Here is a 57,671-nt window from a genome sequence, read left to right on the forward strand (position 1 = left end):
CGGCGAGAGCTGGGTAAACTCCGCAGGAGGGCTTCTCGATCAGATCCTCGAGCGCGCGGGCGGCAACCCCCTTTTTGTAGAGGAGATCGTTCGCGGCCTTATCGATCGCGGTGTACTGATGCGAGAGGGCCAGCGATGGCGGACTGTGGCCGGCGAAGTCGCAACCGGCATCCCCGCCACTATCCAGGCGATGTTGCTTGCCCGCGTCGACCGGCTGCCCCCAGAGGTGCGCCGGTTGGCCCAGGAGGCTGCGGTAATCGGCCCGCGCTTCGACGCCACACTTCTGAAATCCGTGACAGCCGACCCCGGCCGGCTTGAAGCCGGCTGCGAACTGCTTTGCGATGCGGAAATCATCGAGGAAGTTGCCGGATCAGGCTCGGTCTCGTCGCAAAGCTACCGCTTTACGCAAACATTGCTGCAGGACGTGATCTACCAGAATCTGCTCCTGCAACGCCGGACCGACATCCACGGGCGGGTCGGTGCTGCCTTGGAGCAACTGTGCGGCGACAAGCCGGAACGGCTCGAGGATTTGACCGTGCTCGGTCATCATTTCGCACAGAGCGCCGAGCGGGAGAAGGGCGCGCATTACCTGCAGGCGGCAGGCGATCGCGCTCGCATGATATACGCCAACGACGACGCCCTTCGTTTCTACGAGCGAGCACTGACAGCATTGGAAGCGATCGGGCAAACACCGCTCAAACTGGCAATTGCAGAGCGCATTGCCGATTTGAGCGGCCCGGCAGGCCGCCGCGAGGTCGCGCACCACCACTACGAGACGGTGTTGCAGGCATACCGCGAATCGGCCAATCGCGTCGCCTCGGCGCGAGTTTTGCGTAAGATCGGTCGGCTGCTCTGGGACGTCGGCAAGCGGGACAAGGCAGAACCCTGCTATGCTGAGGCGGCAGCGCTCCTCGATGGGGCGGATGCCCCGATCGAGCAGGCGCATCTGTGGCAAGAACGTGGCCGACAGGCGTTCCGTAGCGGAGATCACGCTCTCGCGGCAAAATGGGCAGACGCGGCGCTGGATTGCGTACGCAATCTGACAACGGAGCATGTCTCCGAGGTTGGGTGTGATGCCACTCTTGTGACCGCCGAGGCACTCAATACCAAGGCTGTCGCGCTGGCTCGCCTCGGGCGAAACCGTGAGGCCGTGCGTCAGATTGAGCGTAGCATTGAATTGGCCGAAGCCGCCGGTCTGCTGGGCGCGGCTTGCCGCGGCTACACCAATCTCGGCGTGCTATACACGACCATCGATCCGGCACAGGCGATGGAGGTCTGTCGGCGCGGTCTTGAAGTGGCGCGCCGTATTGGTGATTTGGGTTTCCAGGCGCGCCTCCTCGCCAATCTGGCGGTCGCTTGTTGTACTTTCACGGATCGCTGTCCAACGGAGGGCGTGCCTGCTGCCGAGAAGGCCATCGAGATCGACCGGGCGCTCGACCAGCGCGAGCACCTGCCGGTGCCGTTGATCGTGCTTGGGCAGATCCATCAGTGCAACGGCCGTCCGGACCTGGCCGTTGGTTTGTTCCACGAAGCACTGGACGTAGCCCGCGAAACGGGCGAACCCCAACTGCTGTTTCCGTGCTATGATGGTCTTGCAACGCTTAATCTCGACCTCGACAATCTGGCCGAGGCCGAACGCTACTTTTCCCTGGCGCAGGGTATATGCGCCCAGCACGGGCTCGACCCGGAAGCGCTCGTGGTGCTGCCTTTTCTCGACTAGCCGGGGTTGGAGGTTGGAAATGTCCGCGCGTAGTGACTTGGTGCCGCTTCAACCGGGCGACCGTGCGCCGAACGTGGTACTCGACGCCATTACCCAGGAAGGCAAGATCGCGCTTGACGACTTTCGCGGACAAAAACCGGTGCTGGTCGGCCTGTTTCGAGGTCTGCATTGTGCGTTTTGCCGGCGCCATATCGCCGCCCAGGCGCGGCTTGATCCGGAGCTGCGCGAAAAGGGCGTGGAGAGCCTGACGGTGGTCAACACGCCGATCGAACGGGCGCGTCTCTATTTCCGCTACCATCCGATGCCGAATCTGCTTGCGGCCTCCGACCCTGAACGCGCTTCACATCGTGCTTTTGGACTGCCCAATCTCGAATTCACCCAAAACGAGACGAACTGGCCGTACAAGGTCTCGATGGCAGCGGCAAAGGATATGCGGGTCGACATACCAGGCGAGTTGCCCGGTCCTATGGATCCTCTTGAGGCCAGCGAAATCCTCAACAAGAAGGACCATTACGAACTGACCGAAGCCGACGAGCAGATGATAGCAACGGGACACGGACAATTGATCGGTCAGTTCCTGCTGGACCGGCAGGGGATCGTCCGCTGGAGCTTCACGGAGGTTCCAGAGGGCGGGCGATACATGTTTGGGGCGCCAAGCCCGCAGGAGCTGATGTCAGCCGTGTCCCAAGTCGCCCAATAGACTTGCGAACGAGGTAAGCGGAACGGGACGCTGAACAAAACGCGGAACCAACTTGTTACAAATCTAGACACTGACAAGTTCACGGTTCATGCGAGCACGGCCTCGACAACCGCAACAAAGTCATCGAGCGAACGATCCCCACGAATCTCGATGCGCGGAAGGTCGATGGGATCGCAATCGAGGTCCGCCGGCCCGTGTCTGCCGCCGAAGCCGATTCGATAGCCGCACTCCTTGGCCAGCCTGCCAAGCCGTCGGTCGGTGACTGAGAAGGGTGCCGCGAACGCCGCGGTTGGCCGACCGGTCCACCGTTCGATGAACATACGAGAGCGCAGAAGCTCGGCGGCCAAGTCAGAGCTCGACAGACCATCGATCGCGCGATGCGTCGCCAGATGGCTTCCGAAGAAGGCGCCTTCGCCGGCGAGGCGTCGCACCGTCCCGGCGTCCATAAGCGGCGTCGGCGGGCCGCTGTAGGCGTCCCACTGTGCACTTTCACCCACCAAGTCCGTCACCAGGAACACTTCCGCGGTCAGGTCGTTCGCGCGCAGGATCGGCCAGGCATGGTCGGCAAAGTTCTGGAAGCCGTCATCGAAGGTGATGAGCACTGGGCGGCCAACGAAAGGCTGACGGTTGGCGATGAACCATTCCAGCTGCTCGGAGCTAATCGCGTGAAAGCCATTGGCGCGCAGCCATGTCATTTGGCTGGCGAATGCGGCGGGCGTGAGCCGAAAACGGGCGAGCGCGGCCGGACATTCATCGGAGACGCTGTGATACATGAGAACAGGGATACGCTGCCGCCGCTCGCTACGTGCGACGTCGCGGCGCAAGGCCCGCGCCCCGCCCCAGACGATTTTTCGCGCGACCCCCATATCGATGCGCGCGCGGATTGGCACATGATCAATGACTTGTTCCGTCGCCACGTCGCCTGGTGACAGGCGGCGGAAGCGGTCTATGCGATAGAGCTCGGTCTGGATCGATTGCTCGAGGACAAGACCTGCGGTCCCTGCCAGCGTCTCCGAGATCGCTTGTGCACCGAATGTGTTCCAGTCGAAGCCCGTCCTCTCAGGATTGTCACGTAGCACGAATGCGTGTGCGCTGATGAAGCTGCCGCCAGGCGCCAATGCCTCAACGACTTTCTTGGCGAAGCGTTGCAACTCGGCGAGATCATCCAGGTAGTAGAGCACTTCCGAACAGAAGATCAGATCCATCTCACCCGGTAGCGTATCGGCCATGAAATCCAGTACGCCGAATTCAACATTCGGCTGATCGCCGCATCGCGCGCGCGCCCGCTCGATGGCTATGGCGGAGATGTCAGTTGCGGTCAAATGGCTCACGCGCGGCGCCAGTTGCCGCGTGAAGTGGCCTTCCGCACAGGCCAGCTCAAGCGCCCGTCCAATGTGACCGGCAGGCAGAATTTCGAGCTGCCGCTCATATTTCTCCTGCTCATAGGACGAACCGTAATTCCAGGGATCCTCGGTCGCGAAATAGCCATTCCAGAACGACGTGCGATCCTTGTCGTGCCTGGCCCGTGCGCGGCGCAGCGCCGGGGGAGGCTCCGCAGGTTCGGCGCTCGACCGAACCAGCTCCCGCGCTTCCTCGGCGAATTGGGCGAGTTTGCCGAAGTGACTGTCCGGATCGGACCGGCCTTCAAGCCGCTCAGGGGGCACGACATTCAGGATCAATTCGATCCAATAATCCCTTGTCACTGTCCCAAGTACGCCGAATTGCACGACAGCCTCGATCTGGCCATCCATCATCAGGTAGGCATAGATTTGATCGATTCCTTGCGGAAGTTCGACCGTGGTCGGATTTCGCGCGTCGACACGAATTCCAAGTGTCCGCGCCAGCCTGCGCGGCGCGGCGAGATCGTCGACGTCGAGCAGCATTTGCTCAAGATGGTACTGGACGCGGCGAGCCGCGTCGGGATTGTTCCAGACCTTGCCGAGTTCGATGATCAACTCGGTGAGGGAGCCGCCGAACCTGTCCCACCTGGCAGCCAATTGCGCTGGCACCGACAGGCTTCCGACCGCTAGGCCATCGAAGATCACCTTGGCGATCTCTCGCGCCCATTTGCGTCCTGGCGGGAGGGCGCGCAGGGACTGCGGGTTGATCGAGCGCGAGCCGCTGCCGCAATCCGACGCGGCGTTCCACAACGCGAACCACGCGAGTGCCTCGGAGGCGGTGCCGCCGTTCGCCTCGATCGCTCCATTGGCGTGAGCCGACGCCGGGTGTTTGACCCTAGGATCGGCGGAAAAGCCGTGGGCGATCACGATTTCAGCATCTGCCAGCATCTGCGTCGAATTGCGGCTGAGCGCGTTGGGGCTGGTCCGATAGAAAGCGAGCGGCTCATCGACCATCACCCAATTTTTGCCCAGACGTGCGAGGCGCTGCCACAGGTCCCAGTCCTCGCAGGTGCGCAGCGACACATCGAAACCGCCCAATTCGACAATTGTCTCCCGGTCGACCAGCAGCGCGTGAATGGCGATGGCACGTCTGCGGGCGAATGTCTCGAAGGGCTGAATCGCAACCTCCGTTGCGATGCACGACGGGGTGAGTTCGCCATCGGGCATCTCGCGCCGGCAACCGCAATAGGCGGCCACTGCATCGGGAACGGATTTCAGTGCGGCCAGCATTTTTGCGAGGAAGCTGGCATCCACCCAACCGTCGGCATCCAGAAACATGAGCCAGCGGCCGCGCGCTGTCGAAATCCCGCTATTGCGCGCGCCGGCGGCGCTATACGCGCAAGACCTCAACGTCCGAAATCGGGCATCGTGCTCTACATAACCGGCGATGATCGAGGGGGTGCGGTCCATGGAGGCGTCGTCGACGATGATCGCCTCCCAATCCACTATTTCCTGATCGAGAAGGCAATCGAGTGCGCGCGCGAGCGTTACCTCCGCGTTGTGCGCAGGAACCACGATTGAAACCAAGGGATCATGCGCCACGCCGTCTTACCCGCGCCCGGTTCGAAGGCAAAACAAGATGCGTTGATCTTTCTCGGCGTAGGTCGTCACAATCCACGCCGATCAGTCCGTCGACCCATCGTCCATCACCACTATATCCAGTATCTGGTAGGTCTGCCGGCGGATGCCGGCAAGCATTGCGCCGACGGTTTGCTCGGCATTGAGCATCGGTACCACACCGCCTTGCGGTAGCATCCTGGATCATCGAGCTTTCGTTTTCTTCGGCAAGAGTCGGCGAATGTCAAAACCAGATAATGGCATCGGCTGGCAGCACTGCCCTGTCAAGATAAGGGCGAATTAGAGGCGGGCAAAAAAGACTTGAACACAGGCTGAATGGCAGCGCGCATGCCCGACGGCTTGGAGCTGAGGTCGATGCGCCAGGGCATCTCCGCTCTCGCATTTCATCTGCAAAAAGATGATCCCAGGCGAAGACGCGAGCGCAAGCTGATCCGGATTCGAGGCGCGTATCGAAATCTACCCGACTGGGGACACACGAACCGACTTGAGCCGAGAAGATTCCGGCTTGCGGGTCGGCTATTTTGCTGACATGTTTATCAGTTTCTAAATTAGCGCTGTGGCAATGTCAAAAGAAGGGGCATGGGATGGCCAAGGAATCTTCGAGTACCGCTTCTTCGGCAAATAAGGCGGACGCAAATCTGACAAGTAATGCAGACGGAAGCGGGCTGACCTTCATGGCGGGCCAGGCTCGCGAGAGCGGGCCCCCCGGCGACGCTGTAGGTGTCGACAAGATACGTGATCTGCTGTTCGGCAACCAGATGCAGGACTATGACCGCCGCTTCTCCAAGCTTGAAGAACGGGTCTTGCAGCGCTTCAAGGATGTCGAATCCGAGGCCAAGCGCAATCTTGAAATGTACGAGTCAAATGCAAAGAAGCAGATCGACTCGCTCGCGGCGCAATTGCGGAACGAAAAAGACGCGCGAGCCGACGCCGACAAGGAGATTGATCGGAATCTTCGCGAGCAAAATCAGGCGCTCGAAAAGCAGGTGCGCGCGTTGTCGGATCAGTTGAGCGAGCTTGAGCGGGAAGTTGCGGACCGGATAAATCGAAACGATCATTTGCTGCGTGAGGAAATCAAGCAAAAGAATGAAAGCATTCAGATGCTGATGGAGAAAATGTTTTCCGATCTTGGCAATGTCAAGACTGACCGAAATCTTTTGGCTGGCCTGTTTGTCGAGGTTGCAAAATGTCTAAATCAGGATCCCGTCGGCAGCAAGAACAACTCGGAGCGTACCTGGAAAGTGAGTTGATGGGAACTTGACGTCGACTGTCGACCCAATCAGCCTCCCTAAGAGAGCGGCTTCGAACGATACAGAGATTGATCGCGAGGCTCTGGCTCGCCTTTTGATCGAAATTGCCCGGAACGTTGATCCGGACTATCGTGCGCGTCTCGACGGAATCCCAACCGCCGATCCTCGCATGGAAACGCTTCGCCAGTTGCTGGTCGGCCGCGAAATTTCGGAGCTTTCACGAGTTACCCACCTGCTCGACGAACCTGAGCAGCTTGCGGCGGCAGTGGGGGGCGTCCTCCCCGGTGCAGCCGCACGCGCGTCTCATGCGCAACTCGGCGAGGCCCTTGCGCCAGTTGTCGAGAGGGCTGTGCAACGGTCCATCCAGAAAAGCCCGCGCACGCTGACGGATATATTATACCCGGTGTTTCTGCCGGCTATTCGCAAGTCGATCGGCGAAAAGATCGACCAAACCTTTCAGTCGCTGAATGAAACCTTAAGACATATATTTACTTGGCATGGGCTCAAGTGGAGATTTGAAGCTTGGAGAACGGGGGCAAGCTTCTCAGAAGTTGTTCTTAGGCATTCTCTTGTCTATCGTGTAGAACATGTCTTTCTCATTCACCGCAATTCCGGGCTTTTGATCAAGCATGTAACTGCCGAAAATGCAACCAGCGAAGATCCTCAACTGATTTCCTCGATGCTTAGTGCAATTCAGGATTTTGTAAAAGACTCATTTAACGAGAAAGAACAGAGCGGCCTGGACACTATCCGTTTCGGGGAGCTTCGTCTCTGGTCGGAAGTTGGGCCGTTTGCGACCTTGGTTGCGGTGATCCGGGGAAATCCGCCGGAGGAATTACATGAAATAATTCGCGATGTATTGCTTCGCATCCATGATGAATGCTCACAGGCCCTGGAGCAGTTTGACGGCGACAGTTCGCAGTTGGCCGGCGTCGAGACGCAGTTGCAGACCTGCGTTGATCTGAAGCAGGAAGAATCAAACCAGGGATTTCCGTGGCTGGTCCTGGCTGCAGTCCTGCTGGTTTTGATTCCCGCAGGCGGTTGGTTCTTTCTTTCCTGGCAATCCGGGCAGCGCTGGCAAGCGTATGTGTCGCGACTGGGGATCCAGCCGGGCATCATCGTTGCCGAACAAAAGGTGCGCGATGGCCAATTCTATATTACCGGCCTGAGAGACCCTCTTGCCGCCGACCCCCAGTCGCTGTTGGCCGGAACGCAGGTCGATCCCGCCCGCGTTCATTCACACTGGCAATTCTATCAGAGTCTTGATCCGGAGTTCGTGTTGAAGCGGCTGACGGCGTCGCTGGTTCCGCCGGATTCAGTACGACTTTCGATCGTCAATGATCGCATCGTTGCCGAGGGGGAGGCTCCCGACACCTGGATAGATCGGGCGCGCGCAGCAGCCCAACAACTTTCGGCAGGCGGACCGGAATTCGATATCTCCAGGGTTCGTGATGTGAGCCCCGAAGCACGAGCGGCGGAGCGCTGGCAGACTTATGTGTCGCGACTGGAGGCCCAGCCGGGTATTATCGTTGCCGAACAAAAGGTGCGCGATGGCCAATTCTATATTGCCGGCCTGAGAGACCCTCTTGCCGCCGACCCGCAGTCGCTGTTGGCCGGTACGCAGGTCGATCCCGCCCGCGTTCATTCGCAGTGGCAATTCTATCAGAGCCTTGAGCCGGAGTTCGTGCTGAAGCGGCTGACAGCGTCGCTCAACCCGCCGAAATCGGTTCGGCTTTCGATCGTCGAGGATCGCATCGTTGCCGAGGGTGAGGCTCCCGACACCTGGATAGATCGGGCGCGCGCAGCGGCCCGACAGCTTTCGGCAGGCGGACCGGAATTCGACATCTCCAAAGTTCGTGATGTGAGCCCCGAAGCACGCGCGGCGGAGCACTGGCAGACTTATGTGTCACGACTGGAGGCCCAAGCGGGAATCATCGTCGCCCAGCAAACGGCGAGGGGCGGACATTTCTATATTTCCGGCCTGAGAGACCCGCAGGCCGCCGACCCGCAGGTTCTGCTGTCCGGAACAGGGGTCGATCCTGCCCGCGTTCATTCGCAGTGGCAATTCTATCAAAGCCTTCATCCGAAGTTCGTGGTGAAGCGGCTGATGGCGTCGCTGACTCCGCCGGATTCAGTACGGCTTTCGATCATCAAGGATCGCATCGTTGCCCAGGGTGAGGCTCCTGCCGCCTGGATAGATCGGGCGCGGGTCGCCGCCCAACAGCTGTCCGCGGACGGACTCTCTCTAGAACTCTCCGAGCTGCGTGAGTTGACCCCTCCGGAACTGACTCATTTGAGGGAGGCTATTCAAACGGTCAACATTTTCTTCGATTCTGGCAAGGCTGTACCGGGACCAGAGCAACTGCCGGTTCTCGACAAATTGGCGAATCAGTTGAAGGAATTGGCCACGGACGCCCGCAAGGCAGGGCTAACAGCACAGTTCATGTTGACCGGCCATTCGGACGAGACGGGCCGTGAAACGGCCAAGTTGTCGATCAGCGCCGCGCGCGCGGAAACAGTTCGTGCGCTTCTCAAGAAGCGCGGCGTCGATCCGGAATTGCTCTTGGTTCGCGGCGCGGGCACCTTTGAGCCAGCGGAGACTGAAAATAGCCGAACCGGGAGCTCCGCGAACCGCAGAGTTTCGGTTACGGTAAACTTCCACTAGGGCGGAGCCCAGGATATTGCAAAAGAAGATCTGCATGTTGGGCGGGTTCGCTGTCGGAAAGACGAGTCTGGTTCGCAGGTTTGTGCAAAGCATCTTTTCAGAAACCTACTTGACCACGGTGGGAGTGAAAATCGACAAGAAGAGTGTCGCATTCCCGGACAAAACCGTGGATCTGATTTTGTGGGATTTGGCCGGCGAAGACGATATCGGTTCATTCCGCGTCAGCTATGTGCGAGGTGCGAGTGGGCTCGTGCTTGTCGTCGATGGAACACGCGCTGCTACTCTTGCCGTGGCGCTCACGTTGCGCGAGCGGGCCGAGGCTGAATTCGGCGCTATGCCGTTTGTATTGCTGTTCAACAAATCCGATCTGGCCGATCGGTGGGCAATATCGGATAGTGAAATTGACGAACTGAGGGAACTTGGATGGCAAATCTATCTAACAAGTGCGCTTTCGGGTGAACATGTTGATGACGCGTTTCGTCAACTTGCTTCGATGGTCAGCAAATAAACCATGCATGTCTTGCCAAGAGAAGTTAGAAGCTGGATTTACGATTTCTTCTACAACGAGCGCTCGGTCGCATATCTAAAAATCGACGCCCAGCTTTGCGTAGCTGCGAAGGGCGGTAACGTTAGACATTACGGACTCTCGTCAGTTCGCATAGGTAAGCCTGTTGCCGAGCAGCTTGAATTCATGGAAGGTTTGTTGCCCTGCCCGGAGCTTCCATTTGATATGGCCATGGTCGAACTGCCCGGCGGGCGTGTCGCGGACCTCCATCTTTTTGCTGACAATGCCTGCGTGTGGCTGCTCTTTCTTGACGCCGCTGCCGAACGCGACAATAGGCAGCGGCTTCAACAGAAGGCTTATGAAATGACGCTTCTGCAAGAGAGGGAGCGTCAACTCAACGAGAAATTACAATCGATGAACGAGGCGTTGAGGGCGAGCCAAGAGGGATTGTCGCGTGAATACCAACGCGCCGAAGCCCTACTCCTCAACATTCTTCCGGCGTCGATCGCGGAGCGCTTAAAAGCGGACGAACAAATTGCAGACAACCATGCTGACGTGAGTGTGCTTTTTGCCGACATCGTCGGTTTTACGGAAAGAGCGCGGAGCGTCGGAGCCGTAACGACGCTCGCTATTTTAAATTACTTCTTCAAGGCGGCGGATCTGCTCTCGGAGCAATACGGCTGCGAAAAGATCAAGACAATCGGCGATTGTGTGATGGTGGTCGCTGGCCTGCCCGCCGCGCGATCCGATCATGCGGAAGCCCTTGCGCACTATGCACTTGAACTGCGCAACGAGGTCAAGCGCGAACGCTTCGCAGGAGAACCGATAAGACTCAGAATTGGAATTCACTCGGGACCAATCGTGGCGGGCGTCATAGGCAAAAGGCGGTTTGCCTATGACCTATGGGGCGACACCGTTAATCTCGCCGCACGTATCCAAACGTCCGCGGAGCCCGATGAAATCCGTATTTCGGATGCAACTCATCAACTGCTTGGACCAAATTTTGCTTGCGACCCACTCGAGGAAACGGAATTGCGTGGTACAGGTCGTGTGCGAATGTGGCGGCTCCCGGCCTGATTTGCCGCATGGCAGCGCCGACCCGGAAGCGCATTGCATCTCTAGCAACACATGGTTTCCAATGTCCGCAGCGGTGCGCGAAGCAGTTGACCACCGAGCGACCGCCAAAGGTCTGTCCTGGTCAGCTCAGGAAATCAGTTCCTGAGGTTTAACGTCGATGCCCGGTTCATCGAACGGCCGGAGGCCTGGGCCGAGGAATGCCCTGTCCCCGCGGCCAAATAAACACCGCCAAGTACCCGGCGCAAGGTCCGGCTCGGAACGATGACGTCTTGCACCGCAACATCGGTTTCTTCAAGGTAGGGCAACAACCGACATAGATGTCGTTGCTTGCCGATTTGACCGGAAGGTTACAGCACGATGCCACGCATCACTCGACGATTGGGGGCCAGGGATCTGGCGCGTCCAGCACGGCGTCTCGGAGACCTGACTGCGATGTTTGCCTTGATTGCCAGGCCGCTCGTCTTTGGGATCGCCCTTTTGTTGGCTGGTCAGGCACAGGCGCAGGCGCCGGCGACGGTCCCGCCTGAAAGGGTCAAACAGCTGTTCGAGCTTCTCGACGATCCGTCAGTGAAGGCCTGGGTGGCCGAACAGCGAAATCAGGACGCCGGGTCAACGGGAGCGCCTGCCGAGCCAGGGGCTTCGCCGACCGACGCATCGTCCAGCGCCGTGGCCGCACCAGGCCCGATGAATACGATGGCATCCTCGACGCTCGATGGGATCAGGCATCATATCGAAAGAATCGTGCGAACTTTGCCCTTGCTGCCAAGCCAGTTCGCGCGCGTTCGGGCAGAGACAATGGAGGATATGTCCAGCAAGGGGCCTGCCGGCGTATTTGTGCTGATTGCAATGTTCATCGGTGCCGGCCTGGCGCTCACTTGGGCAACGTACAAGCTCACCCGCCCATTTCGTCTCTGGATTATCGCGCAACCCAAGGATACGCCCGTTGGGCGAGCCAAGAAGATTGGTGGCCGCCTGCTTTATTCCAGCATGCTGATAGTCTCATTCGCACTGGGCAGCGCCGGCGCATTCATGTTGTTCGACTGGCCGATGCTTATCCGCGAGATTGTACTGACATTTCTGATGGCGGCAGTCGTTACATGGGGTGTGCGCATGTACGTCATGGCCATGCTCGTTCCTTCCTTCATGAACGTCGAGAACGCCGTCGAGGTTCGTGCTTTGCCGATCACCAACGAAGCGGCTGACCATTGGTCCTTTTGGCTACCCCGGATCGTCGGCGTCTTCGCCTTCTTCGGCGCCGCGTTTATCCTCTTGCCAGGTCTCGGCATCGATCAGGACGGAATGATGGTCCTGTCACTGGGCGCCGATTTCGTGCTGCTGTTGCTCCTGCTGCTTGCCATTTGGCGTCGGCCAAGAACGCAGCGAGACGGTGCGAGCCACATCGGTCACACGGAAGCGACATGGCTATTGACTGCTTATTTCGTCGTCCTGTTCCTGCAACGTATCGCCGGCCTTAATACATACTTCTGGTTCACCTTCGCCGCATTCTTCCTGCCTTTGGCGATCGTGGTGACGCAGCGCGGGGTTAATTTCGTTCTGCGGCCAGGTTCGGAAGATGTCGGCCGGCCCACGATCCCGGCGGTGACGATCGCTGTCATCGATCGCGGAATCCGAATGATTTTCATCCTGGCGGCGGCTTACCTTCTCGCACGTGTCTGGGGTCTGGACATGCAATCCATGCGGGACAGCGATACGACGACAACGTTCATATTGCGCGGCTTGATCAATGTCGTGGTGATTGCCCTCGCCGCCGACTTCGGCTGGTCGATCATCAAAGCTTTGATTGAACGAAAGCTCGGCATCGAAACACCGCACCCTGTGATCAGCGACGAGGACGTTCCGGTCCTCGATCCGCAACAGGCGCGGCTGCACACGCTCTTGCCGATCCTCCAGAACATTCTGCTCGCATCGATCATCGTGATGGCGGTGCTTATGATGCTCGCCTCGCTGGGAATCCAGATCGGCCCATTGATTGCCGGCGCCGGCGTCGTCGGCGTCGCCGTGGGCTTTGGCGCACAAACCATCGTCAAGGACGTTATTTCAGGCGTGTTTTTTCTGCTCGATGATGCGTTTCGTGTTGGCGAATACATTTCATCGGGCAATTACAAGGGTACTGTGGAAAGCTTTTCGCTGCGCTCGGTGAAGCTGCGCCACCATCGTGGTCCGCTGTTCACGATACCTTTCGGTGAACTCGGGGCAGTCCAGAACCAGAGCCGTGACTGGGTTATCGACAAATTCAACATCACCGTTGGTTATGACACCGATATCGACTTCGCTCGCAAGCTGATCAAGCGGATCGGCCTCGAACTGGCGGAAGATCCAGAGTTCAAACACTGGGTGCTCGACCCGATCAAGATGCAGGGCGTACAGGAGTTCGGCGAATACGGCATCGTGTTGAGGGTCAAGGCCACAACCAGACCGGGAGGCGCGTTCGGTATGAAACGCAAGTTCTATGTACGCCTGCGCCAGGTCTTCAAGGAGCAGGGCATCGAACTCCCATTTCCGACCGTCCAGGTCCAGGGGCTACAGAACCCACATGGAGCGGAGAATGCGCCGTTGGAGCTCACACCCGAGTTGAAAATGGCCGTCGCGCAGTCGCATACCAATCGGCGCAGAAAAAAAGCTAGCACAACGGAATAGGGAAGCTGTGACACCTGCCGGTCACAGCGCCGCTTTCACGACGAAGAACGTCTTGCCGATCCGTCAGAAATTTGCGCTCTTGATTTCAAACACCATTTCGACGGTCCGCGATTGCTCGGTTTCAGCGACTATCGGTATCAATCAATCGATTTCTTTCTGACGACCGCCGGCCGAGCCGTACCGGCAGTTCCCAAAAAGACCGTCGCGAGATTTACATCGGGCTGCGGTACGCTTGAGACCGCGCCATCGACTACCTGCCGGACGTCAGTCGCGCGATATGGACAGCCCCGCGAGAAGCGGCGCGTACGCGGCGAGCCTGCGGGATACGAACTCCGTGAAGAGCCGCACGCGCTTCGTCTTGCGTGTCTCCCCCTGCGTGAGAAGCCAGAGCGTTCCATGCATGTGCAGGTCGGCGCCCGGCACCCTCACCAGGAGGGGGTCGGCATCCCCGACGAAGCACGGCAGTGTCGTCATCCCCAGCCCTTGCCGTACTGCAACGATCTGCGCCTCGCCGTCCGTGGTCCTGAATGGAACCCCCGTGGTGCGAACCTCACCCTCGCGGGCCCAGTCCGGGATGCCATGAATGCTTATGACGATCCACCGGATGGGATCAGACGAACCCGCACGCCATGCGGTTAGTCGATCGCGAGACATGTAGACGCCGCCGAACAGCTCCGGTCCCTTCAGGCCGTGAAGATTGAGCGGCAGGGTTTTGCGGTCGTAAACGACGCGGATCGCGACATCGGCCTCTCGGTTGGTCAGATTTGCCAGCTCGCCGGACGACAAGATTTCCATCTCGATGTCCGGATGCAGGCGCGCGAAATCGGCGAAGTCCGGCATGAGCAGGTGTGTCGCGAGGGGCGGTGCCAGCGTCACCCGCAAGAGTCCGCGTACGCCCTGGTCGCGCCCGAAGATTCGCGTCTCCAGCCGGTTCGACGACGCCTCCATCTGCTCCGCGAACTCGAGGACCTCCTCGCCCGCAGCCGTCAGGCGGTAGCCCGAGGGCAGCTTCTCGAACATCTGCGCCCCCAGCCGCTCCTCCAGTTGGGCAAGGCGCCGCAGCACTGTGGTGTGGTTGACCCCGAGGCGCTCGGCGGCAGCCCGCACCGAGCCTCCGCGCGCGACGGCAAGAAAGTAGCGAACGTCGTCCCAGTCGATCATGGTGCAATCCCGCACCGCGGGGTGCGCCTTCCAAAGCCCGTATCTAACACACCGAACAGCAATACGCGCGGTCATCATAGCCTATGTCGGCGAGCGCGGCCCAATTCCGAACGGCGGACACCGGTCATAGCGCCAGTCGTCCAGCCGGATCGATTTCGCACCACCGATGTGCGCGCTTCCGCACTCAATAACTGACGCCGGCGGACCCATTTCGAGGTTCTCGGAGGCAGATGCTGTCCCGACACCACGAAAGGAGAAGTCATGGGAAAGCTTGAGGGTAAGGTTGCAGTCATCACGGGCGGATCGAGCGGCATGGCGCTGGCGAGCGCCAAGCGGTTCGTTGAAGAAGGCGCCTATGTTTTCATCACGGGCCGGAGACAGGAGGCGCTGGACGAGGCCGTCAAGCTGATCGGCCGAAACGTGACCGGCGTGCGCGGCGACGCGGCCAATCTCGACGACCTCGACCGCCTGTTCGATACAGTCAAGCGGGAAAAGGGCAGGATCGACGTCCTGTATGCGAGCGCCGGCACGGGCGAAGCTGTCCCACTGGGCGAGATTACCGAGCAGCACTTCGATGCGGCCTTCGGCCTGAATACGCGCGGCACGCTGTTTACGGTGCAGAAGGCGTTGCCGCTGTTCAACGATGGCGGATCGATCTTCATGACCGGGTCAGTTGCTTCGGTAAAGGGTTTTCCTGGTTACAGTGTGTATGCGGGGAGCAAGGCGGCGCTGCACGCATTCGCGCGCGGGTGGCTCAACGAACTCAAGGGCAGGAATATCCGGGTGAACGTGCTGCACCCGGGGCCGATCGCCACACCGATGCAGGACCAAGTTCTCACCGAGGAGGCGAAGCAGATGTTCGAATCCCTGATCCCGCGGGGAAAGATGGGGCGTCCTGAGGAAATTGCGACGGCCGCGCTGTTTCTTGCTTCCGACGATTCGAGCTTCGTGAATGGGGTGGAGTTGTCTGTTGATGGCGGCTTCTCGGCCATCTGAAGGCCGGGGGAATCAATACCAACACGGATTGGAGAAGTATTATGAGCTACGCGATTGTAGGATTCGGTAAGATAGGCCAGGCCCTCGCCCACGCCTTCGCCCGTAAAAACATCGACGTGACCGTCGCGAGCCGCCGGCCGCCCGAGGCGTTGGCGCCGCAGGCTCGGGCGATCGGCCCCACGGTCGTCGCCAAGTCGCTGCGGGAAGCACTCGAGGCCGACACGATCATCTTGGCAATCCCGTTCTGGGAGCACCGCGAGATTGCGAAGACCCTGCCGAGCTGGGAAGGCAAGACAGTCATCGACGCGACGAACGTGTTTCCAGTCCCTGAAGAGCTGGACGGTCTCCCGTCCTCCGTCGTCATCGCGAAGGCGTTCATCGGCGCCAAGCTCGTCAAAGCTTTCAATCACCTGGTTGCGGCCACCCTGGCTGCGGATCCGGTCGTCGACGGCGGCCACCGGGTCGTCTTTCTGTCGAGCGACGACGAGGACGCGACCGCTCCCGTGGCGGCCTTGGCCAAACAACTCGGGTTCGCACCCGTCAAGCTGGGAAAGCTCAACGAGGGTGGCGCGCTGGTGCACGCACGCGGCCGTACTTGGGGCCAGCTCATCTTCCAGGATTTGTTCAAGAAGGAGTGACTATCGACATCAATTGGTCGATTTTCCGCTTCGCAGGCACACGCACATTCGGCATAGCGCCTGATAAAAGACCGTCAGCAGTAAAGCGCATGGGCGAGAGAGACCGTTTCGCGACGGCCTCTCCTACGTCCGCTCCGCGGTTATCGGCCGTCGTCCGCCGTTTTGAAAACCCCTGAGGTGATCTGCCCTTTTTGGGACTAACCGCGCTTAGAGAATTCCTCGGCTGCGATACGAACCGCCTGCTGTGTCGCGGGATAGCCGCTGTAAGGAGTGAGGTTTATGAGCGTTTCCAGGATTTCTTCCCGCGTCGCGCCAACGTTCAACGCGGCGTTGATGTGCACGCGAAGCGGAATCTCTGCCGTGGCAGACCCAACGGCTGCTAGAGCAGCGCAGGCGCTGAGTTCCCGAGACTTCATGTCGATTCCGCTCCGCGAGAACACCTCACCATAAGAATGCTCGACGATCATTCGACCGAGATCAGGTGCGACGTCATCGAAACTGCGGACAACGGCATCGCCCGATGAACCGGACGTCTCCGCAAGCGTAGCACGCCCGCGTTCCAACCGGTCTGCGCGGCTCGCGACCACGGCGGGTGGGGGGACGTTTGCCGCAATCGTTGGCGACCCGGCAGCGAAGATATCCTTGGCGACGGCGAACGCGTTGAGCGCCGCCGGAAAACCCCGATAGACGCTGAGCTGGATCAGCACCTCGATGATTTCCTCTCGCGTCACGCCATGGGCAAGCGCGCCGGCGAGATGAAGACGGAGGGCCGCCGCACGATTGCCGCTGGCAGCAAGCATCGAGATGATTGCTAACAGTTTGGCTTTTTGTTCGAGGCCGTCGCGCGCCAGCATTTCACCAAAGGCGAACTCGATGGAGAGTTGCGCGAGGTCAGGCGAACCGGCAGCAAAGCCATCGAAATATTCCTGCACATCGCCTCCAGAGAGCCGGTCGAGCGCCTCCAACCCGGCCTGTCGGCGTGTCGATCCATCGCCTGCGGAGGGCTCGATGGGTTCAAAAGCGAGCTTGCGCTCAGCGAACACCGCACGAATAAGGCCGATCGCATTTACCGTTGGCGGGAAGCCGAGGAGCGCTACAGATATAAACATGAGTTCGATGAGCGCCTTTGGCTCGCCGCCGGCGTTGAGGAAGCCCGCCATATGAAACTTCAACTGCGGCTGGGCGCTTCCGTCGGCAAGCAGCATTGAAATAGTGCACAGCTGACGCAATGGGAGGTCGAGACCTGGCCGCGATAGAATGTCTCCGTATGGGTATTCTACGGTGAAACGAGAAAGGTCGACGGATGTCTCGGCAAGACTATTAATCGGCGCGTCGAAATTCTCTCCGCCAATCTGCCGTAAGATTTCAAGACCGCGCGAATAACGACTATCTTGAGATGTTGTTGTCATTGCATATGCCTTCTGATTGATCGTGGCGAGAGTCCCGCCCACGGCGACAAGGGCAGCTCCAAAAAACTCTGGCCGGAGGCGGGTGCGTTGTGCTCGGTTATTGCTGCGTTAGGGCGACACGACATCGGCGATCTCTTTCACGAAGCGTCCCGGACGTGGCCGCGAAACCAAAGAAGGCATCGCGGAACTAGCCATAGTCGAAGGCGCTCGACAAGGAATGCTGGTCGCGACCGCCCCACACCAGGCGCAGCCGGATTTGATACAAACCCTCGGAACGTGACCTCTGCAGTCGAGGGTTTGTATCATCGGAGCCGACGCTAATGCCGGCTGATCCCAGTCATCGCGAAATTGAGAACTCTCGGCTACTTTTGCTGTGCTGGTATCGCCTACAGCGCGATATCCTATCCTACTTTACTCCACAGCACGCCCCTCACTCCCACTCGATTGTTCTTGAGTATGGCAACGCCCTGATCTAACGGCGCAATTTTTTCTACACTCAATGGAGAACCAACGCAGCGCGCGCTCGGCCTCCCCTTGAATGCCGCTAATCCGTGTGTTACATACTGAACCACATGGTTCAGTATGGTCGGATCCGCTTCGATGCCTCGTTCGCCGCGCTCTCGGACGCCACCCGACGCGGCGTTCTGGAGCATCTCGGACGTGCAGACGCTTCGATCACGGACCTTGCCGAAAAGTTCCACATGACCCTCACGGGCATGAAAAAGCATGTCGGCGTCTTGGAGCAGGCGGGGCTCGTGACCACGGAGAAGGTCGGACGCGTGCGGACCTGCAAGCTCGGCCTGCGCCGACTAGAGGAAGAGGCGGCATGGATCGAGAGGTACAACCAGCTCTGGGACGCACGCTTCGACGAGTTGGATAAGGTTATCGAGGAACTGAAACAGAAGGAGAAGGTCGATGGACGCAGGAAGTGAGAGTGAGCCTACCCCCATGAAGAACCGCACGACGGTGGAACGGAAGTCCGAGCGTGAGCTAGTCGTTACGCGAACCTTTGACGCCCCGGCGCGCATCGTGTTCGAGGCGTGGACCAAGCCCGAGCTGTTCAAGCTGTGGTGGGTGCCGAAGTCGATGGGCATGCTCCTGCGTTCCTGCGAAATGGATGTTCGTGTCGGGGGCAAGTACCGTCTCGAGTTCGAACCCGATGCTATGGTGTTCTTCGGCACGTACCTCGAAGTGACAGCGCACTCGCGCCTCGTCTGGACCAATGAGGAAGATGGTGAGGGTGGGCCCGTGACCACGGTGACCTTCGAGGAAAAAGGTGGCAAGACGCTGCTGGTCCTGCACGAGCTCTATCCCTCGAAGGAAGTTCTCGACGCTGCCGGCACCGGGGCGGCGGATGCAATGGTCGAGACGTTCGAGCAACTGGACGAGCTTCTTATCACCCTGGGCGCGAGCGTGGGACGGTCATGAAGTCGTCGATCTCGCGGGTCGGCCGCTTGGCTCTTCACTACGCGGAAGAGAACCCCGACGAGGTCGTCGCCGCCCTCTGCGGACCTACGAGACCATCATCAACCTCATTGGCAACACGACCAACCGAGGTGGTCTCGTCGTGCGCGTCCGCCTCAACCACCTTTTTGCGCGCCATTCTACGCTGGAGCACTACCGCATTCGGAAACGCATTCTGAGGCCGACGTGCGCGGTGGGCCGCAATCAAATGTCCTCGTCGAGGATAGTTCGGCCGCTCAGTCGGAACGGTGGTAGCGCCAGAAGCCTGACCGCCATGCTGATTGCAAAGCTGGCATCGCTTAGTAGATGGTGCTCTACCGGCGCTGCGAGTCCAAGACGCGTCGCGATAGATTTACCGGATCATTGATGTTCCGATAGTGCGAAAGTGGATTTCGAAGAGCCATGAGGCGTCGAAGGTTAGCGGCATCCTCTTTCGTGATGATCTGACGCAGCTGACCGGCCAAAGACGCCCCTCAGGGGAGAGGGGCCCCGCGTTTCCGTGGCACCGGCCCGCAACCTTCATAATATGATGGCCCGCGGCAACCGGAGAAGGGTATCTGTGCTCTCAAACCAGCATCGACTGCTGGGCGAAGATGCCCGCCATCGCGCCGTGCGATGATGCCGTGGTGACCGAGGCCATGAGGGGGTTGGCGAGGTCGCCGGCGGCGTAGATGCCGGGCATGCTGGTTTCGCGGCGCTCGTCGACCTTGAGGGCGATGCCGAGGGGCGTATCCACCGTGGCGAGGCCCAGTGATTCATGCAGGCTTGCGGACGGCTTGTTGCGCGGATGGGCGAACAGGATGTCGACTGCGACATTGCGGCCGGTATCGAGATTGACGGTGGCAATATGGCCCCCGTGATGGGCGATCTCGGTTATCCGGCCATCGACGACAGGTATGTTGCGGCGCGCCAGATCGGCCCGGATATCGGGTGGAATGTCGTGACCATCGGCGAAGAGCGTCAACGTGTCGGTCCAATCGTGGTACAGCCTGACATAATTTTGCGACTGCGGGCCGGACCAGATAAGGCCCCAATGCTGGCCGGCGACTTCAAAGCCGTCGCAATAGGGACAGGGCACGATGGACGTGCCCCAGCCTTCGGCAAAGCCCCGAACATCAGGCATCTGGTCGGCGACGCCATAGCTCAGGATCAGGCGGCGCGCCCCAAGGCTTTCGCCATCGCCAGTGAGGACGGAGAAATCGTCGATGGCGCCGGAGACGCTGTCGGCCCGGGCGCTGACCAGCCTGATCGTGGGATAACGCGCCAGCTGCTGCCGCGCCTCGGCCAGGATGTCCAGCGGTGGCTTGTGATCGTGACCGAGCAGGCCATGCGAGTGGCCGGCGAAGCGATTGCGCGGCAGGCCGGTATCGAGAACGGTGACCTTGCGGCGGGCACGGCCGAGCTGCAGGGCGCCGGCGAGACCGGCAAAGCTGCCGCCGATGATGATGACGTCATCCATGGTGATAAACTCCGTGTTGTGGATGGAGGGGGGTTGGGCTGGGCCTGGCGCGAATATCGTCCAGCGATACGCGCTCGAGACCGGCAGCGAGCAGGGCTTCGGCATCGACGAGAAAGTCGCCCATCACTGTGTTGACCGGCCGGACAATGCCGCATTCGATATCGCCGGGCGCCCGGGAAACTTGATTTGGAGGACAGGTTGAAACCTACCCATTGGCTTGCACATTTCAGATACTACATGGTATCGTAATGCAAGAATTAGGATACTGTCAAGTACGGGAATTGTCGTGACTGTAAACAGCCAGGGCCGGCGCGGCCGGCCCGCCAACGAGGCGCTTGGCCAAACGATAGTCGACGCCGCGTGCGAACTCTTTGTGGAATTGGGTTTTCAAGCGACGACATTGGACAAGGTCGCCCAGCGGGCGAAGATATCCAAGCTTAGCATCTATCGGCACTTCGAGAACAAGGAGGCGCTGTTCAGCGCGGCCATCGCGACCCGCTGCCATCAGTTTGCACCACAGGCTCTTTTTGAAGGCGTCGACGGTTCGGCCGAAGATCAGCTCATGGCGGTGGGATTACCCCTGCTTCGCACGCTGTTGAGCCCGGACGTCCGCAGTGTCGAAGCCATGATCATGGCCGACAAGACGAATCAAAAGTCGTTAAGCAAGCTCCATTACGAAGCCGGTCCCGCCCATGTCATCGCCCAAATCGAGGCCCTGTTGCGTCAGTTGCACGCGAAGGCGATTCTGAACGTGCCCGATCCTCTCCGGTCCGCCCGCTTGTTTGCTGCGCTTTTCAAAGGATCCGATCTCCTGATTATCGCACGCTTCGATGAGGCGAGAGCAGAGGACGACAACGAAATCGAATCCTATTGCCGGTCGGCCGTCGCCATGTTCATCGCCGCGCACGGTGGCAACGACCACGCGGGCGGATAAGCATTTGATTGCTCCGGGCAGCTTGGCCGGGACGTCGTCCAGGCGCTTCGTCATATTGGGCCGGCGCGCGCGGCCGAGCTTGCACAGATCGCGGCACCTCATCTTTCTCCCAACGATAAAAAGACGCTCGCATCTACCGCGGTCCAAGCTCCCGCCTGGATGCGGTCGACGCTTCTCTCCATCGCAGATCCGGCAGCAGTCGGGACAACGTTTGATAGGTGATGCGACGGTGCCATCCGACGATATGCGATCAGGTCCGGAACACCGATCGGCACCGCAGCCAAAGCTGAAACTATGTATGTCGATAACTAAAGTACCGTCGGCGCGGAAAATGTCATGCTACGGGCAATTTCCGTTATATATTTCAAAGCGTTGACGCACAGAAAAGTACCGTCAAACCCTAAGAACGAATGACGGTACTTTTTAGAATGCTCTATCGGATACGAAAAGCACCGCCAAAAGCTCCGAGCGGCCCTCCCACTCGATCCTCGCGACGTATTGTAATGTGCTGTTTCAGAAGCACAAAGCTTTTCGGCCTTCGCCAAAAGATCGACTCCGCGATCCGTCAGAAATTTGCAGGGGAACTTCGATGGTGGAAATCTAGTCGGTTCCAGCGACTACCGGCATGAATCGGTCGATTTCTCGTCTCATCGAGCCCATAGCGTAGTTTGGCGTGAGCGAGAGAAGTACCGTCACTACGCGAGATCAGTTGGGCCGAACCTGAGAAAAATGCCGACAGCCTGCGCGATAAGACAATTCAGACAGCTGCACAATCGGACACGGCCGCACAGGTTCAGGCGTCAATGAACTTCTGCATGCGATCCGCCACGATCCGCCCTGCGCGGCTGTTCAAGTGCACGCCGTCGGTGTGAAACTGCCAGCCATTTCGGCGTGCGACATCGTCCGGGCTCTGCCGCAGCACCAGTACGCGAAAAGCATCGCGATAGAATGGAAGAAAGTTGAACGCCGTGTAGGCCCGGCCAGGCGAGGCGCGAACCGCCTCGGTGAGCGCCTCATGGAGGGGGACATAGCCGCAGCGTTCCTCGTGCGCGATGGCCGCCACGATCGCAGAATATTCCTTGATCCGCCGGTTGAGCTCGCTCTGGAACGGGTCGTCCGAATCCGGCGCTTCTCCTATCGGAGGGAGCGAGCAAAGGCCGATGTCCGCCGCCGTCTCGAGCTTCAGCCTGCGTGCTATCTCGGCCAGATTCTCGTGGAACCAATCGGGCGAAGGCGTGCGGGGCAGACGCTTCCAAAACGTAAAGAACCGCCGCACTTTGCGTGACACGAGCGTGAGAACATCATTCCCGCCGACCCAGACGATGACCTTGTCGGGACGACAGGCGAGCACATCCGGCAACCGCTGCAGCGCGTTGTAGGCCAAGTCGCCGCCGACGCCAAAATTCCGGAACTCAAATTGCCCGTTGCCCGGCCGCCGGCGGAGCTCCGCCATCCAATCGAATGCCTGGCCCTTGCCCGCCGTGCTGCTCGATCCGAGGCACGCCACGATTTTTCGTTGAGGACGCACCATCGTAACTCCGCCAGGCCAGAAGTGAGAAATCGTCGCCTTATGCTCTTCCCAAAATGGCTGGCCCAGTCATGAGTTTCAGGTCGGATTCCGCGGCGTTTCCCAACATCCATGGACAGCCATAATAATCTTCGATGCGATCGATGACGCGACCGGCGACATGGACACGAACCGGCCACGCGACCAGCCACCGGTCGCCTCGCTGGAAGAGCACGATCAGGACAGGCTCTCCGTCGATCGCCCCCAACTCCATGGTCCACGTCTCCGGGTTTCGCTCGTATTCGACGAAATAGGGAGAACTTCTGAGCAGGCCGTCGAAGCAGTCGGCGACCCGCAACCGAGCATCGGCGCTGGTGAGGCTCCGCACGCCATCCCAGTCATGGCGGTTGAAGAGGTCAACATAGCGCTGCAAGAGCCGCGCGGTGTCGGGATCAAGCGGACGGTTCGGTTCACCGGCAGGTTCAGGGGGCAAGTCGGCGAGCTTCGCCCGTCCGCGGGAGAGCGCGGATTTGACGCCCCCAACCGTCGAGTCCACGAGTTCTGCGGTCTCTTCCAGCGAATAGTCGAACACGTCCTTCAGGAGGATGCAGGCGCGCTCCTTGGGCGGCAAGTGGCCAACCAGCCGTTCGATGGCGCGGCGTGCATCGGTCGCTGCCGGCTCTGCAGAGACAACGCCGATGTCGTCCGAATAGGCGTGCTCCGCGCGCTCGCGCACATCGCGTCGCCTCAGAAAGTCGATGCAGCGATTGTGAGCGATGCGAAACAGCCAGGGCTTCAGCCGGCGGGCATCGTCGAGGGTCTCAATGTTCGTATAGGCCTCGAACAGCGTCTCCTGCACGAGATCCTCACCGTCGAGGCGTGAGGCCGTCATGCGGGCGCAGTAGCGATGCAGTTGGGCGCGGACGCCTGACACCGTCTCGAGGAAGGCGCGATATCGCGCATCGAACAGGCCGGTCGGTCGTTCGGGCATGTCCTTCAGCTGCCACATCTTGGTTTCAATTTGCCAGTCATGCGACCTCCTGACCTTCAGCGCGTGTTTCCGCGGTTGCGGCCAGACCAAGCTTGGGGCGAACCCATTGTGCCAACCGCGCGATCGCGTCGTCGGCTTCGGGAGCGCGGCCGGCCATCATCTGGAACGAGTGCAGCATCCCCGGAAATACGTCTATGCGCACCTCGACGCCGGCGGCTTTCGCGCGGTCGGCGAGCGCTCGGCTGTCGTCGAGCAGGGTTTCGTCTCCGCCCACTTGCAGATAGATCCGCGGCAGGCCCTTCAGATCGGCAAAGATCGGGCTGGCGAGTGGATGCCGGGGATCGGTCCCTGCAAGGACTTGCGATACCAGCATATCCACGACCGCCTTCTGGAAGAAGGCGTCCTTCTCGCGGTTGCTTTCGTAAGAGTGCCCGCTCGCCGACAGATCATACCAGCCAGAGATGCTGAGGATCGCGGCCGGCAGCGGCCGTCCCGCATCACGGAGTTTCATCGCCGCCGCAACGATCAGGCCAGCACCAGCGGAATCGCCTGCAGCTATGGTGTGCTTCGGCGCGACACCCTGCTCGGCGAGCCATTCGAACGCGGTCACGGCCTGCTCGATTTGGCGCGGAAACTTGCTCTGGAAAACGTAGTCGTACGTAGCGAGCAGAGCGTAACAGCCGATCGCCTTAGCAAGGTGTCCGACCATCTTGCGATGGGTCCAGATCGATCCGCCGACATAGCCACCGCCGTGCAGGTAAAGCATGACCCGGTCTTTGGCTGCCGTTTTTGGCTGAACCCACAGCGCGGTCTTGTCGCCGACGTTCGTCTCGACGTAATCGACGCCGCCCGGTTCTGCCGTCAAAACGGACCACTCGGATGCTTCCTGTGGCGATTCTCGACCGCTGCGGAAAGCCTCCGCGAGCGTGTCGTAGTGTATCTTGTTCGCTAGGCTCTGCTTGCTGTTCATTTGTCACGCTCCAATTCGTCCAGGAGGGCGATGTCAAGGATGACCGTGCCCATGAACAGCTAAGACGGATGAACCCAGCGAAAGGATACGTGGCCGGCAGATGCAACGCCTCGCCGGTGGCAGTTGCCGCGGACCCCGGGTGTCAAACCCAGCAAGGCTAGGCTGCTCCACCCTTCTCTGTGGGACGGTCGTTCCAGACATTCGCCGATCGGCCAGATGCTTCGTCTATGCCGTCGCCGGGTGGCCGGGGGCTGGGACTATTGACTATTATCGCCGAGCCAACATCGCTTTAAACATGCTGCTCTATCCTCTTCTACTCCGCAGTACTCCTCGTCACTCCCACTCGATTGTACCTGGGGGCTTGCTCGTCACGTCGTAGACGACGCGGTTGATGCCGCGCACTTCGTTGATGATGCGCGTAGCGGCGGCACCGAGGAAGGCCATGTCGTAGTGGTAGAAATCCGCCGTCATGCCGTCGACCGAGGTGACGGCGCGCAGCGCGCAGACGAACTCGTAGGTGCGGCCGTCGCCCATCACGCCGACGGTCTGCACCGGCAGCAGCACGGCGAAAGCCTGCCAGATGGCGTCGTAGAGGCCGGCCTTGCGGATCTCGTCGAGATAGATGGCGTCGGCCTCGCGCAGGATCTCCAGCTTTTCGCGGGTGATGCCGCCCGGGCAGCGGATGGCGAGACCGGGACCGGGGAACGGATGCCGGCCGATGAAGCTGTCGGGCAGGCCGAGTTCCTTGCCGAGCGCCCTCACCTCGTCCTTGAACAATTCGCGCAGCGGCTCGACCAGCTGCATGTCCATGCGTTCGGGCAAGCCGCCGACATTATGGTGCGACTTGATCGTCACCGACGGTCCGCCGCTGAAAGAGACGCTTTCGATGACATCGGGATAGAGGGTGCCTTGCGCCAGAAAATCGGCGCCGCCGAGCTTCTCGGCCTCCTCCTCGAACACCTCGATGAACAGCCGCCCGATGGTCTTGCGCTTCTTCTCGGGGTCCGACTCGCCCTCGAGCGCGCCGATGAAACGGTCCGCAGCGTCGACCAGGATCAGCGGCAGATTGTAATGCTGGCGAAACATCTCCACCACGCCCGATGCCTCGTCCTTGCGCATCAGCCCGTGGTCGACGAGGATGCAGGTAAGCTGGTCGCCGACCGCCTCGTGGATCAGGAGTGCTGCGACAGAGGAATCGACGCCGCCTGAAAGCGCGCAGATCACCTTGCCCTGGCCGACCTGCTTGCGGATCGTCTCGACCGCGTGCTCGCGGTAAGCGCGCATCGTCCAGTCGCCCTCAATACCGGCGATGTTGTGGACGAAGTTTTGGAGCAGCCTGGCGCCGTCCGGCGTATGCACCACTTCGGGGTGGAACATGAGGCCGTACATCTTGCGTTCGACATTGCCGAAGATGGCGAAGGGCGAGCCCTCCGATTTTCCGAGCACCTCGAACCCCTTGGGCAGGGAGATGACGCGGTCGCCGTGGCTCATCCACACCTGGTGGCGCTGGCCGGGCGCCCACAGGCCCTCGAACAACGGGCTGTCCTTGGCGATCTCGACGAAGGCGCGGCCGAATTCGCGATGGTCGGAGCTTTCGGCGACGCCGCCCATCTGCACGCACATCGCCATCTGGCCATAGCAGATGCCGAGCACCGGCACGCCGGCGTCGAAGACGATCTGCGGCGCGCGCGGACTGCCGATGTCGGCGGTCGAGGCCGGGCCGCCGGACAGGATCACCGCCTTCGGATTGATGCGCTTGAACGCCGCCTCGGCCGACTGGAAGGGCACGATCTCGGAAAAGACGCCGGCCTCGCGGATGCGGCGGGCGATCAGCTGGGTAAACTGGCTGCCGAAATCGACAATCAGGACGGTGTCGGGATGATTGGCTGTTTTCATGGCGAGCGTTTAGAGAAAGAAACGAGTCGGCGCAATGGGTTGCGAGGCCTCTCTCTCATTCCGATTCCGCATCTTCACGCGACAGATCAAACTCGATTGCGCCGGAGGCGATCGCCTGTTCCAGCAGTTGCACCGCCGCGGCCAGCTTCTCGTCGATGACGTGCAGATATTCGGTCCAGTCGCCGACATGCCTCAGATCGGCTGCCCCGTCGGAAATACCGCGCAGGCCAATAAGCGGCACGTCGAACAGCTGGCAGGCGCGCAGGCAGGCGAAGGTCTCCATATCGACCATGTCGGCCGCGATCGCGTCGTAGGCGGCGCCGGTGACGATTGCCGCACCGGTCGACAGCGTCGCTTGCCTCATGCCAGGAACTCTGAACGGCAGCGGCACGCTGATAGGCAGGTCGAGGAACGGCGTGGCGCCCTTCTCGAACCCCAGGGGCGAGGCGTCCATGTCGCGGTAGGCGACTGAAACGGCCTGGTAGATTTCAGTCTGCTCCAGCGTCCGGCTGCCCGCCGACCCGAGCGACACGACGAGATCGGGCAGCGCCTTTTCGGTCTTCAGCCGGGACAGTTCGGCGCTAAGTCCGACGCCGGCCTCGACCGGTCCGACGCCGGTCATCAGCGGCGTGAACAGCCGCTGCAGGTGTGGACCGTATTCGGCTTCGACCGCCATGACGAAGAGAACGGACTTGCCGGAGATCGGGGTGAGCTCACCAGGTGCCTTGCCGGCCATGATCATCGATCCTCCCCTGCCCGTTCCTCAGCCTTCGATACCGTCGCGGCCGAGCACCGTCATCATCGTTCCGGTCATCGTGGCGATCAGCTTGGCCTCGCCATCGACGGCGAACGCATAGGCCTGGCCGTCGGCGACGATGATGGTGCGGCCAGGCTTGGTCACCGAGCCGCGGAACAGGAAGCGCTCGCCCCTGCCGGGCGCCAGCAGATTGACCTTGAACTCGATGGTCAGCACGCCGGAATTTTCCGGCATCAGCGAGAATGCCGCATAGCCGCAGGCCGAGTCGAGAGCCGTCGAAATGACGCCGGCATGGAGAAAGCCGTGCTGCTGCGTCAGAGCCGCCGAATAGGGCATTTCGATCTCGATGATGCCGGGCGTCACCAACGTCAGCTCGGCGCCAATCGTCATCATCGCGTTCTGGCGCGCAAAGGACGTCCTGACGCGGTCCTCATAATCGGGAGCAGGAACGATCTTTGCTGCCATGGCCGTCGCCCTTCATTTCTCGGCAAATCTTATTGCACAGTCATTTATCGCAGAGGGGTGGACGGCAGGCAATCGCAAATGCTGCACTGCAGCATTCGGCCCCGGCTCTGTGTCCATGGCAATGGTTCAGCCGGCGCGGCGCAGCGCACAGAAATAGAAACCGTCGGTGCCGCTCAGCAACGGTGACAGCGAAATGCCGCCCGCAGCGCCTATCCGCATGGCCGCTTCGCGGCCCGCAAAACGGCTGTCCCAAAGCTGGCGGTGATCGACAGGGACAAAACCGGGATGGCGGTCCCGGAACGCCGAAACCTGGTCGCCATTTTCCTCGTCGAACACCGAACAGGTGATGTAGACCAGCAGGCCGCCGGGTTTGACGAAGTCGCTGGCGGCATCGAGTATCGTCTCCTGCTCGCCCTTGCGCGCGTCGAGTTGCCTCTGTGTCAGCCGCCATTTGGCATCCGGCCGGCGCCGCCACGTGCCGCTGCCGGTGCAGGGCGCATCGATCAGGACGATGTCCATATGCCTGCCGAGCGGCGCGAGTTCGGCCGGCCTGGTGACGATCTGCACATTGCGGTTTTCCGAGCGGCGGATGCGGTCGAAGATCGGCGCCAGCCTGGCCTTCTCGGCGTCGTGGGCGAAGATCTGGCCGCGATTGTCCATCGCCGCGGACAGCGCCAGCGTCTTGCCGCCGGCGCCGGCGCAAAAATCGAGCACCTGCATTCCAGGTTCGGCGCCGGCCAGTTCGGCCGCAATCTGCGAACCCTCGTCCTGAACCTCGAACCAGCCTTTCTGGAAGGCCGGCTCGGCCTGCACGTTCGGGTGCCTGCCGTCGCCTTCGATCGGCGGGATGCGGATGCCGTGCGGCGCGATCCGCGCAGGCTTGGCGCCGGTCTCCGCCAACTCGGCCAGCACCTTGCCGCGATCGGCCTTGAGCGTATTGACCCTGAGGTCGAGCGGCGGGCGTGTCGCCAGCGCGGCACCCTCTTCCACCCAGGCCGTGCCGAACGCGCGCTCGAACAGCGGCATGCACCAGTCGGGGATATCTGCCCTGACAGCCGGCGGCGCATCGGCGAGCCGGCGACCGCCGAGCGTTGTCAGTTCGTCGGCGGTAAGCAGCGGCGGCGCGAACCTGTCGCCCTCGAGCACCTCGTTCAGCGACTGCGCCGTCTGGCCCCATTCGAGCAGCAGCGCGCCGAAGCCGATGGCGCGCGGCGTGTCCTTGCCGAGCAGCCAGCCGGCCGAGCGCTTGCGGCGCAGCGCGTCGTAGACGATGTTGCCGATCGCGGCGCGGTCGCCGCCACCTGCGAAGCGGTGCGACAGGCCCCAGTCCTTCAGCGCATCAGCCACCGGCCGGTGGCGCCGGCCAATGTCGTCAAGCACTTCAATGGCTGCCGCCAGCCGCCCGCCCAGTCTCATTGTCGTCTTCCATTACTCAGCAAAACAAAATCCGGCCCTGCTCTTAGAGCTTTTCGTGTCCTGATTGAAACAGTTCTGTTTCCCCGACGGCGAGACAATCCATGCAAGGGGTGACGAGTGTGGGTTGGTGCATCGCGAGCCGCCGCCACCAAGCGGGCGCCGGCATGCGTAACCAAACAATTCATCAATACATTACAAGTCTCTAATGTGCATGTCTGGCGCTCACAAGCATAGCGGCTTGCGAACTGCTCTGCTTTCCAAGTTTTCCGGTTGCGAATACTCTTTGCGCGGTGATTCGCGTCGCAGAAAAGGCGGAGCCGCGGGTCGATACGAGGAGAGGGCAATGAAGACTTATCTGGCGGAAGTTCTAGGCACGTTTCTATTGGTGTTCATCGGCACGGCTTCGGTGGTGACAGGCGGCTTCGGCGGCGCGCTGCCGCTTGGCCAGGAAGGTATCGGTCTGGCGTTCGGCATCGGCCTGATCGCGGCGGCCTATGCGATCGGCCCGATTTCGGGCGCGCACCTCAATCCGGCGGTGACGCTCGGTGTGTTCCTCGCCGGGCGGATGCCGGCCAGGGATGTCATTCCCTATTGGATAGCGCAGGTCATCGGCGCCATCATCGCGTCGCTGGCACTGTGGATCATCGTCTCCGGACAGGTCGGCGGCCATACCGGCGGCTTCGGCGCCAATGGCTGGGATGTGACGAAATGGGGCGTCAGCTCGGCCTTGCTGTGGGAGCTGATCGGCACCTTCACCTTCGTCACGGTGATCCTCGGCGTCACCAACGCCAAGCACACCACGGCCTTCGCCGGCCTCGTAATCGGCCTGACGCTGGCCGGCCTGCACTTCGCCATCATCCCGGTGACCGGCACATCGCTCAACCCGGCCCGTTCGATCGGACCGGCGCTGTTTTCGGGAACTGCGGCGATCGGCCAGCTGTGGCTGTTCATCGTCGCGCCGCTGATCGGCGGCGCCATTGCCGGCGTGGTTGCCAAGGCCGGTATCTTCGAGAAGGACTGACTTTTCGGAAGCCCAACGAAAAAAGGCGCGGGTCGAGGCCCGCGCCTTTTCTTGTTGCGTCGAGAAATGCGTATGCCCGGCTCAGGCCGCGAGGTCAAAACGGTCGGCGTTCATCACCTTGGTCCACGCCGCGACGAAATCCCTGACGAACTTCTGCCTGGCGTCCGCCGACCCGTAGACCTCGGCCAGCGCCCGCAGCTGCGCATGCGAGCCGAAGATCAGGTCCGCGCGGGTGCCGGTCCACTTGACCGCCCTGGTCTTGCGGTCGCGCGCTTCATAGACTTCATCGGAGCCGGCCGCCGGATCCCAGACAGTGTTCATGGAGAGCAGGTTGACGAAGAAATCGTTGGTCAACGTGCCCGGCCTGTCGGTGAACACCCCGTGCTTCGACTGACCGGTGTTGGCGCCGAGCACCCGCAACCCGCCAACGAGCACCGTCATCTCCGGCGCCGTCAAGGTCAGCAGCTGCGCCCGGTCGACCAGCATCGCTTCGACCGACATCGGCGGCTTGCCCCTGACATAATTGCGGAAGCCATCGACTTTCGGCTCGAGCGCGGCGAAGGACTGGACATCCGTCTGTTCCTGCGAGGCGTCCATGCGGCCTGGCGTGAACGGCACCCCGACCTCATGGCCACCGTCTTTCGCCGCCTTCTCGATCGCCGCTACGCCGCCGAGAACGATGAGGTCGGCAAGCGAGATCTTCTTGCCGCCGAACTGCACTGCGTTGAACTCGCTCTGGATGCCTTCGAGCTTTTCGAGCACCTTGGCCAGTTGCGCCGGCTGGTTGACCTCCCAATCCTTCTGCGGCGCCAGGCGGATGCGGGCGCCGTTTGCGCCGCCACGCTTGTCGGAGCCGCGGAAAGTCGAGGCCGAGGCCCAGGCGGTCGAGACCAGTTCTGAGACGGACAGGCCGGAGGCCAGGATCTTCGCCTTCAGCGAGGCGATATCCTGCTCGCTGACCAGTTCGTGGTCGACTGCCGGTATCGGATCCTGCCAGATCAGCTCTTCCTTCGGCACGAGTGGGCCGAGATAGCGGACGGCCGGACCCATGTCGCGATGGGTCAGCTTGAACCAGGCGCGGGCGAAGGCATCGGCGAACTGATCAGGATTCTGATGGAAGCGCCGCGAGATCTTCTCATAGGCCGGGTCGACGCGCAAAGCGAGGTCGGTGGTCAGCATCGCCGGGGCGCGACGCTTCGACGGATCGTGCGCGTCCGGCACGGTGCCTGCACCGGCGCCGCCCTTCGGGGTCCATTGATGGGCGCCGGCCGGGCTCTTGGTCAGCTCCCATTCGTAGTTGAACAGATTGTCGAAGAAGTTGTTGCTCCATTTGGTCGGCGTCGTGGTCCAGGTCACCTCGAGGCCCGAGGTGATGGCGTCGCCGGCAATGCCGGTGGCGTGCTTGCTCGACCAGCCGAGGCCCTGCGCCTCGATGCCGGCGCCTTCCGGCTCCGGGCCGACCAGCGATGCATCACCGGCGCCGTGGGTCTTGCCGAAGGTGTGACCGCCGGCGATGAGCGCCACGGTTTCCTCGTCGTTCATGGCCATGCGAGCGAAGGTTTCGCGGATGTCGCGCGCCGCGGCCAATGGATCGGGCGTGCCGTTCGGCCCTTCCGGGTTGACGTAGATCAGCCCCATCTGCACGGCGCCGAGATGGCCGTGAAGTTCGCGGTCGCCGGAATAGCGCTCGTCGGCGAGCCACTTGGTTTCCGATCCCCAGTCCACGTCCTGCTCGGGCTCCCAGACATCGGCGCGGCCGCCGGCGAAGCCGAACGTCTTGAAGCCCATCGATTCCAGCGCGACGTTGCCGGTGAGGATCAACAGGTCGGCCCAGGAGATCTTCCTGCCGTATTTCTGCTTGACCGGCCACAGCAGCCGGCGCGCCTTGTCGAGATTGGCGTTGTCCGGCCAGCTGTTGAGCGGCGCGAAACGCTGCTGGCCGGCGCCGGCGCCGCCACGGCCGTCGCCGATGCGATAGGTGCCGGCGCTGTGCCAGGCCATGCGGATGAAGAGCGGGCCGTAATGGCCGAAATCGGCCGGCCACCAATCCTGCGAATCGGTCATCACCTGGTGCAGATCCCTGATCACCGCATCGAGATCGAGGCTCTTGAATTCCTTGGCGTAGTCGAAGTCCTCGTCCATCGGATCCGAGAGGCTGGACTGCTGGTGGAGGACGCCAAGGTCGAGCTGGTTTGGCCACCAGTCACGGTTGCTCCTCCTGGCCGATCCATGTGGGACCGGGCATTTGCCGGCGCTGTTGTCGTCGGTTTTCGCGTCCATCTTTGCCTCCGATTTGTTGATTTTCCGGGATTTTGTTGATTTTCCGGGCAGGGCCAGCGAGCCGCGCCATCCTGGAATGGTTCCAGACTAGCCTGCTCGGCCGATAAAGACAAATTGCCTTTGCTGTTTATTCTGATAGGTTTTTCTTATGATCGGTTTGACCGTCCGGCAGATGCATTATTTCGAGGCGTTGGCGCAGACGCTGCATTTCGGCCGCGCCGCCAAGCTCGCCGGCGTCAGCCAGCCGGCGCTGTCCGCGCAGATCGCCGAGATGGAGCTGAGGCTCAATTGCCGTCTGTTCGAGCGCGGCGGCAAGGCGGTGCGCATGACCGACGAGGCGCAGGGCTTGCTGCCGCGCATCGAGCGCATCCTTGCCGACGTCCGCGACGTCGAGGCGACGGCCCGGCGCGGCCGCCCGGCGCTGGAAGGCCGCTTCCGGCTCGGCATCATCCCGACGGTGGCGCCCTATCTCCTGCCGCATGTGCTGCCGGAGCTGAAACGGCATTTCCCGGCCTTACAGCTGGAACTGCGCGAGGCGGTGACTGCGTCGCTGGTCGACGACACCAACTCGGGAAAGCTCGACGCCTTCGTCGCGGCACTGCCCCTCGATTACCCGGGCCTGGTCACCGAAGAACTTTTCTCGGACCGGTTCTTCCTTGCCGTGCCGGCCGGCGACCCCGCCTTCGCCTCACCGCCGGTGCCGCCGGAAAGCCCCGCGCTGGAAAGGCTGATGCTGCTGGAGGAAGGCCATTGCCTGCGCGAACAGGCGCTCGCCGTCTGCGGCAGCGTGCGGCCGGTGGCGATGGCAAGCTACGGCGCGACCAGCCTGACGACGCTCTTGCAGATGGTGGCGCACGGGCTCGGCGTCACGCTCATCCCGGAAATGGCGGCAGGGCCGGCCAGCACTATCCCCGACCTGAAGATCGTGCCGTTCCAGGAGCCGATGCCGCAGCGCACGATCTGCCTCGCTTGGCGGCGCAACAAGGTGCGCCACGACGAATGCGTCGAACTGGCCAAGGTCATCCGCGGGCTGGATGCGGCGGTGCTGGGGGCGTAGAGCGGCGCATGTTGGGTCCGGTTAGCTCCGAAGCGGACCCGCAAGTCCCCTTCGAAAGGAACGACTTCAACCTTTTTCCCAGGCTGCGAGCAACGGGCCTTTGCTTCCGTAGACAGGGTCCTTGCGCGGCCGGCCGACCCTGGGGATCGTGACGACCGCCCTGTCATGATCGGCAGCGGTCGTACACAGGTCATAGGTGCCGGATGGAGGATAGGCGCCGACGACCAGAAAATCGTCGGATGCGGAAAGACGCTGGTGCCCGGTGCCGGCCGGCAGCACCGCGACGTCGCCGGCCTTCAGCGACAGCGTTCGTCCCTTGCTGCCGCCAAACCGGACCTTGGCCGTGCCGCGCGCAACGCCCAGCACCTCGTGTATCCGCGAATGGTAGTGGACGTAACCGTAGATGCCGTTGCGCCAGCTATCGCCCCAGCCATTTGCTTCGAAAAGCGCCTCCATGACGGCCGCCGGATCGAAGTCTTCGGGCAGCTTCACAGCGCCGCGATAGACGACAAGCGGCCAGAACGGATGGTTGGGCACCAGGCCATCATCGCTGAACCGAAACGCGTTTGGTTTGCGCGGCCTCAGGAGGTCGGCAACCTGTCGCCTGTCCGGCCTGGCGATGCCGGTGACCTGCTCGAGGGCTTTCTTGGTGGTTTGCAGGATGCTCATGGTGCGCCCTTGGGGTTGGTGGAAGCTTCATGCCGATTAACCGGTTGGATGCCGGTCGGTTCCGCTGGCGGCAGAGATCTGCGAACGGTGCGGCGGTCATGGCGGGCGTCGTGCCGCGACAAGGTCCCGCACGACGAATGTATCAAGCCGGCGAAGATCATCCGCGGGTTGGAGGCGGCGGTGCTGGCGGGTGCGCCGCACCATCCAGCGAAAGGTTTGGTGTTGACCCGAAGTCGACCTTCGCAGCCTGAATGGCTGCTTTGCGCCGCATCACAGCCGTTGGGTAGAGAAGATGGTCATCCCGAAAGCCGAAAGTTCCGTTTGTTCGAATGATGACAACTAAGGAAATAGGAAACAGCCTTTGCGCGCAATTTCCGTGCTTTGGCGTTGCCGAGGGTGCTTCACTAGCATTGATTTTTTTGGTGCGGCATCCACGGCGCCGCGGCGTGCAGTAAGTGGAGAATACAATAGCGGTGAGGGCTGCGATCGGTGAGGTTCAGTGATGAATCATGTGCAGAGTACCAGGTCAAAATCTCTCCGCTGTGACTTCACCTTTATTAAACGACGGCCCTTGATTTTACCTCACGAGATAAGCGGCAGGGGGTATAACGGCGTGCCGTCCCTCATTCCGTTATGCCTCGTTCTGCTGTTGGCATCTCCGGCAAATGGTCAGTTGGCCCCCGAAGCGCCAGCGGTTGCCATAGCTAACGACAGCTCGTCGGTCGTGGTTTCCGAACATACCAAGGTCGACAAAGAACCGGGCAAGCCACAACCGAGCGCGCTCGGATCCTATCTATCTAGAGAGCTGGTGCTCAGCGAAACACAGGCACTCAAGGAGGGCGCACAACCGCCGCTCGGCGAGCATGAGGAGGCTTTACGCCGCGAATTGGCCGCAGCACGAGCGGAGCTAGACGTTATGCAGCGCAGCATACGTGAGCTAAGCGCCCAGGCACACGTGCTGGCAGACACGGTGGCTCAGCAAGCACAAGCCCTAAAAGAGCAGCAGCGAGCAGACGAAGCGCTCGCGCTCGATCTGGAGACGGCGCAGCACGTTATCGAAAGCTACAGGGCTGAAGCCAGTCTCTGGAACAGCGAGAAGGCTGCCGCGCTTGGCGCGCACCCCTCTATGGAAGCCTCCCAGCTTGCTGCGAAGCGAGCGCTTGATGACGAGCGGCACAAGGTTGAGCTCCTGGAACAAGAACTTGCCACGGCTCGCCAAACTATCGATGCTCTGAAGACAGGCGCAAATCTGGCAGCCGTCGAGCAGGCCAACGCCATAAGGGACCGACAGGTGGCCGAGGCCGCTCTAAAGCAGGTTCGAGAAAGATTCGAACGGGGACGCGAACGAGCAGATTCAGCTGTACGTGACCTCGATATTGTTCGCCAGGAACGCGATGCTTTAAAGCAGAATTCGGTAGCATTGAGTGCGGCGCTCGACCAAGAGCGTGAAAGGGCTATCGGCCTAGCCCGCAGCCTCAGTGCGGCGCGTGAGGCAATTGATACCGTCAAGGGTAAGCGTCGGACTGCGGCTGTGGAGCGCGCGCCGAAAACACGTACCCCCGCGAGTGCACTTGCAAGCAGGTTATCGCGTTCGGGCGCCAAACCAGCCCGTAAACCGGGCTTGCCGGAAAAACAGAGAGTGAAGGTCCAAAAGTCGCCGCAAACTGCTCTGTTGGCAACCATACCTCTTCCCGCAGCATTGCTTCCAACACGGCCATCAAAAAGCTCGAGCCGCGCGAGTGAAGACTAATGGGCGAAACGTTAGGCCGCAGTGGAGACGACTATGAACAAGTATGTCGCAGCCGCGTTGGTGATCGGGCCTACAATTGGGCCTGCCTCGGCACTTGAAGCAGGCGTCGGCGGTAGCGCCGGCGGTGTCGGGGTCGGTGCTGGAGTGAGCGCCGGTTCGCAAGGCGTATCTGTCGGGGCGGGTACGAGCGTTGACGGCGTCGGCGGAGCAAATGTTGGAGCTTCGGTCGGTGCAGATGACGGATCAGTCGACGCAGGCGTTGGTGCCAGCGGCAACGTTGGTGACACAAGCACAAGTGCCAGTGTGGGCGACGATCCGTCCGCCGAAAACGAGGCGGCTACCGCACCCGACAGTTCGACAGCAGCGACGGCCCCTGCCTCTGCCAAGACCGCCAGGCAATCCATCGTGCTGCCACTCGTCCTCAGGCCTTCCAAAGCCGGTGAGGGTGACTTCACCAAGGGGTATCCGTTTGGATCTCTGGGGCCACTGACACCGAAACCCGGTACGCCGATTGCGGTCGTGCGAGCCTGCCGCGCGGCGATCATGGCCGCTGCAACGCCGCTGGGCGCCGTCCGTGTCCACGCGGCAAGCGCAGGCGCCTTGCGTCAACTTCGGGGTGCACTCACGGCGCCGATCGAGGTGCGAATAGACTACGCAAGAAAAGGCGGCATCGAAGTCCGGCAGGCGCAAGTCAGTTGCCGCCTCGATGCGTCGGGCAGGGTCACTGCGATAACATAGCACCAAGCTTGATTGACAGCGCTGCATGCCGACAGCGGTACGATCCGCTTCGCCATCTACAAGGCGGCGTTCTTCGGCGGTGGCGCCGGAGGTGAGGGCACGCTGACCTTCATGATCGCCGCTATCCCATCTCGGCTCGGCGGCATTTCGGGCGACCTCGCCTTCGAGCTTCTAAACTAGTCTAGTCCATCTGCGCCCCCACCCCCTCACGGCACAAATATCAAAAACACCCAGGTAAAAAACACCACCAGATGCACCAGCCCGGTCAGGAACGTCGTTCTCTCGGTGCTAAAGCTTACATTGCAGATGAAAAGCGCCAGGACCAAAAGCACCGTGTCGGTCGCCGGCAGCCCCAGGGTCAGCCCTCTTCCGGTGAGCAGGCTGGCGGCGGCTATGCCCGGTATTGTCAGGCCGATTGTCGCGCAGGCCGAACCCATGGCGACGTTCAGGCCGCGCTGCAGCTCGTTGTTGAGTGCGGCACGGACCGCCGAAATCGCCTCCGGCATCAACACCAGCCCGGCGATCATCGCGCCGACAATGGCGTCGGCCTGCGGCACCTCATAGGCAATGAGCGCATCTTCGACGCTTGCGGCGACTTGCTCGGCCAGCATGACAATGCCGATCAGCCCGATCAGCAGGAGAATAGCGCCGGCGGCGAGGCTTTCGTGGGCGTCGGTTCGCACTGTGGCGCCGTGCGCTTGTGCGTCGATGAAATCGTCGCGGTGGCGGACAGTCTGCGCGAACAGAAAACCGGCATACAGCAGCACCGAAAGCACGCTGACGAAGCCAAGCTGAGCTGCCGAGAACGTCCCGGGATCGGTGGTTCGCGTGTAGGTCGGCAGAATGAGCGTCATGACGCTCAGCGCGACCAGAACCGCCAGATAGGCGCTCGTGCCTTGGCGCACGATTGCCTGCTTGCGATGGCGCCAGCCGCCAAACGTCAGGCACATGCCGACAACACCGGTGGAGGTGATCATCACCGTCGAGAACACGGATTCGCGTGCAAGCGTCGGGTTGTTCGCGCCATGCAGCATGATCGAAACGATGATCGACACTTCGATTGCGGTCACGGCGATGGTCAGCACCAACGTGCCGTACGGCTCGCCTACCCGCCGGGCCACCGCCTCGGCGTGGTCGAGCACCACGAAAATGGTGATGAACATGATCGCGCTCGACAACGCGCCGATAAATATCCTGGTGCCCAGCGACCCTTCGTCCACCGACACCCCGCTGGCCCTGACCGCGACAGCCATCGCCAGCGCGGCCAACGGCATGCCGTAGGAAATCGCCGATCTTGCGAAACCACTCATTGTCACCGTTTTGCCTTCCCACGAATCCCGTGGAAGGGCGATTTGCAACCACTGTTGCGCACCGCGACCATCCAGAGGAATCGCATATGACAGGTCATGACGAGCCCAATCGCGGCGTACCCTACCCCTTCAAGGGGAAAGGCAATCGCATTTGGAGTCTTGCGAAAATGGACCCCCACCCTAACCCTCCCCCCAAGGGGGAGGGAACGCTGCCGCGCGCCCTTGCTTTCCTTTTGGCGACGAAACGCAGGCAATTTTGCAAAGGTCGGCGCCACCGAAAGTCCCCCTCCCCCTTGTGGGGAGGGTCCTCTTCGCAAGAATCCTCCTGCCCCCGCACACCTCGTCTGTCCCCTGGTCCGAAACATCATGTCACCCGCAGGGAAGCTCGCGCGCTAGCCGGGCGTGTTGGCCTTGACGACCTTCCTGCATTCGGGCGTCAGCTCGTTCATGTGACCGGCCAGGCATTTGACGACGCGGCCACCGCCCGGCAGCACGCCCTTGCACAATCTCTGGTAATCTGCCTGGCAGGCCTCACGCTCGGCCGCCGTCTGCGCCAGCGCCGGGGTGGCTGCCAGCTGCGTTGCCAGGAAAAGCACGCCTAACCCAATCCGCATGGAACACCCCCTCAATATGTTGCCCAAACAACGCCTCCGTCACGCGTAGACGCAAGCCTTCTCACGCCGTCTTCTGCGTCACCAATCCCAGTTCGTCGATCATCGCCTGGCGCATCAGGAATTTCTGCGGCTTGCCGGTCACCGTCATCGGCAATTCGGTGCGGAAGCGGATGTAGCGCGGGATCTTGAAATGGGCGATCTGGCCGGCGCAGAAGGCCTTGATCTCCTGCTCGGTGGTGATCTGGCCGGGCTTCAGCACGATCCAGGCGCACAGCTCCTCGCCATATTTCGGGTCGGGTATGCCGAACACCTGCACCTCCTTGACCTTGGGGTGGCGATAGAGGAACTCCTCGACCTCGCGCGGATAGACGTTCTCGCCGCCGCGGATGACCATGTCCTTGACCCGGCCGACGATGTTGCAATAGCCCTCGGCATCGATGGTGGCGAGGTCGCCGGTGTGCATCCAGCCGTCGGCGTCGATGGCCTCGCGGGTCTTCTGCTCGTCGTCCCAATAGCCCTTCATCACCGAATAGCCGCGCGTGCAGAGCTCGCCCGGCGCGCCGACCGCGACGATGGCGCCTTCGGCGTCGATGGCCTTGACCTCGACATGCGGATGGACGCGACCGACGGTCGAGACGCGCTTTTCCAGGGGGTCGTCGACGCTGCTCTGGAACGACACCGGGCTGGTCTCGGTCATGCCGTAGGCAATGGTCACCTCGGCCATATGCATCAGCGACACCACCTTCTTCATCACCTCGATCGGGCATGGCGAGCCGGCCATGATGCCGGTGCGCAGGCTGGTGAGATCGAAGGAGGCGAACTCCGGGTGGTCGAGCAGGCCGACGAACATTGTCGGCACCCCGTAAAGCGCGGTGCAGCGTTCCGTTGCCACCGCCTTCAGCGTGGCGCCGGCATCGAACCCCTCGCTCGGGAAAACCATGGTCGCGCCCTTGGTGACGCAGCCCATCGTGCCCATCGACATGCCGAAGCAGTGGTAGAGCGGCACCGGGATGCACAGCAGGTCGTCGACGGTAAGCCGGATCGCCGCGGTGACGAAATTGCCGTTGTTGACGATGTTGTTGTGGGTCAGCGTTGCGCCCTTCGGCGCGCCGGTCGTGCCTGAGGTGAACTGGATATTGATGGCATCGCCCGGTTTCAGCCCGTCGGAGATGCGGTCGAGCTTGTCATGCTCGTCGCGCCCGGCCATCGCCAGCACGTCGGCGAAATTGAACATGCCCGGCGAACTCTCCTCGTCCATGCGGATGACGATCTTCAACGCCGGCAGCTTGCTGGCGTCGAGCTTGCCGGGGGTGGCCGTGGCGATCTCCGGCGCCAGCGTCTCGATCATGCCGAGATAGTCGGAACTCCTGAACTTGGCGGCGGTGACGAGCGCTCGGCAAGCCACCTTGTTCAAGGCATATTCCAGCTCGACCAGCCGGTAGGCCGGGTTGATGTTGACCAGGATCAGGCCGATGCGGGCGGTGGCGAATTGCGTCACCAGCCATTCCCAGCGGTTCGGCGACCAGATGCCGACGCGATCGCCTTTCTCGAGGCCGAGCGCCAGGAAGCCGGCGGCCAGCGCATCGACGGTCTCCGAGAGTTCCTCCCAGGTAAAGCGCTTGTCCTGCTCGACGAAGACGGCGGCATCGAGCGTGCCGTATTTGCTGACCGTATCGGCAAACAGCGCCGGGATCGTCAGGTTGAGCAGCGGCACGCTGCGCTCGCCCGAGACATGTGCCGTGCCGTCGACCGGCGCAATGAACGAGCCGCCATCGCGCTTGCCGCGCAGGCTGGTGGCATTCTTCAACTCGTCGAGATTGATCGGCATCGCCGTGTCCTCCGCAGACAGCCGAGCCTATCAGCCCCGCGGGGTGGTGGAAATCCCGTCGATGGTGGGGCTTGCGCTGGAACTCGCCTGTCAGGGCCAAAAACAAAAAACCCGCCTCGGCGGGCGGGTCTTCTGGGCCAATTGGCACCATAGCGAGATTAGTAGCATAGCTGCCGGCACAAAGCAAGAACAAAATTGCTGTGCTTTAGGGAAATCGCTTCGGGTCGGCGTAGCTGCTTATCTCCCCCCTCGAGGGGGAGATGGCCGGCAGGCCAGAGGGGGTCGCCGCGCGTGGAGCTCCAGCCTGTTCTGTCCGTCAGGAGAGTCGCGTCAAGACGTACCGACCCCCTCTGTCGCCTTCGGCGACATCTCCCCCTCAAGGGGGGAGATCGGCGGCGTCAGCCTGTCTCCACCGCCGCCATCCTGCCCGCAATATCGCGCAACACGGCCTCGTCCGCCGCCGCGCGCGCCTTCCGCGACGCGACGAGGCAGGCCTGCGAGCGCAGGATGAGCCCGTCGGCCAGCACCTTGAGATGGTTGGCGCGCAGCGTCGAGCCTGACGTGGTGATGTCGACGACGATATCGGCCAATCCGGCCGCCGGCGCGCCCTCGGTGGCGCCCAGGCTTTCGACGATGCGATAGACCTGGATGCCGTGCTTTTGCGAAAAGAACTGCTGGGTCAGGCGCCAGTATTTGGTGGCGATCCTGAGCCGCCGGCCATGGCGCTGGCGGAAGTCGGCGGCGACGTCGTCGAGGTCGGCCATGGTGTCGACATCGAGCCAGATGTCGGGCACGGCGACGACGACATCGGCATTGCCGAAACCGAGGCGGGCGATGATTTCGGCGCGCGCCTCGCAATCGGCAAGGTTTTCGCGCAGCAGATCCTCGCCGGTGATGCCGAGATCGACCGAGCCCTGGCCGATTTCGCTTGATATCTCTGAGGCGGACAGGAACGCTATTTCGACGCCGTCCATGCCATCGATACGGGCGCGGTATTTGCGCTCGTCGCCGGGCAGGCTGACGGCAAGCCCGGCCTTGGCCAGCACCTCCAGCCCCTGCTCCTTGAGCCGGCCCTTCGACGGCAGCGCCAGCGTGATCATGGCGCCTTCTCCCGCAGCGCCTCGATGCGGTCGAGCCAGACGGAAAAACCGACGCCGGGGATCGGCGTTTTTGCGCCGAGCAGCGTCAGCAGCCGGTCGTAGCGGCCACCGCCGGCGAGCGGCCGGTCGCCATCCTGCGCCGCGATCTCGAAGACCAGGCCGGTGTAGTAATCGAGCGGGCGGCCGAAGGCGGCGTCGTAGCGGATTTCAGACATCGGCAGGCCGAGGCTTTCGATGGCCGCCGCGCGGGCGGCAAAATTGTCCAGCGCGGCGCCCAGCGAAAGGCCGGCATCGGCGGCAAAGCTTTCGAGCGCCCCGGCGGCGCTGTCGAGCGGCACGTCGATCGCCAGAAACCCCTTCAGCGCCGCAAATGCCTCGTTCGACAGCCGCACGCTGCGCAATTCGGCCTTCTCGACCAGGCGCCCCGCGATTTCGGAGGGCGAACGCCCGGCCGTTGCCGACAGGCCGGCCTCTTCCATGCCGCCGGCGATATGCGCCGAAAGAGCGTCCAGATCGCCATCAAGGACAAGGGCGGCGACCGCGCCGGCGAGCTGGCTGTTGCGCGGCGGATTGGCGAGGTCGGCAAGGGCTGCCTCCAGCATAGCCGCCGAGCCGAAGGCACGCGCCAGCCGCATGCGCCAGCCGCGCGGCAGGCCGAGCGCTGCCAGCACCGCCTCGAAGATGGTCTGGTCGCCGAGCGTGACCACCAGCTCGCGGCCGGGCAGCACCAGCGAAAGCAGCGCATGCGCATCGGCCAGCGAGCGGGCGTCGGCGGCGGCCGTGTCGCGGTCGCCGAGGTCCTCGATACCGGCCTGGAAGAATTCGTTGCCGCCCTCGCGGCGCTGGCGAAACACCTCGCCGAGATAGGAATAGCGGCGCGGCGTGCCGGCCTGGCTGGCAATGTGGTCGAGGCAGACCGGAATCGTGAATTCCGGCCGCAGGCAAAGCGTCTGCCCGGTCTCGCTTTCGGTGAGAAAGATGCGGCGGCGCAAATCCTCGCCGGCCATGTCGAGGAACGGGTCGGCCGGCTGCAGCACGGCGACTTCGACCGCATGGGTGTTGCGCGCGGCGAAGAGCTTGGTGATGTCGGATGCGACGGCGGGGTAGCGGGAGGTCATTGATCGGTTGGGCGCGAGGCACCCCCCTCTGTCCTGCCGGACATCTCCCCCGCAAGGGGGGAGATCGGCAGCTTGGGCCCCGGCACCTTTTCTCCTACGCCGGAGATTGGCGAAAGCAGGCGCGACATCCAATCTCCCCCCTTGCGGGGGAGATGGCCGGCAGGCCAGAGGGGGGTGTTCACGCGCCACCCTTCGCGCGGTCAGCCGCCTGCGCCGCAAGTATCTTCTTCACTTCGGCAACCAGTTCACTCTCCGCCACCGTCACCTGCGCCGGCCGTGCGGCGCGCCATTCGGCGTTATCGGCGATCTCGGCCGACATCCGTGCGCCCTCGATCAGGTCCTTGATCTGCACCTCGCCCTTGGCGCGCTCGTCGCCGCCCTGGATGACAGCGACGGGGCTGCCGCGGCGGTCGGCGTATTTCAGCTGCGCCTTCATGCCGGCGCCGCCGAGATACATTTCCGAGCGGATGCCGGCGGCGCGCAGCTCGGCCACCATCTTCTGGTAGCGGCCGAGGCTTTCCGTATCCTTGTCCATGGTGAGCACGACGACCGGCGCGATGACATCGGAAGTATCGAGCTTGCCGAGGTTCTTCAGCGCCGTCATCAGGCGTGAGACGCCGATGGAAAAACCCGTCGCCGGCACCGGGTCGCCACGAAAGCGCGAGACGAGACCGTCATAACGTCCGCCGCCGCCGACCGAACCGAAGCGCACGATCTGGCCGTCCTCATTGGGGATTTCGGCCAGCAGCTCGGCCTCGTAGACCGGGCCGGTGTAATATTCGAGGCCACGCACGACGGAGGGGTCGATGCGAATGCGATCCTCACCGTAGCCGCTTTGTGCGACCATGGTTCTTATCTGCTCCAACTCTGCAAGACCCTCAACAAACGAGGCGTTCGTGATGCCCAGATGTTCGAGTTTCCTTTCCTCGAAAAGATTGCTGACACCGGGGTTGATGGATCCCAGTGTCTGGACAATTTTTTCGGGATCATGCTGCGCCATGACTGTGAAATAGCTGATGACAACGTCGATTTGCGTATTGTCCAGCCCGGCGCCCTTGGTGAAATCACCGCTCTCGTCCTTGCGCCCGGCGCCCAAAAGCAGGCGCACGCCCTCGACGCCGAGCTTGTCCAGCTTGTCGATCGCCCGCAGCACCGTCAACCGGCGCCCGGCATTTTCGTCACCGCCGAGGCCGATCGCCTCCAGCACGCCGTCGAGCACTTTTCGGTTGTTGACACGGATGACGTAGTCGCCGCGCTTGATGCCCAGCGCCTCCATCACGTCCGCCATCATCATCGCCATCTCGGCATCGGCCGCAACGCCCGGGGTGCCCACGGTATCGGCGTCGAACTGCATGAACTGGCGGAAGCGGCCGGGACCGGGCTTCTCGTTGCGGAACACCCAGCCGGAGCGATAGCTGCGATAGGGTTTCGGCAGGCGCTCGTAATTCTCGGCGACAAAGCGCGCCATCGGCGCGGTCAAATCGTAGCGCAGCGACAGCCACTGGTCGTCGTCGTCCTGGAACGAGAACACGCCCTCGTTCGGCCGGTCCTGGTCTGGCAAAAATTTGCCGAGCGCGTCGGTATATTCGATCAGCGGCTGGTCGACCGGCTCGAAACCGTAAAGCTCGAAGACCGAGCGGATCGTCGCCATCATCTTCTCGACGGCGCGCAGGTCGGCGGCACCGCGGTCGACAAAGCCGCGCGGCAGCCGCGCTTTCATCTTTTCGGATTTGTCGGCCATGGGATGGGTACTCGGTGTTTCGTGGCGTTCCGGGGATCGGCTAAATAAGCGATTTCCACGGCGCCGGTGTCCTAACCGATGCAGCCGGGAGCGGCAAGGGTTTGCGCTTCTCCTTCCCCCTTGTGGGAGAAGGCAAGAAAAAGAAGCTGAAACAATTGCGCCATGCGCGCGGCATCGTGCAGACACAATCCGGGCCGATAAGCGCGCCGAAACAAGGGGTTCGGGCCCATGGCCACGCTACAGAAGTTCGACATCATCGATAGCGGCGCACGCGACGCCTCGGTCCGGCTGCGGCCGGCCGACAATCATGCGCCGAAGGCGACGAAGCAATTCGCGGGACCGTTCGAGATCGCGGCGCAACAGCGCAACGGGCCGACCATGCGCGACGTGCTGATAACCGGCCTGCTGGTGATCTATCCGGTGTTCGCCGCGCTGGCGGCCATCCTCGCCGGGTTTTTCCTCGCCGGCGCCGGCGGCGCCTGAGCCGCTATTTCGGCCGCTTGAAGGCTTTCCGCTCCGCCTCGACCGGCTCGCGGCAGACGCAGCCCTCGAGATGGTCATTGACCAGCCCCATCGCCTGCATGAAGGCGTAGACGGTGGTCGGACCGACAAAGCTCCAGCCGCGCTTCTTCAGCTCCTTCGAAATGCGGACCGAGACGGCCGTCGTCGGGTTGGCGCGCAGATGGGCGAGATCGACGATCTCGGGCCGCTCGTCGGGGCCGGGCTCGAACTTCCAGAACCATGCCGCCAGCGAGCCGACCTCGTCGATGAGCTCGCGGGCGCGTCTGGCGTTGTTGATCGTCGACACGATCTTGCCGCGATGGCGGATGATGCCGGCATTGCCGAGCAGGCGCTCGACATCGGCGTCGTTGAAGGCGGCGATCTTGTCGACATCGAAGCCGGCGAAGGCCTCGCGAAAATTGTCGCGCTTGCGCAAAATAGTCAGCCAGGACAGGCCCGACTGAAAACCTTCGAGGCAGATCTTCTCGAACAGCCGGCGGTCGTCGGCGACCGGCCGGCCCCATTCGTGGTCGTGGTAGTGCAGGTAATCCGGCAGATTGCCATGCCAGAAGCAGCGGGCGATGCCGTCGGGACCGGCAAGCAGACCTGTCTTTTCGTCCATGGAGGAATTCCGTTCTTGTCCTGGCGTTAACGCGTTTTGACGCGGCCTTTACCGCGGCTTTACCAGATTCCTGAACCGGGCGGTAACCACACCAAAAGCTTTACTGACAGATCGGCATTTTACGCATTCCGATTCATGTTTCGGTTGCCGCTTCGCGCCCAATGTCGGCGAAATCGGGGAGGCTTTGCACCCCGGCATGTTCGACGATCAAGGTGCGTTGCGATGAAGATATTCTTGTTCCCACTGTTCGGCGCCGCGGCCGTGCTTGCCGCCGGTACCGCGAATGCCAACGACCGCTATGCCGAGAGGCCGCCGGTGGTGGTCAGCCCCGACCTTTCGGCGCCCTGGGTGCTGCAGCTCGGCCATGCGCCGGGCATCGTGCGGCAGAGCCGGCAAGAGGCGCAGCCGCAACGGCGCTACCGGCGCCAGGCCGAACCGGATCAGCTGCGCACCGCTGCGGTGCAGGCACCGGCCAAGCGCATGATCATGCGGCCGCAGATCGACCCGATCTATCTGCCGCAGGAAGTCGCCTATGACGGCCCGCAGAAGCCGGGCACGATCGTCATCGATACGCGAGAGAATTTCCTCTATCTGGTCGAGAAGAACGGCAAGGCGCGGCGTTATGGCGTCGGCACCGGCAAGCCGGGCTTCGAATGGTCCGGCACCCACAAGATCACCAACAAGCGCGTCTGGCCGGACTGGCGGCCGCCGGCGGTGATGATCGCCCGCGAGGCCGCCAAGGGCCGTTATCTGCCGACCTACCTCGCCGGCGGCATGGAAAACCCGCTCGGCGCACGCGCGCTCTATCTCGGCTCGACCGAGTACCGTATCCACGGCACCAATCAGCCCTGGACGATCGGCGGCGCGGTGTCGTCGGGCTGCATCCGCATGCGCAACGAGGACGTGGTCGACCTTTACGAGCGGGTCAATGTTGGCACGACGGTTGTAGTGATGTAATCTGCGGTTGACCTCACCGATGATTCTGCTCAGAAGCCTCGGGAGTATTGAATAACGGGGGACGGGCCGTGTGGGGATGCGGCCAGTCACGAAAGGGCAGCGCGGCAAGCCGTGCTGCCCTTTTTGTTTCCGCCAACGCCAGCAAGAATTGACGGGAAGATTTCGCCGGCACGTCGCGCGACGGGCATGGCGGTTCGTTTTTCGCACTGCCTTTTCGCGGTTGCTTTGCTATGTGGCGGCTAAAGTTCCAGACAAAGGCCCTATCTCGATGACCCTCTCCGACGACAGCCGCTATCTCCGAGGCGGCCCGGTGGCCCAACGCATCATCGCCGGCGTGCGCGAGGACGCGGCGATCGCCACCGCCGAAGGCTTTCCGCCCAAGCTGGTGTCGATCACCGTCGGCGACACAGCGGCGGTCGACGTCTATGTCCGCAACCAGCGCGCCAAGGCGGGGCTTGCCGGCATCGGCTTCGAGGAAAGGCGCTTTCGCGCCGACATCACTGCCGGCGAACTCGAAGCGGCGATCCACGGCCTCAACGCCGACCCGCGCGTCACCGGCATCATCATCCAGCGACCGGTGCCGGTGCACATCCCGATCAAGACGCTGCAGGCGGCGGTGCATCAGCTCAAGGACGTCGAGGGCATGCATCCGGCCTCGATCGGCAACATCGTCTACAACCAGCTCGATCTGGCGCCCTGCACGGCGGCTGCCTCGGTCGAACTGCTCAAGGAAACCGGCCTCGACCTGAAGGGGCTCGAAGTGGTGGTCGTCGGCCATTCCGAGATCGTCGGCAAGCCGATCGCTTTCCTTTTGATGAGCGAAGGCGCGACGGTGACGGTCTGCCATCACATGACGCGCTCGGTGGCGGCACACGCACGCCGCGCCGACGCGCTGTTCGTCGCCGTCGGCAAGCCGCGGCTGATCAAGGCCGACATGGTCAAGCCGGGTGCGGCCGTCATCGATATCGGCATCAATTCGGAGATCGGGCCGGACGGCGAGAGCCGCATCGTCGGCGACGTCGATGCCGAGAGCGTCAGGCATGTCGCGTCGTGGATCACGCCGGTGCCTGGCGGCGTCGGCCCGATCACCGTGGCGATCCTGCTGCGCAACACTATGGTGGCGCTCAGCCGCCAGCGCGCGCGCTACCAGGCAACCTACGGCACGGCGGACAGGCTGGCGGCCGAGTAGACGACTGGCGGATCACTCGGCCGCGACAACCGCCCTCTCTTCGCGAACGCCTTCGGGCTTCGGCCCACCATAGGCCCAGTCGAGCAGCTTTATCGTATGGACCACCGGCAGCTTCGCGGCAAAGGCGATCTGGGTGATGCAGCCGATATTGCCGGTGGCGATGATGTCAGCACCGGTCGCTTCGATATTCCTGACCTTGCGGTCGCGCAGCGTCGCCGAAATGCCGGACTGCAGGATGTTGTAGGTGCCGGCCGAACCGCAGCAGAGATGCCCCTCGCGCGGCTCGCGCACGACGAAGCCGGCTTTGGCCAGAAGCTCCTTCGGCTGGCGGGTGATCTTCTGGCCATGCTGCATCGAGCAGGCCGAGTGATAGGCGACAATGGTGCCCGGCTTGCGCACCGGCTCGGGCAGGTCGAGGCTCACGAGATATTCGGTGATGTCCTTGGCCAGCGCCGAGACGCGCGCCGCCTTGCCGGCATAGGCCGGATCGAGGCGCATCATGAAGCCGTAATCCTTGATCGTGGTGCCACAACCTGACGCGGTGATGACGATGGCATCGAGCCCGCCTTGCTCGATGGCGCGCGTCCAGGCATCGACATTCTGCCTGGCCGACGTCAGGGCAGCCGCCTCGCGGCCCATGTGATGCACAAGCGCGCCGCAGCAGCCTTCGCCTTCGGGTACGACGACCTCGACACCGAGCCTGGTCAGCAGCGAGATCGTTGTGTCGTTGATGCCGGGATCGAGCACGGATTGCGCGCAGCCGGTGAGGATGGCGACGCGGCCATTTTTCTTCGGGCCCTGCCCCGCATGGACGCCCGGCGAGGCCATCGGCGAGACTGCCGGGACCGACGCGGGTGCGAGCTTGAGCATGGCGCCCAGAGGCCTCAAGGCCTGGATTTTCTCAAACAGGCCGGCGAATGGCTGGCCGAGCTTCGCCAGCTTGAGCGCCGCGCGGAAACGCGAGGGATAAGGCAGCACGAACGCCAGCATGGCGCGGGTCAGACGATCGGCCAGAGGACGCTTGTAGGTCTCCTCGATATGGGCGCGGGCGTGGTCGACCAGATGCATGTAGTTGACGCCCGACGGGCAGGTGGTCATGCAGGCGAGGCAGGACAGGCAGCGGTCGATATGGGTGACGATCTCCTTGTCGGCCGGCCGGCCATTTTCCAGCATGTCCTTGATCAGGTAAATCCGGCCGCGCGGCGAATCCAGCTCGTTGCCGAGTGTCACATAGGTCGGGCAGGTGGCCGTGCAGAAGCCGCAATGCACGCATTTGCGCAGGATCTTTTCCGATTCAGCGACATGCGCGTCGGCGAGCTGGGCAGCTGAGAAATTGGTCTGCACGTAAACAAATCCTTACCGTTTGAGGATGATCTTTTCCCAAAACCGGTACCCACGTTTGGGGATCACGCTCATAATCCTAGAAACCAGCTTTCCGGGTTCTTGACCGCTTCGCCGCGCTGCAGCGCCTGCAGGCCGAGAATGCAGCGGGCGATGAACCAGACGGCGACGGCGAAAATCAGCACGACACCGATGACCACGACCATCAGCAGCGCCGAGATCAGCGCATAGAGCAGGCCGATCCAGAAGGTGCGGATCAGGAATGTGTAATGGCTCTCGACGAAGCCGCCGGCCTTGCCGCGGTTGATATAGGCCAGGACGATACCGACAATGCCGCTGACGCCGATGGCTAGGCCGGCAAGGTACAGGATGTAGATGACCAGCGCGTTGGTCGGGCCGGGCTCTAGCCAGCGGTCGGTCTGGCGTGACGTACCGTTTTGGCCTGGATCGCTCATTGTGCTCCTCCCTGGGTTGCCGCGGCGAGAGTAGCAGAGGCTGCGCCCGGCGCCATACGGCCGGGATTGAGGATGTTCTTCGGATCGAATTCGGCCTTCAGCCGGGCCGACAGTGCTGCCAGTTGCGGCGCTTGCGGTTCGGACACGGGAACGGCAGCGCGGTGCGAGGGGGTTGCGCGCACCAGCGTCGCATGGCCGCCACCATGTCTTCTGATGAGGCCGCGCAACAGGCCGGCCTCGGGATCGTCCTGCTGCATGCGCAGCCAGATCAGCCCGCCCTGCCAATCGTAGAAGGCGTCGACCGCGGCCTGCATGCGCAGCGCCAGCACCATCTGGTGGCCCTGTGACGGCGCCATCGAGACGCGCCACACAGGCCTTTCGCCGCCATCGGCGAACGGCGCGCAGTCGCGGATGTCGCGCCAGACCGAATACGACACCGAACCGGAAATCTCCTGCAGCGGCCCAGCGTCTTTCAGCAGGTCTTTCAGCGCGGCAATGCGGTAGGCGACCGACGGGCCGAAGCCCTCGATGCGCAGCAGCGTCGCCGCATCGCTGCCGAGACTGCCGCTGGCCACCCTAGCTGCGACCCGTTCGGGAAGATGGGCAGCGCTCGACACCTCCGCGCTGGAACCAAGCGCCAGCGCCATGGCGGCGACGGCATGATCGTCGAGCAGGCCGCGAATGGCGAGCGTGACTTCGGTCTCGGCGGCAGGCAGCACCTTGAAGGTGACGTCGGTGAACACCGCCAGCGTGCCCCAGCTGTTGGCCATCAGCTTGGACAGATCATAGCCGGTGACGTTCTTGACCACGCGGCCGCCGGACTTGAAGGCGTCGCCGCGCCCGGAAACGGCAGATATGCCGAGAATGTGGTCGCGCGCAGCACCGGCCTTCAGCCGGCGCGGCCCGGAAAGGTTCGCGGCAAGCACACCGCCGATGGTGCCTCGTCCCGGCTTGCCGCCGAGCAGCGGGCCGTAATCCATCGGTTCGAAGGCCAGTTGCTGGCCGTTTTCGGCAAGCAGGCTTTCGATCTCTGCCAGCGGCGTCCCGGCCTTGGCCGACAGCACCAGCTCGGCCGGCTCATAGAGCGTGACGCCGGAGAGTTTCGACAGGTCGAGCGTATGCTCGCTCTGCTGCGGCCGGCCGATGCCGCGCTTGGAGCCGTGGCCGAGGATTTCGAGCGGCGAGTCTTCCGCTGCGGCCCAGGCGATGGTGGAGAGGGTTTCCGCTGATGTGGTCGGGGTGAAGGTGGTCATGCGGCAGAACCGCCAGTCGTAAATGACGAGAAGCCGCGATCCTTCCCACCTCCCTCTGTCCTGCCGGACATCTCCCCCGCAAGGGGTGAGATCCGATGTCGCTTAGGCTTTCGCCAACCATCAACGCTTGAAGGCGAGCAGGACGTTGAAGCAGCCAATCTCCCCCCTTGCGGGGGAGATGTCCGGCAGGACAGAGGGGGGTGTCCAAGCGCCAACATACCCTCAAAACCTCGGAATGTCCGGAAATGCCAGCTGCCCGCGATGCACGTGCATCCGCCCGAGTTCGGCGCATCGCCTCAGCTGCGGAAACACCTTGCCCGGGTTGAGCAGATGGTTGGGGTCGAAGGCGCATTTGACGCGCATCTGCTGGTCGAGGTCGATCTGGTTGAACATTTCCGGCATCAGGTCGCGCTTCTCGACGCCGACCCCGTGCTCACCGGTCAGCACGCCGCCGACCTTGACGCAGAGCCGCAATATGTCGGCGCCGAAGCTTTCCGCCTTGCCGAGTTCGCCCGGCTCATTCGCGTCGTAGAGGATGAGCGGGTGCAGATTGCCGTCGCCTGCGTGGAAGACATTGGCGACGCCGAGCCCGTATTTCTCCGACAGTTCGCGCATGCCGGCGAGCACGCGCGGCAGTTCCTTGCGCGGTATGGTGCCGTCCATGCAGTAATAGTCGGGCGAGATGCGGCCGATCGCCGGGAAAGCCGCCTTGCGGCCGGCCCAGAAACTCAGCCGCTCCTGCTCCGATTGCGAAATGCGGCATGTGGTCGAGCGGTTCCTATAGGCGATGGCTTCGACCAGGCCGATCAGGTGATCGACCTCGACACCCGGCCCGTCCAGCTCGACGATCAGCAGCGCCTCGACATCCAGGGGATAGCCGGCCTGAACGAAATCCTCTGCGGCGTGGATGGCCGGACGGTCCATCATCTCCATGCCGCCCGGGATGATGCCGGCGCCGATGATGTCGGCAACGCATTGGCCGGCCTGCTCGCTGGTCGGGAAACCGATCAGCAGGGCACGCGCCGTCTCCGGCTTCTTCAGGATGCGTACGGTGACCTCGGTGACGACGCCGAGCAGTCCTTCGGAGCCGGTCATCACGCCGAGCAGGTCGTAGCCTTCCGCGTCGAGATGGCTGCCGCCGAGGCGCACCACCTCGCCATTCATCAGCACCATCTCGATGCCGAGCACATTGTTGGCGGTGAGACCGTATTTCAGGCAGTGCACGCCGCCGGAATTTTCCGCGACATTGCCGCCGATCGAGCAGGCGATCTGGGAGGATGGATCGGGGGCGTAGTAAAAGCCCTCCTGCTCGACGGCAGTGGTGATGCCGAGATTGGTGACGCCGGGCTGGGCGACGACGACGCGGTTCTGAAAATCGATCTCGAGGATGCGGTTGAAGCGGCTCATGACCAGCAGCACCGCGTCCTGGAGCGGCAGCGCGCCGCCGGACAGCGAGGTGCCGGAACCGCGCGGCACGACGCGGATGTTGCGATCGCTGCAATATTTCAGCACGCGCGATACCTGCGCCACGGTCTGCGGCAGCACCACGACGAGCGGCAATTGCCGGTAGGCGGTGAGCCCGTCGCTCTCGAAGGCGCGCATGGCATTGGCGGCGTCGACGACGCCCTCGCCCGGCACGATGATGCGCATGTCGGCGACGATCTCGTCGCGCCGGCGCATCGTGGTGCCGTCTGGTTTCGGCATGGCAAGGCCGGACATCGACAGCCTCCTTCAGATCGACTGGTAAAAATCTTTTACCAGCGACGGCGGTCGCTTGCAAATGCCGCGTTGGCCGGGTTGGGAGGCCTATGGCCGGGACAGCCTTCCGCAGCGGCAATCTGCCGCTCCGCCCTTCACTATTCGCCGGGCTGCTTGCCTGGTTCGGAGTGCATGCGGCGGACGCGGCGCACGCCCCACCAGACGAGCACGACGGCGAGCGGCACCGAGGCGGCGGTGACCATTTCCGGCGCAAAGGCATGGCCGAAGATCGAGGCGCCCTTGGCGACGTAGCCGATGAGGCCGACGACATAGTAGGAGACAGCGGCGACCGAGAGGCCCTCCACCGTCTGCTGCAGCCGCAATTGCAGGCGGGCACGATTGTTCATCGATGCCAAGAGATCGCGGTTCTGCTTCTCGACCTCGACGTCGACCCAGGTGCGCAGCAGCGTGGTGGCACGGGTGAGCTTCGTCGACAGGTTGGCCTGACGCTCCTCGACCGAACGGCAGGTACGCATCGCCGGCGCCACGCGGCGCTGCAGAAAACCGCCCCAGGTGTCGTAGCCGGGCACCGCCTCTTCATCGAGCGCTTCCAGCCGTTCGCGGACGATGCCGTCATAGGCGCGGCTGGCGCCGAAGCGGTAGAGGCTGGAGGCGGCATCGGCCTCCAGCTCGGCGGCCAGTTCGGTCAAGTCGGCAAGTAGCGTCTGGCTGTCGCGGGTCTCGGCGACCTTCATTTCCAAGGTGGTCTGAGCCAGCCTGTCTTCGATGCGGCGGGCGCGACCGGACAGCGTCAGCGCCAACGGCAGCCCAAGCATGGCCAGCGTGCGGTAGGTCTCGATGTCGATCAGCCGCTGTGACAGTGCCCCGGTGCGCGCCGGGGTCAGGCCGCGGTCGAGCACCAGCATGCGGGTCAAGCCGTCGCCGTCCTGGCGGAAATCGGTGACGATGGCGGCGTTGCCGCGCTCGACCAGCGAGTAGCACAGGCTGGTCGGGTCGAAGCCGGCGATCAGCCTCTCGTTCGCCGGCGTCCATTTGCGGATTTCGAGCCTAATGCCGGAAATCACCGTTCCCGGCGGCGAAAACCCGTTGCCGAAGGGTGTGTCTTCTTGCCCTCTGCCGTTTTCGGCGAGCGGTCCTTCCCAGAGGTAGGTCGAGAACTCCGTGTGCCGTTCCCAGCGCAGCGAGCCCTTGCCCCATTTCATCGCGTGGTGGCGGGCGTGAGGGTCGGGCGCGGCGATGCCGAGGCGTCGCGACAATTCGGAAAGCACGGCCTGATCGACGCCGGATCCAGCTTCGGTCATGAAGGAAAGCTGCACCAGCACGCGCGGCTTTTCGACCAGCGGATGCGGCCGGGCGTGGACCTCGCCGAGGGCGCCCGGCCGACCTTCATGCGCCGGAAAGCCCATGACGGTGCCGCCCACGGCTTTGGCGCGCAGCTGGAATTCGAGGTTGGACGGGTCGGCGTCTGGCACGGCTGGTCCCCCGGGCTTCTCTGAGCCCTTTTTGGCGATGATGTCTCTCTTGTTCACGGAAACGCCGAACCGCTCTATCTCTTTGATTCTGCGCAATTCCGGACGGAAAACCGTTTCACACTTTTCCTGGAATTGCTCTAGAGGCAATCACCAGAGGACGCAAACGGCCAGTTTAGCTTACGCTGATATGAAGCCGCGGCAGTGAACGGGCCCGGGCCCGGCGAATTGGATAAATAATTTGACCAGTTGGCGACGCTGGCTTTATCTTGCGCCACATCGGTTCAACCTCCAGGCACCCCGTTTGAGCGACATTTTCTCCCGGATCGAGCATTCGCGCACCGCCGACGAGGTGGTGCAGCAGATCGAGAGCCTGATCCTCGAAGGCGTACTGCGCACCGGCGACCGGCTGCCGGGTGAGCGCGAGCTGGCGCGCCAGTTCGAGGTGTCGCGGCCGATCCTGCGCGATGCCTTGAAAGCCTTGGAAGGGCGCGGGCTGTTGACGACACGGCCAGGCGGCGGCACCCATGTCGCCGATGTCATCGGCCAGCTGTTCACCAAGCCGGTGACCGACCTGATCTCGATGCATCGCAAGGCGGTGACCGACTATCTGGAGTACCGCCGTGAGATCGAGGCGGTGGTTGCGGAATATGCGGCGCGGCGTGCCACATCGGACGATCTGGCGCTGCTCGACCGCATCATGGCGCGCATGGACGAGGCGCACCGGACCGCCAATTTCGACGACGAGGCGGAAATCGACATCGAGTTCCATCACGCGATCTGCGAATGCGCGCACAACATCATCCTGCTGCACACGCTGCGCTCCTGTTATCGGCTGCTGTCGGAAGGCGTGTTCCAGAACCGGCGGCTGGTGTTCAACGTGCCGGGCGCGCGCGAGGCGCTGCTTTCGCAGCACCGGGCAATCTATGCGGCGGTCAAGGCCGGCGATCCGGCTGCGGCGCGGCAGGCGGCGATGGACCACATCTCCTACGTCGAACGATCGATGGCCGAGGCCGAGCGAAGCGGCGACTGGCAGCGCGTGTCGCGGCTGAGGCTCAGGCAACGCTCCGAGCCCGGTGACGGTGAGGCGGCAAGAAAACAGCCGTAGGCCCCGCCCAGAAAATCCAACGACGAACCAGCGAAGAACCAGCGGAAAAAGATCCATGAGCAGCATTCTCACCATCGCCGACCTCAAGGACCTGGCGCGCCGCCGCGTGCCGAAGATGTTCTTCGACTACGCCGATTCCGGCGCCTGGACCGAAAGCACCTACCGCGCCAACGAAGAGGATTTCCAGAAGATCAAGTTCCGCCAGCGCGTGCTTGTCGACATGGACAACCGCTCGCTGGAATCGACCATGATCGGCGAGAAAGTGACGATGCCGGTGGCGCTGGCGCCGACCGGCATGACCGGCATGCAGCACCCGGACGGCGAGATGCTGGCGGCGCAGGCGGCGGAGGAGTTCGGCGTGCCGTTCACGCTGTCGACAATGAGCATCTGCTCGATCGAGGATGTCGCGTCGGTGACCAGGAAGCCGTTCTGGTTCCAGCTCTATGTGCTGCGCGACAAGGACTTCGTCTTCGATTTGATCGACCGCGCAAAAGCGGCGAAATGTTCGGCACTGGTGCTGACGCTCGACCTGCAGATCCTTGGTCAGCGCCACAAGGATATCCGCAACGGGCTTTCGGCGCCGCCGCGAATGACGCCGAAGCACCTCTGGCAGATGGCGACCAGGCCGCGCTGGTGCGTCGGCATGGCCGGCACCAAGCGCCGGAGCTTCCGCAACATCGTCGGCCATGCCAAGGGCGTCGGCGACCTCGCCTCGCTGTCGTCGTGGACGAAGGAGCAGTTCGATCCGCATCTGTCGTGGAAGGACGTCGCGTGGATCAAGGAGCGCTGGGGCGGCAAGCTGATCCTAAAAGGCATACTCGACAAGGAAGATGCGCTGATGGCGGCCAGGACGGGCGCCGACGCGATCATCGTATCCAACCATGGCGGCCGCCAGCTGGACGGCGCCTCGTCATCGATCATGGCGCTGGAAGAGATCGCCGACGCCGTCGGTGACACGATCGAGGTGCATATGGACGGCGGCATCCGTTCCGGCCAGGACGTGCTCAAAGCATTGTGCCTCGGCGCCAAGGGCACCTATATCGGACGGCCTTTCCTGTACGGCCTCGGCGCACTCGGCAAGGAAGGGGTTACCAAGGCGCTGGAAATCATCCGCAAGGAGATGGACATAACGCTGGCACTGTGCGGAAAGCGTCTGGTCACCGACATGGGCAAGGATCAGCTCCGGCGCTAAAGTCCCGTGACGGCATGACCACGGAGGCGACGCAGGCATTGACGGAGCCCGGCATCAATTTTTTCGAAGCGCGCGGACCGGAAGGTATGCGCCTCTATGCGATCGGCGATGTGCACGGTCGGCTTGACCTGCTGACCGCCATGCACCGCCGGATCGAGGGCGAGCTGGAGAGGAAGCCCACTGCCGATTGGCGCGTGATCCATCTCGGCGACTATGTCGACCGGGGTCCGGACTCCAAAGGCGTCATCGATTTCCTGATCGACGCGCAAAAACGCGATCCGCGTCACCTGATGCTGGCCGGAAATCATGATCTCGGCTTCCTCGATTTTCTCGATGTCCCCGACCCGGACGGCCTGTTCATGCGCTATGGCGGCATCCAGACGGCGCTATCCTATGGAGTGTCGCTCGGTGGCAGCAGCGCCTGGTTTGGCCGCGCCGATGCGGCATTGCGGCAAGGGCACGCCGCGCTGGTCGAGGCGGTGCCGCAGAACCATGTCGAGTTCCTGCGCTCGCTGGCCTTTTCAGTGACATTCGGCGACTTCTTCTTCTGTCATGCCGGCATCCGGCCCGGCATTGCGCTGGAAAGCCAGAGCCCGCAGGACCTGATCTGGATCCGCGAGGTCTTCCACGACCACACCGGCCTTCATCCCAAGATCGTGGTGCACGGCCATACGCCGGTGGCCAAACCCGAGATCACCGGCAACCGCGTCAATGTCGACACCCTCGCCTGGCACTCAGGAAACCTCACCGCGCTCGTCGTGGACGGCGCGGAGAAACGGATCCTGACGGTGACGGGTGAGCGGGCGTAGGTAAGGCGTGAGGTTATGTGCAGAGGGTCTAGCGAAGCGCGGCGGTGACGCCGTAGCCGTCGACGGCATTGTGGTTGTTGGCCGCGTCGGCGGAATAAATGCCGAGGCCGCACAAGACGATGGCCGACAACATGGCAAAGGACAAAAAGGCTGCTTTCACGGACGTCATCTCTTGTTGAGCTTTCTGCATCTATGCACGAGCGGGTTACCAATG

The 57,671-nt window shown here is 62.4% G+C and carries 50 protein-coding genes (1 of these 50 only partly in view); 23 read left to right on the forward strand and 27 right to left on the reverse strand.

Annotated features, from left to right (window positions below):
- A protein-coding gene (locus NKJ72_RS03010; RefSeq protein ID WP_352475791.1) for an ATP-binding protein crosses the window boundary here: on the forward strand, positions 1-1,720 show its 3' portion. Its footprint begins 1,580 nt before the window's first position; only the last 1,720 of its 3,300 coding nucleotides appear in the window; its start codon lies beyond the left edge, outside the window; the stop codon is at positions 1,718-1,720.
- Between the two features lie 19 nt (positions 1,721-1,739).
- Entirely contained in the window at positions 1,740-2,420 is a 681-nt protein-coding gene (locus NKJ72_RS03015; RefSeq protein WP_254818884.1) for a redoxin domain-containing protein, read from the forward strand.
- An 86-nt stretch (positions 2,421-2,506) separates the two neighbouring features.
- Here the strand turns inward: NKJ72_RS03015 and NKJ72_RS03020 are convergent, their stop codons facing one another.
- Positions 2,507-5,362, reverse strand: coding sequence for a trifunctional glycosyltransferase/class I SAM-dependent methyltransferase/polysaccharide deacetylase (locus tag NKJ72_RS03020; RefSeq protein WP_352475792.1), 2,856 nt, complete (start codon positions 5,360-5,362; stop codon positions 2,507-2,509).
- Positions 5,363-5,443: 81 nt separating this feature from the next.
- Complete coding sequence (locus NKJ72_RS03025; RefSeq protein ID WP_352475793.1) at positions 5,444-5,548, reverse strand: glycosyltransferase family A protein; 105 nt, start codon at positions 5,546-5,548, stop codon at positions 5,444-5,446.
- 434 nt (positions 5,549-5,982) lie between these two features.
- On the opposite strand from NKJ72_RS03025, the gene NKJ72_RS03030 reads away from it, so the two are divergent.
- From NKJ72_RS03030 to NKJ72_RS03050, 5 genes are all read left to right on the forward strand, one after another.
- Positions 5,983-6,648 (forward strand): hypothetical protein, encoded by a 666-nt coding sequence (locus tag NKJ72_RS03030; protein ID WP_352475794.1) that lies wholly within the window; start codon positions 5,983-5,985, stop codon positions 6,646-6,648.
- A gap of 94 nt (positions 6,649-6,742) precedes the next feature.
- A complete protein-coding gene (locus NKJ72_RS03035) occupies positions 6,743-9,313 on the forward strand; it encodes an OmpA family protein (protein WP_352475795.1) in 2,571 nt (856 codons plus the stop codon).
- Positions 9,314-9,329: 16 nt separating this feature from the next.
- Positions 9,330-9,821, forward strand: a complete 492-nt coding sequence (locus tag NKJ72_RS03040) for a Rab family GTPase (protein ID WP_352475796.1) — start codon at positions 9,330-9,332, stop codon at positions 9,819-9,821.
- A 3-nt stretch (positions 9,822-9,824) separates the two neighbouring features.
- Complete coding sequence (locus tag NKJ72_RS03045) at positions 9,825-10,895, forward strand: adenylate/guanylate cyclase domain-containing protein (RefSeq protein WP_352475797.1); 1,071 nt, start codon at positions 9,825-9,827, stop codon at positions 10,893-10,895.
- Between the two features lie 432 nt (positions 10,896-11,327).
- Positions 11,328-13,553, forward strand: coding sequence for a mechanosensitive ion channel family protein (locus NKJ72_RS03050; protein ID WP_352475798.1), 2,226 nt, complete (start codon positions 11,328-11,330; stop codon positions 13,551-13,553).
- A gap of 264 nt (positions 13,554-13,817) precedes the next feature.
- Here the strand turns inward: NKJ72_RS03050 and NKJ72_RS03055 are convergent, their stop codons facing one another.
- A complete protein-coding gene (locus NKJ72_RS03055) occupies positions 13,818-14,714 on the reverse strand; it encodes a LysR family transcriptional regulator (protein ID WP_254818892.1) in 897 nt (298 codons plus the stop codon).
- Positions 14,715-14,975: 261 nt separating this feature from the next.
- Between NKJ72_RS03055 and NKJ72_RS03060 the strand changes: the two genes are divergently transcribed.
- Positions 14,976-15,710, forward strand: coding sequence for an SDR family NAD(P)-dependent oxidoreductase (locus NKJ72_RS03060; RefSeq protein WP_254818893.1), 735 nt, complete (start codon positions 14,976-14,978; stop codon positions 15,708-15,710).
- Positions 15,711-15,751: 41 nt separating this feature from the next.
- Positions 15,752-16,348: an NADPH-dependent F420 reductase gene (locus NKJ72_RS03065; protein WP_352475799.1), complete on the forward strand. Its 597-nt coding sequence runs from the start codon at positions 15,752-15,754 to the stop codon at positions 16,346-16,348.
- A 197-nt stretch (positions 16,349-16,545) separates the two neighbouring features.
- On the opposite strand, the gene NKJ72_RS03070 is transcribed toward NKJ72_RS03065, so the two are convergent.
- Positions 16,546-17,757: a carboxymuconolactone decarboxylase family protein gene (locus NKJ72_RS03070; protein ID WP_352475800.1), complete on the reverse strand. Its 1,212-nt coding sequence runs from the start codon at positions 17,755-17,757 to the stop codon at positions 16,546-16,548.
- Between the two features lie 572 nt (positions 17,758-18,329).
- Here NKJ72_RS03070 and NKJ72_RS03075 point away from each other — a divergent pair.
- Entirely contained in the window at positions 18,330-18,689 is a 360-nt protein-coding gene (locus NKJ72_RS03075) for an ArsR/SmtB family transcription factor (RefSeq protein ID WP_352475801.1), read from the forward strand.
- Positions 18,690-18,705: 16 nt separating this feature from the next.
- Entirely contained in the window at positions 18,706-19,185 is a 480-nt protein-coding gene (locus NKJ72_RS03080; protein WP_254818896.1) for an SRPBCC domain-containing protein, read from the forward strand.
- A 601-nt stretch (positions 19,186-19,786) separates the two neighbouring features.
- On the opposite strand, the gene NKJ72_RS03085 is transcribed toward NKJ72_RS03080, so the two are convergent.
- Complete coding sequence (locus tag NKJ72_RS03085) at positions 19,787-20,680, reverse strand: NAD(P)/FAD-dependent oxidoreductase (protein ID WP_352475802.1); 894 nt, start codon at positions 20,678-20,680, stop codon at positions 19,787-19,789.
- Positions 20,681-20,966: 286 nt separating this feature from the next.
- On the opposite strand from NKJ72_RS03085, the gene NKJ72_RS03090 reads away from it, so the two are divergent.
- Positions 20,967-21,614 carry a TetR/AcrR family transcriptional regulator gene (locus NKJ72_RS03090; protein ID WP_352475803.1) on the forward strand — a complete coding sequence of 216 codons (648 nt, stop codon included), beginning with the start codon at positions 20,967-20,969 and terminating at the stop codon, positions 21,612-21,614.
- A gap of 793 nt (positions 21,615-22,407) precedes the next feature.
- Here NKJ72_RS03090 and NKJ72_RS03100 read toward each other — a convergent pair.
- From NKJ72_RS03100 to NKJ72_RS03130, 7 genes are all read right to left on the reverse strand, one after another.
- Positions 22,408-23,145: an SGNH/GDSL hydrolase family protein gene (locus tag NKJ72_RS03100; RefSeq protein ID WP_352475804.1), complete on the reverse strand. Its 738-nt coding sequence runs from the start codon at positions 23,143-23,145 to the stop codon at positions 22,408-22,410.
- A 37-nt stretch (positions 23,146-23,182) separates the two neighbouring features.
- A complete protein-coding gene (locus NKJ72_RS03105; RefSeq protein WP_352475805.1) occupies positions 23,183-24,130 on the reverse strand; it encodes a sigma-70 family RNA polymerase sigma factor in 948 nt (315 codons plus the stop codon).
- 19 nt (positions 24,131-24,149) lie between these two features.
- Positions 24,150-25,082 (reverse strand): alpha/beta hydrolase, encoded by a 933-nt coding sequence (locus tag NKJ72_RS03110; RefSeq protein WP_352475806.1) that lies wholly within the window; start codon positions 25,080-25,082, stop codon positions 24,150-24,152.
- Between the two features lie 333 nt (positions 25,083-25,415).
- Positions 25,416-26,978 carry a glutamine-hydrolyzing GMP synthase gene (guaA, locus tag NKJ72_RS03115; protein WP_352475807.1) on the reverse strand — a complete coding sequence of 521 codons (1,563 nt, stop codon included), beginning with the start codon at positions 26,976-26,978 and terminating at the stop codon, positions 25,416-25,418.
- A gap of 55 nt (positions 26,979-27,033) precedes the next feature.
- Positions 27,034-27,714, reverse strand: a complete 681-nt coding sequence (locus tag NKJ72_RS03120) for a 5'-methylthioadenosine/S-adenosylhomocysteine nucleosidase (protein ID WP_352476070.1) — start codon at positions 27,712-27,714, stop codon at positions 27,034-27,036.
- A gap of 27 nt (positions 27,715-27,741) precedes the next feature.
- Positions 27,742-28,200: a PaaI family thioesterase gene (locus tag NKJ72_RS03125; RefSeq protein ID WP_023677140.1), complete on the reverse strand. Its 459-nt coding sequence runs from the start codon at positions 28,198-28,200 to the stop codon at positions 27,742-27,744.
- Positions 28,201-28,326: 126 nt separating this feature from the next.
- The gene (locus tag NKJ72_RS03130) at positions 28,327-29,616 is read right to left on the reverse strand and encodes an RsmB/NOP family class I SAM-dependent RNA methyltransferase (RefSeq protein ID WP_352475808.1); all 1,290 of its coding nucleotides are present in this window, start codon (positions 29,614-29,616) and stop codon (positions 28,327-28,329) included.
- 343 nt (positions 29,617-29,959) lie between these two features.
- Here NKJ72_RS03130 and NKJ72_RS03135 point away from each other — a divergent pair, with 343 nt between their 5' ends.
- Entirely contained in the window at positions 29,960-30,637 is a 678-nt protein-coding gene (locus tag NKJ72_RS03135; protein WP_254819333.1) for an MIP/aquaporin family protein, read from the forward strand.
- Positions 30,638-30,718: 81 nt separating this feature from the next.
- On the opposite strand, the gene katG is transcribed toward NKJ72_RS03135, so the two are convergent.
- Positions 30,719-32,917, reverse strand: a complete 2,199-nt coding sequence (gene katG, locus NKJ72_RS03140) for a catalase/peroxidase HPI (protein WP_352475809.1) — start codon at positions 32,915-32,917, stop codon at positions 30,719-30,721.
- 148 nt (positions 32,918-33,065) lie between these two features.
- Here katG and NKJ72_RS03145 point away from each other — a divergent pair, with 148 nt between their 5' ends.
- Positions 33,066-33,974, forward strand: coding sequence for a hydrogen peroxide-inducible genes activator (locus NKJ72_RS03145; RefSeq protein WP_352475810.1), 909 nt, complete (start codon positions 33,066-33,068; stop codon positions 33,972-33,974).
- 66 nt (positions 33,975-34,040) lie between these two features.
- Here NKJ72_RS03145 and NKJ72_RS03150 read toward each other — a convergent pair whose 3' ends face one another.
- Positions 34,041-34,643: a cupin domain-containing protein gene (locus NKJ72_RS03150; protein WP_352475811.1), complete on the reverse strand. Its 603-nt coding sequence runs from the start codon at positions 34,641-34,643 to the stop codon at positions 34,041-34,043.
- Positions 34,644-35,145: 502 nt separating this feature from the next.
- On the opposite strand from NKJ72_RS03150, the gene NKJ72_RS03155 reads away from it, so the two are divergent.
- The 3 genes from NKJ72_RS03155 to NKJ72_RS03165 are packed head-to-tail and all read left to right on the forward strand — an operon-like array spanning position 35,146 to position 37,311.
- Complete coding sequence (locus tag NKJ72_RS03155; protein ID WP_352475812.1) at positions 35,146-36,393, forward strand: coiled-coil domain-containing protein; 1,248 nt, start codon at positions 35,146-35,148, stop codon at positions 36,391-36,393.
- A gap of 33 nt (positions 36,394-36,426) precedes the next feature.
- Positions 36,427-37,131: a hypothetical protein gene (locus NKJ72_RS03160; protein ID WP_352475813.1), complete on the forward strand. Its 705-nt coding sequence runs from the start codon at positions 36,427-36,429 to the stop codon at positions 37,129-37,131.
- Between the two features lie 12 nt (positions 37,132-37,143).
- On the forward strand, positions 37,144-37,311 hold the full coding sequence (locus NKJ72_RS03165) for a hypothetical protein (protein ID WP_352476083.1): 168 nt from the start codon (positions 37,144-37,146) through the stop codon (positions 37,309-37,311).
- 26 nt (positions 37,312-37,337) lie between these two features.
- On the opposite strand, the gene NKJ72_RS03170 is transcribed toward NKJ72_RS03165, so the two are convergent.
- The 6 genes from NKJ72_RS03170 to hisS form a co-directional block, all read right to left on the reverse strand.
- Entirely contained in the window at positions 37,338-38,441 is a 1,104-nt protein-coding gene (locus tag NKJ72_RS03170) for a calcium:cation antiporter (protein ID WP_352475814.1), read from the reverse strand.
- A gap of 392 nt (positions 38,442-38,833) precedes the next feature.
- Positions 38,834-39,055: a cysteine rich repeat-containing protein gene (locus tag NKJ72_RS03175; RefSeq protein WP_352475815.1), complete on the reverse strand. Its 222-nt coding sequence runs from the start codon at positions 39,053-39,055 to the stop codon at positions 38,834-38,836.
- A gap of 61 nt (positions 39,056-39,116) precedes the next feature.
- The gene (locus NKJ72_RS03180) at positions 39,117-40,883 is read right to left on the reverse strand and encodes an AMP-binding protein (protein WP_352475816.1); all 1,767 of its coding nucleotides are present in this window, start codon (positions 40,881-40,883) and stop codon (positions 39,117-39,119) included.
- A gap of 398 nt (positions 40,884-41,281) precedes the next feature.
- Positions 41,282-41,983, reverse strand: a complete 702-nt coding sequence (gene hisG / locus NKJ72_RS03185; protein WP_352475817.1) for an ATP phosphoribosyltransferase — start codon at positions 41,981-41,983, stop codon at positions 41,282-41,284.
- Positions 41,980-43,101, reverse strand: a complete 1,122-nt coding sequence (locus tag NKJ72_RS03190; protein WP_352475818.1) for an ATP phosphoribosyltransferase regulatory subunit — start codon at positions 43,099-43,101, stop codon at positions 41,980-41,982. The genes hisG and NKJ72_RS03190 overlap by 4 nt, the downstream gene beginning before the upstream one ends.
- Positions 43,102-43,279: 178 nt before the next feature.
- A complete protein-coding gene (hisS, locus tag NKJ72_RS03195) occupies positions 43,280-44,842 on the reverse strand; it encodes a histidine--tRNA ligase (RefSeq protein WP_352475819.1) in 1,563 nt (520 codons plus the stop codon).
- Positions 44,843-45,070: 228 nt separating this feature from the next.
- On the opposite strand from hisS, the gene NKJ72_RS03200 reads away from it, so the two are divergent.
- Positions 45,071-45,325, forward strand: a complete 255-nt coding sequence (locus NKJ72_RS03200) for a hypothetical protein (protein WP_352475820.1) — start codon at positions 45,071-45,073, stop codon at positions 45,323-45,325.
- A 4-nt stretch (positions 45,326-45,329) separates the two neighbouring features.
- On the opposite strand, the gene NKJ72_RS03205 is transcribed toward NKJ72_RS03200, so the two are convergent.
- Positions 45,330-45,965 (reverse strand): DNA-3-methyladenine glycosylase I, encoded by a 636-nt coding sequence (locus NKJ72_RS03205; protein ID WP_352475821.1) that lies wholly within the window; start codon positions 45,963-45,965, stop codon positions 45,330-45,332.
- 222 nt (positions 45,966-46,187) lie between these two features.
- Between NKJ72_RS03205 and NKJ72_RS03210 the strand changes: the two genes are divergently transcribed.
- Together NKJ72_RS03210 and NKJ72_RS03215 are read left to right on the forward strand one after the other, a co-directional pair.
- Complete coding sequence (locus NKJ72_RS03210; RefSeq protein ID WP_352475822.1) at positions 46,188-46,922, forward strand: L,D-transpeptidase; 735 nt, start codon at positions 46,188-46,190, stop codon at positions 46,920-46,922.
- Positions 46,923-47,190: 268 nt separating this feature from the next.
- Positions 47,191-48,111 carry a bifunctional 5,10-methylenetetrahydrofolate dehydrogenase/5,10-methenyltetrahydrofolate cyclohydrolase gene (locus NKJ72_RS03215; protein ID WP_352475823.1) on the forward strand — a complete coding sequence of 307 codons (921 nt, stop codon included), beginning with the start codon at positions 47,191-47,193 and terminating at the stop codon, positions 48,109-48,111.
- A gap of 12 nt (positions 48,112-48,123) precedes the next feature.
- Here NKJ72_RS03215 and glcF read toward each other — a convergent pair whose 3' ends face one another.
- The 5 genes from glcF to NKJ72_RS03240 form a co-directional block, all read right to left on the reverse strand.
- Entirely contained in the window at positions 48,124-49,455 is a 1,332-nt protein-coding gene (glcF, locus tag NKJ72_RS03220) for a glycolate oxidase subunit GlcF (protein WP_352475824.1), read from the reverse strand.
- 68 nt (positions 49,456-49,523) lie between these two features.
- The gene (locus NKJ72_RS03225) at positions 49,524-49,907 is read right to left on the reverse strand and encodes a DUF4870 family protein (RefSeq protein ID WP_352475825.1); all 384 of its coding nucleotides are present in this window, start codon (positions 49,905-49,907) and stop codon (positions 49,524-49,526) included.
- On the reverse strand, positions 49,904-51,160 hold the full coding sequence (locus NKJ72_RS03230; protein ID WP_352475826.1) for an FAD-binding protein: 1,257 nt from the start codon (positions 51,158-51,160) through the stop codon (positions 49,904-49,906). The genes NKJ72_RS03225 and NKJ72_RS03230 overlap by 4 nt, the downstream gene beginning before the upstream one ends.
- A 222-nt stretch (positions 51,161-51,382) precedes the next feature.
- Entirely contained in the window at positions 51,383-52,879 is a 1,497-nt protein-coding gene (locus NKJ72_RS03235) for an FAD-linked oxidase C-terminal domain-containing protein (RefSeq protein ID WP_352475827.1), read from the reverse strand.
- Between the two features lie 137 nt (positions 52,880-53,016).
- On the reverse strand, positions 53,017-54,351 hold the full coding sequence (locus tag NKJ72_RS03240) for a DUF3422 family protein (protein WP_352475828.1): 1,335 nt from the start codon (positions 54,349-54,351) through the stop codon (positions 53,017-53,019).
- A 301-nt stretch (positions 54,352-54,652) separates the two neighbouring features.
- Here NKJ72_RS03240 and NKJ72_RS03245 point away from each other — a divergent pair, with 301 nt between their 5' ends.
- Genes NKJ72_RS03245 through NKJ72_RS03255 form a run of 3 tightly spaced genes read left to right on the forward strand, consistent with a single transcriptional unit; the run spans position 54,653 to position 57,457 of the window.
- The gene (locus NKJ72_RS03245; protein ID WP_352475829.1) at positions 54,653-55,456 is read left to right on the forward strand and encodes a FadR/GntR family transcriptional regulator; all 804 of its coding nucleotides are present in this window, start codon (positions 54,653-54,655) and stop codon (positions 55,454-55,456) included.
- A gap of 55 nt (positions 55,457-55,511) precedes the next feature.
- Positions 55,512-56,648: an alpha-hydroxy acid oxidase gene (locus NKJ72_RS03250; RefSeq protein WP_352475830.1), complete on the forward strand. Its 1,137-nt coding sequence runs from the start codon at positions 55,512-55,514 to the stop codon at positions 56,646-56,648.
- A 38-nt stretch (positions 56,649-56,686) separates the two neighbouring features.
- A complete protein-coding gene (locus NKJ72_RS03255) occupies positions 56,687-57,457 on the forward strand; it encodes a metallophosphoesterase family protein (protein ID WP_352476071.1) in 771 nt (256 codons plus the stop codon).
- 28 nt (positions 57,458-57,485) lie between these two features.
- Here NKJ72_RS03255 and NKJ72_RS03260 read toward each other — a convergent pair whose 3' ends face one another.
- The gene (locus tag NKJ72_RS03260) at positions 57,486-57,617 is read right to left on the reverse strand and encodes a hypothetical protein (protein WP_280952144.1); all 132 of its coding nucleotides are present in this window, start codon (positions 57,615-57,617) and stop codon (positions 57,486-57,488) included.
- Positions 57,618-57,671: the final 54 nt, after the last annotated feature.

Source organism: Mesorhizobium sp. M0045, from assembly GCF_040323385.1.
In the GTDB taxonomy this organism is placed as follows: domain Bacteria; phylum Pseudomonadota; class Alphaproteobacteria; order Rhizobiales; family Rhizobiaceae; genus Mesorhizobium.

Coding starts and splice junctions, on each gene's coding strand:
- NKJ72_RS03105 (WP_352475805.1), bottom strand. CDS start 24,130: ATGTGGCAGCTGAAGGACATGCCCGAACGACCGACCGGCCTGTTCGAT.
- NKJ72_RS03250 (WP_352475830.1), top strand. CDS start 55,512: ATGAGCAGCATTCTCACCATCGCCGACCTCAAGGACCTGGCGCGCCGC.
- NKJ72_RS03225 (WP_352475825.1), bottom strand. CDS start 49,907: ATGAGCGATCCAGGCCAAAACGGTACGTCACGCCAGACCGACCGCTGG.
- NKJ72_RS03085 (WP_352475802.1), bottom strand. CDS start 20,680: ATGGATGACGTCATCATCATCGGCGGCAGCTTTGCCGGTCTCGCCGGC.
- NKJ72_RS03070 (WP_352475800.1), bottom strand. CDS start 17,757: ATGACAACAACATCTCAAGATAGTCGTTATTCGCGCGGTCTTGAAATC.
- NKJ72_RS03215 (WP_352475823.1), top strand. CDS start 47,191: ATGACCCTCTCCGACGACAGCCGCTATCTCCGAGGCGGCCCGGTGGCC.
- NKJ72_RS03100 (WP_352475804.1), bottom strand. CDS start 23,145: ATGGTGCGTCCTCAACGAAAAATCGTGGCGTGCCTCGGATCGAGCAGC.
- NKJ72_RS03190 (WP_352475818.1), bottom strand. CDS start 43,101: ATGACCTCCCGCTACCCCGCCGTCGCATCCGACATCACCAAGCTCTTC.
- katG (WP_352475809.1), bottom strand. CDS start 32,917: ATGGACGCGAAAACCGACGACAACAGCGCCGGCAAATGCCCGGTCCCA.
- NKJ72_RS03125 (WP_023677140.1), bottom strand. CDS start 28,200: ATGGCAGCAAAGATCGTTCCTGCTCCCGATTATGAGGACCGCGTCAGG.
- NKJ72_RS03065 (WP_352475799.1), top strand. CDS start 15,752: ATGAGCTACGCGATTGTAGGATTCGGTAAGATAGGCCAGGCCCTCGCC.
- NKJ72_RS03030 (WP_352475794.1), top strand. CDS start 5,983: ATGGCCAAGGAATCTTCGAGTACCGCTTCTTCGGCAAATAAGGCGGAC.
- NKJ72_RS03150 (WP_352475811.1), bottom strand. CDS start 34,643: ATGAGCATCCTGCAAACCACCAAGAAAGCCCTCGAGCAGGTCACCGGC.
- NKJ72_RS03075 (WP_352475801.1), top strand. CDS start 18,330: ATGGTTCAGTATGGTCGGATCCGCTTCGATGCCTCGTTCGCCGCGCTC.
- NKJ72_RS03045 (WP_352475797.1), top strand. CDS start 9,825: ATGCATGTCTTGCCAAGAGAAGTTAGAAGCTGGATTTACGATTTCTTC.
- NKJ72_RS03175 (WP_352475815.1), bottom strand. CDS start 39,055: ATGCGGATTGGGTTAGGCGTGCTTTTCCTGGCAACGCAGCTGGCAGCC.
- NKJ72_RS03205 (WP_352475821.1), bottom strand. CDS start 45,965: ATGGACGAAAAGACAGGTCTGCTTGCCGGTCCCGACGGCATCGCCCGC.
- NKJ72_RS03025 (WP_352475793.1), bottom strand. CDS start 5,548: ATGCTCAATGCCGAGCAAACCGTCGGCGCAATGCTTGCCGGCATCCGC.
- NKJ72_RS03155 (WP_352475812.1), top strand. CDS start 35,146: ATGAATCATGTGCAGAGTACCAGGTCAAAATCTCTCCGCTGTGACTTC.
- NKJ72_RS03130 (WP_352475808.1), bottom strand. CDS start 29,616: ATGAGACTGGGCGGGCGGCTGGCGGCAGCCATTGAAGTGCTTGACGAC.
- NKJ72_RS03120 (WP_352476070.1), bottom strand. CDS start 27,714: ATGGCCGGCAAGGCACCTGGTGAGCTCACCCCGATCTCCGGCAAGTCC.
- NKJ72_RS03160 (WP_352475813.1), top strand. CDS start 36,427: ATGAACAAGTATGTCGCAGCCGCGTTGGTGATCGGGCCTACAATTGGG.
- NKJ72_RS03230 (WP_352475826.1), bottom strand. CDS start 51,160: ATGACCACCTTCACCCCGACCACATCAGCGGAAACCCTCTCCACCATC.
- NKJ72_RS03135 (WP_254819333.1), top strand. CDS start 29,960: ATGAAGACTTATCTGGCGGAAGTTCTAGGCACGTTTCTATTGGTGTTC.
- NKJ72_RS03110 (WP_352475806.1), bottom strand. CDS start 25,082: ATGAACAGCAAGCAGAGCCTAGCGAACAAGATACACTACGACACGCTC.
- NKJ72_RS03200 (WP_352475820.1), top strand. CDS start 45,071: ATGGCCACGCTACAGAAGTTCGACATCATCGATAGCGGCGCACGCGAC.
- NKJ72_RS03060 (WP_254818893.1), top strand. CDS start 14,976: ATGGGAAAGCTTGAGGGTAAGGTTGCAGTCATCACGGGCGGATCGAGC.
- NKJ72_RS03050 (WP_352475798.1), top strand. CDS start 11,328: ATGTTTGCCTTGATTGCCAGGCCGCTCGTCTTTGGGATCGCCCTTTTG.
- NKJ72_RS03235 (WP_352475827.1), bottom strand. CDS start 52,879: ATGTCCGGCCTTGCCATGCCGAAACCAGACGGCACCACGATGCGCCGG.
- hisS (WP_352475819.1), bottom strand. CDS start 44,842: ATGGCCGACAAATCCGAAAAGATGAAAGCGCGGCTGCCGCGCGGCTTT.
- NKJ72_RS03180 (WP_352475816.1), bottom strand. CDS start 40,883: ATGCCGATCAATCTCGACGAGTTGAAGAATGCCACCAGCCTGCGCGGC.
- NKJ72_RS03015 (WP_254818884.1), top strand. CDS start 1,740: ATGTCCGCGCGTAGTGACTTGGTGCCGCTTCAACCGGGCGACCGTGCG.
- NKJ72_RS03170 (WP_352475814.1), bottom strand. CDS start 38,441: ATGAGTGGTTTCGCAAGATCGGCGATTTCCTACGGCATGCCGTTGGCC.
- NKJ72_RS03210 (WP_352475822.1), top strand. CDS start 46,188: ATGAAGATATTCTTGTTCCCACTGTTCGGCGCCGCGGCCGTGCTTGCC.
- NKJ72_RS03145 (WP_352475810.1), top strand. CDS start 33,066: ATGATCGGTTTGACCGTCCGGCAGATGCATTATTTCGAGGCGTTGGCG.
- guaA (WP_352475807.1), bottom strand. CDS start 26,978: ATGAAAACAGCCAATCATCCCGACACCGTCCTGATTGTCGATTTCGGC.
- NKJ72_RS03055 (WP_254818892.1), bottom strand. CDS start 14,714: ATGATCGACTGGGACGACGTTCGCTACTTTCTTGCCGTCGCGCGCGGA.
- hisG (WP_352475817.1), bottom strand. CDS start 41,983: ATGATCACGCTGGCGCTGCCGTCGAAGGGCCGGCTCAAGGAGCAGGGG.
- NKJ72_RS03080 (WP_254818896.1), top strand. CDS start 18,706: ATGAAGAACCGCACGACGGTGGAACGGAAGTCCGAGCGTGAGCTAGTC.